The 57,671-nt window shown below is 32.8% G+C and carries 52 protein-coding genes and 1 tRNA gene (1 of these 53 running past the window's edge); 25 read left to right on the top strand and 28 right to left on the bottom strand.

The window, feature by feature from the left end:
- The 9 genes from RCH19_RS10395 to RCH19_RS10355 all read right to left on the bottom strand — a co-directional run.
- Positions 1-247, bottom strand: the beginning of a protein-coding gene (locus tag RCH19_RS10395) for a tetratricopeptide repeat protein (RefSeq protein ID WP_343023162.1). The gene continues 497 nt to the left of window position 1, outside the view; only the first 247 of its 744 coding nucleotides appear in the window; its start codon is at positions 245-247; the stop codon falls past the left edge of the window.
- A gap of 122 nt (positions 248-369) precedes the next feature.
- Positions 370-2,115 carry a BatD family protein gene (locus RCH19_RS10390; protein WP_343023161.1) on the bottom strand — a complete coding sequence of 582 codons (1,746 nt, stop codon included), beginning with the start codon at positions 2,113-2,115 and terminating at the stop codon, positions 370-372.
- 20 nt (positions 2,116-2,135) lie between these two features.
- Positions 2,136-2,870: a tetratricopeptide repeat protein gene (locus tag RCH19_RS10385; RefSeq protein ID WP_343023180.1), complete on the bottom strand. Its 735-nt coding sequence runs from the start codon at positions 2,868-2,870 to the stop codon at positions 2,136-2,138.
- Positions 2,871-2,942: 72 nt separating this feature from the next.
- Positions 2,943-3,977 carry a VWA domain-containing protein gene (locus tag RCH19_RS10380; protein ID WP_343023160.1) on the bottom strand — a complete coding sequence of 345 codons (1,035 nt, stop codon included), beginning with the start codon at positions 3,975-3,977 and terminating at the stop codon, positions 2,943-2,945.
- A gap of 161 nt (positions 3,978-4,138) precedes the next feature.
- Positions 4,139-5,140, bottom strand: coding sequence for a VWA domain-containing protein (locus RCH19_RS10375; RefSeq protein WP_343023159.1), 1,002 nt, complete (start codon positions 5,138-5,140; stop codon positions 4,139-4,141).
- Complete coding sequence (locus RCH19_RS10370; RefSeq protein ID WP_343023158.1) at positions 5,140-6,771, bottom strand: hypothetical protein; 1,632 nt, start codon at positions 6,769-6,771, stop codon at positions 5,140-5,142. The genes RCH19_RS10375 and RCH19_RS10370 overlap by 1 nt, the downstream gene beginning before the upstream one ends.
- A 91-nt stretch (positions 6,772-6,862) precedes the next feature.
- Positions 6,863-7,222 carry a four helix bundle protein gene (locus RCH19_RS10365; RefSeq protein WP_343023157.1) on the bottom strand — a complete coding sequence of 120 codons (360 nt, stop codon included), beginning with the start codon at positions 7,220-7,222 and terminating at the stop codon, positions 6,863-6,865.
- A gap of 113 nt (positions 7,223-7,335) precedes the next feature.
- Positions 7,336-8,199, bottom strand: a complete 864-nt coding sequence (locus RCH19_RS10360; RefSeq protein WP_343023156.1) for a DUF58 domain-containing protein — start codon at positions 8,197-8,199, stop codon at positions 7,336-7,338.
- A gap of 79 nt (positions 8,200-8,278) precedes the next feature.
- Entirely contained in the window at positions 8,279-9,283 is a 1,005-nt protein-coding gene (locus tag RCH19_RS10355; RefSeq protein WP_121924820.1) for a MoxR family ATPase, read from the bottom strand.
- A 211-nt stretch (positions 9,284-9,494) separates the two neighbouring features.
- Here RCH19_RS10355 and RCH19_RS10350 point away from each other — a divergent pair, with 211 nt between their 5' ends.
- Both RCH19_RS10350 and RCH19_RS10345 read left to right on the top strand, forming a co-directional pair.
- Entirely contained in the window at positions 9,495-10,367 is an 873-nt protein-coding gene (locus RCH19_RS10350; RefSeq protein ID WP_343023155.1) for an aldo/keto reductase, read from the top strand.
- Between the two features lie 216 nt (positions 10,368-10,583).
- Positions 10,584-11,336, top strand: a complete 753-nt coding sequence (locus RCH19_RS10345) for an SDR family NAD(P)-dependent oxidoreductase (protein WP_343023154.1) — start codon at positions 10,584-10,586, stop codon at positions 11,334-11,336.
- Between the two features lie 88 nt (positions 11,337-11,424).
- Here the strand turns inward: RCH19_RS10345 and RCH19_RS10340 are convergent, their stop codons facing one another.
- Entirely contained in the window at positions 11,425-12,234 is an 810-nt protein-coding gene (locus tag RCH19_RS10340; protein ID WP_343023153.1) for a DUF4382 domain-containing protein, read from the bottom strand.
- 92 nt (positions 12,235-12,326) lie between these two features.
- Between RCH19_RS10340 and RCH19_RS10335 the strand changes: the two genes are divergently transcribed.
- From RCH19_RS10335 to RCH19_RS10325, 3 genes are all read left to right on the top strand, one after another.
- The gene (locus RCH19_RS10335) at positions 12,327-13,466 is read left to right on the top strand and encodes an ATP-binding protein (protein WP_343023152.1); all 1,140 of its coding nucleotides are present in this window, start codon (positions 12,327-12,329) and stop codon (positions 13,464-13,466) included.
- Between the two features lie 348 nt (positions 13,467-13,814).
- Positions 13,815-14,540 (top strand): metallophosphoesterase family protein, encoded by a 726-nt coding sequence (locus tag RCH19_RS10330; protein WP_343023151.1) that lies wholly within the window; start codon positions 13,815-13,817, stop codon positions 14,538-14,540.
- A gap of 42 nt (positions 14,541-14,582) precedes the next feature.
- Positions 14,583-15,065, top strand: coding sequence for a DUF6646 family protein (locus RCH19_RS10325; protein ID WP_343023150.1), 483 nt, complete (start codon positions 14,583-14,585; stop codon positions 15,063-15,065).
- Positions 15,066-15,157: 92 nt separating this feature from the next.
- On the opposite strand, the gene RCH19_RS10320 is transcribed toward RCH19_RS10325, so the two are convergent.
- From RCH19_RS10320 to RCH19_RS10310, 3 genes are all read right to left on the bottom strand, one after another.
- Positions 15,158-16,705 carry an aldehyde dehydrogenase family protein gene (locus RCH19_RS10320; RefSeq protein WP_188049390.1) on the bottom strand — a complete coding sequence of 516 codons (1,548 nt, stop codon included), beginning with the start codon at positions 16,703-16,705 and terminating at the stop codon, positions 15,158-15,160.
- A 109-nt stretch (positions 16,706-16,814) separates the two neighbouring features.
- Positions 16,815-17,345 carry a 3-hydroxyanthranilate 3,4-dioxygenase gene (locus tag RCH19_RS10315; RefSeq protein ID WP_343023149.1) on the bottom strand — a complete coding sequence of 177 codons (531 nt, stop codon included), beginning with the start codon at positions 17,343-17,345 and terminating at the stop codon, positions 16,815-16,817.
- Positions 17,346-17,384: 39 nt separating this feature from the next.
- Entirely contained in the window at positions 17,385-18,497 is a 1,113-nt protein-coding gene (locus RCH19_RS10310; protein ID WP_343023148.1) for an endonuclease/exonuclease/phosphatase family protein, read from the bottom strand.
- Between the two features lie 269 nt (positions 18,498-18,766).
- On the opposite strand from RCH19_RS10310, the gene RCH19_RS10305 reads away from it, so the two are divergent.
- From RCH19_RS10305 to RCH19_RS10295, 3 genes are all read left to right on the top strand, one after another.
- Positions 18,767-19,663 carry an LD-carboxypeptidase gene (locus RCH19_RS10305; RefSeq protein ID WP_343023179.1) on the top strand — a complete coding sequence of 299 codons (897 nt, stop codon included), beginning with the start codon at positions 18,767-18,769 and terminating at the stop codon, positions 19,661-19,663.
- A 154-nt stretch (positions 19,664-19,817) separates the two neighbouring features.
- The gene (locus RCH19_RS10300) at positions 19,818-20,177 is read left to right on the top strand and encodes a YraN family protein (protein WP_343023147.1); all 360 of its coding nucleotides are present in this window, start codon (positions 19,818-19,820) and stop codon (positions 20,175-20,177) included.
- 101 nt (positions 20,178-20,278) lie between these two features.
- On the top strand, positions 20,279-20,935 hold the full coding sequence (locus tag RCH19_RS10295; protein ID WP_121924809.1) for an aspartate kinase: 657 nt from the start codon (positions 20,279-20,281) through the stop codon (positions 20,933-20,935).
- A 60-nt stretch (positions 20,936-20,995) separates the two neighbouring features.
- On the opposite strand, the gene mfd is transcribed toward RCH19_RS10295, so the two are convergent.
- A complete protein-coding gene (gene mfd, locus RCH19_RS10290; protein ID WP_343023146.1) occupies positions 20,996-24,364 on the bottom strand; it encodes a transcription-repair coupling factor in 3,369 nt (1,122 codons plus the stop codon).
- The gene (locus tag RCH19_RS10285; protein ID WP_343023145.1) at positions 24,357-24,959 is read right to left on the bottom strand and encodes a hypothetical protein; all 603 of its coding nucleotides are present in this window, start codon (positions 24,957-24,959) and stop codon (positions 24,357-24,359) included. The genes mfd and RCH19_RS10285 overlap by 8 nt, the downstream gene beginning before the upstream one ends.
- 222 nt (positions 24,960-25,181) lie before the next feature.
- On the opposite strand from RCH19_RS10285, the gene RCH19_RS10280 reads away from it, so the two are divergent.
- Complete coding sequence (locus RCH19_RS10280; protein WP_343023144.1) at positions 25,182-26,120, top strand: L-threonine 3-dehydrogenase; 939 nt, start codon at positions 25,182-25,184, stop codon at positions 26,118-26,120.
- A 372-nt stretch (positions 26,121-26,492) separates the two neighbouring features.
- Complete coding sequence (locus RCH19_RS10275; protein ID WP_343023143.1) at positions 26,493-26,870, top strand: hypothetical protein; 378 nt, start codon at positions 26,493-26,495, stop codon at positions 26,868-26,870.
- A 100-nt stretch (positions 26,871-26,970) separates the two neighbouring features.
- On the opposite strand, the gene RCH19_RS10270 is transcribed toward RCH19_RS10275, so the two are convergent.
- From RCH19_RS10270 to RCH19_RS10260, 3 genes are all read right to left on the bottom strand, one after another.
- Positions 26,971-28,845: a M1 family metallopeptidase gene (locus tag RCH19_RS10270; RefSeq protein ID WP_343023142.1), complete on the bottom strand. Its 1,875-nt coding sequence runs from the start codon at positions 28,843-28,845 to the stop codon at positions 26,971-26,973.
- Positions 28,846-28,910: 65 nt separating this feature from the next.
- The gene (locus RCH19_RS10265) at positions 28,911-30,533 is read right to left on the bottom strand and encodes a S8 family peptidase (RefSeq protein ID WP_343023141.1); all 1,623 of its coding nucleotides are present in this window, start codon (positions 30,531-30,533) and stop codon (positions 28,911-28,913) included.
- Positions 30,534-30,610: 77 nt separating this feature from the next.
- Complete coding sequence (locus RCH19_RS10260; RefSeq protein WP_343023140.1) at positions 30,611-31,471, bottom strand: MBL fold metallo-hydrolase; 861 nt, start codon at positions 31,469-31,471, stop codon at positions 30,611-30,613.
- A 251-nt stretch (positions 31,472-31,722) separates the two neighbouring features.
- Between RCH19_RS10260 and RCH19_RS10255 the strand changes: the two genes are divergently transcribed.
- The 6 genes from RCH19_RS10255 to sufD are packed head-to-tail and all read left to right on the top strand — an operon-like array spanning position 31,723 to position 36,101.
- On the top strand, positions 31,723-32,052 hold the full coding sequence (locus tag RCH19_RS10255) for an iron-sulfur cluster assembly accessory protein (protein ID WP_121924801.1): 330 nt from the start codon (positions 31,723-31,725) through the stop codon (positions 32,050-32,052).
- An 18-nt stretch (positions 32,053-32,070) separates the two neighbouring features.
- Positions 32,071-33,519 (top strand): Fe-S cluster assembly protein SufB, encoded by a 1,449-nt coding sequence (gene sufB, locus RCH19_RS10250; RefSeq protein WP_121924800.1) that lies wholly within the window; start codon positions 32,071-32,073, stop codon positions 33,517-33,519.
- Positions 33,520-33,544: 25 nt separating this feature from the next.
- Positions 33,545-33,751 (top strand): DUF2683 family protein, encoded by a 207-nt coding sequence (locus tag RCH19_RS10245; RefSeq protein ID WP_121924799.1) that lies wholly within the window; start codon positions 33,545-33,547, stop codon positions 33,749-33,751.
- Positions 33,742-34,014, top strand: coding sequence for a Txe/YoeB family addiction module toxin (locus RCH19_RS10240; protein WP_343023139.1), 273 nt, complete (start codon positions 33,742-33,744; stop codon positions 34,012-34,014). The genes RCH19_RS10245 and RCH19_RS10240 overlap by 10 nt, the downstream gene beginning before the upstream one ends.
- An 11-nt stretch (positions 34,015-34,025) precedes the next feature.
- Positions 34,026-34,778: a Fe-S cluster assembly ATPase SufC gene (gene sufC, locus RCH19_RS10235; protein WP_343023138.1), complete on the top strand. Its 753-nt coding sequence runs from the start codon at positions 34,026-34,028 to the stop codon at positions 34,776-34,778.
- 6 nt (positions 34,779-34,784) lie between these two features.
- Positions 34,785-36,101, top strand: a complete 1,317-nt coding sequence (sufD, locus tag RCH19_RS10230; RefSeq protein WP_343023137.1) for a Fe-S cluster assembly protein SufD — start codon at positions 34,785-34,787, stop codon at positions 36,099-36,101.
- Between the two features lie 75 nt (positions 36,102-36,176).
- Here the strand turns inward: sufD and RCH19_RS10225 are convergent, their stop codons facing one another.
- Entirely contained in the window at positions 36,177-37,541 is a 1,365-nt protein-coding gene (locus RCH19_RS10225) for a serine hydrolase (RefSeq protein ID WP_343023136.1), read from the bottom strand.
- A 164-nt stretch (positions 37,542-37,705) separates the two neighbouring features.
- On the opposite strand from RCH19_RS10225, the gene RCH19_RS10220 reads away from it, so the two are divergent.
- From RCH19_RS10220 to RCH19_RS10190, 7 genes are all read left to right on the top strand, one after another.
- Positions 37,706-38,920: a cysteine desulfurase gene (locus RCH19_RS10220; protein ID WP_343023135.1), complete on the top strand. Its 1,215-nt coding sequence runs from the start codon at positions 37,706-37,708 to the stop codon at positions 38,918-38,920.
- A gap of 12 nt (positions 38,921-38,932) precedes the next feature.
- Positions 38,933-39,367, top strand: coding sequence for a hypothetical protein (locus tag RCH19_RS10215; RefSeq protein WP_343023134.1), 435 nt, complete (start codon positions 38,933-38,935; stop codon positions 39,365-39,367).
- A 23-nt stretch (positions 39,368-39,390) separates the two neighbouring features.
- Positions 39,391-39,810, top strand: a complete 420-nt coding sequence (locus RCH19_RS10210) for a SufE family protein (RefSeq protein ID WP_343023133.1) — start codon at positions 39,391-39,393, stop codon at positions 39,808-39,810.
- 154 nt (positions 39,811-39,964) lie between these two features.
- Entirely contained in the window at positions 39,965-40,378 is a 414-nt protein-coding gene (locus tag RCH19_RS10205) for a GxxExxY protein (protein ID WP_343023132.1), read from the top strand.
- 176 nt (positions 40,379-40,554) lie between these two features.
- Positions 40,555-40,878, top strand: a complete 324-nt coding sequence (locus RCH19_RS10200; protein WP_121924790.1) for an SUF system Fe-S cluster assembly protein — start codon at positions 40,555-40,557, stop codon at positions 40,876-40,878.
- Positions 40,879-40,972: 94 nt separating this feature from the next.
- A complete protein-coding gene (locus tag RCH19_RS10195) occupies positions 40,973-41,485 on the top strand; it encodes a DUF2480 family protein (protein ID WP_343023131.1) in 513 nt (170 codons plus the stop codon).
- A gap of 88 nt (positions 41,486-41,573) precedes the next feature.
- On the top strand, positions 41,574-42,422 hold the full coding sequence (locus RCH19_RS10190; RefSeq protein WP_343023130.1) for a DUF3078 domain-containing protein: 849 nt from the start codon (positions 41,574-41,576) through the stop codon (positions 42,420-42,422).
- A 667-nt stretch (positions 42,423-43,089) separates the two neighbouring features.
- Here RCH19_RS10190 and RCH19_RS10185 read toward each other — a convergent pair.
- From RCH19_RS10185 to RCH19_RS10145, 9 genes are all read right to left on the bottom strand, one after another.
- Positions 43,090-44,394, bottom strand: a complete 1,305-nt coding sequence (locus RCH19_RS10185) for a DUF819 family protein (RefSeq protein WP_343023129.1) — start codon at positions 44,392-44,394, stop codon at positions 43,090-43,092.
- A gap of 151 nt (positions 44,395-44,545) precedes the next feature.
- Entirely contained in the window at positions 44,546-45,166 is a 621-nt protein-coding gene (locus tag RCH19_RS10180) for a hypothetical protein (protein ID WP_343023128.1), read from the bottom strand.
- Positions 45,167-45,411: 245 nt separating this feature from the next.
- A complete protein-coding gene (hflX, locus tag RCH19_RS10175; RefSeq protein WP_343023127.1) occupies positions 45,412-46,662 on the bottom strand; it encodes a GTPase HflX in 1,251 nt (416 codons plus the stop codon).
- 180 nt (positions 46,663-46,842) lie between these two features.
- On the bottom strand, positions 46,843-47,313 hold the full coding sequence (locus tag RCH19_RS10170) for an FKBP-type peptidyl-prolyl cis-trans isomerase (RefSeq protein WP_343023126.1): 471 nt from the start codon (positions 47,311-47,313) through the stop codon (positions 46,843-46,845).
- A 38-nt stretch (positions 47,314-47,351) separates the two neighbouring features.
- On the bottom strand, positions 47,352-48,707 hold the full coding sequence (locus tag RCH19_RS10165) for a DUF5689 domain-containing protein (RefSeq protein WP_343023125.1): 1,356 nt from the start codon (positions 48,705-48,707) through the stop codon (positions 47,352-47,354).
- Between the two features lie 10 nt (positions 48,708-48,717).
- Complete coding sequence (locus RCH19_RS10160; protein ID WP_343023124.1) at positions 48,718-51,555, bottom strand: carboxypeptidase-like regulatory domain-containing protein; 2,838 nt, start codon at positions 51,553-51,555, stop codon at positions 48,718-48,720.
- Between the two features lie 506 nt (positions 51,556-52,061).
- On the bottom strand, positions 52,062-53,273 hold the full coding sequence (locus RCH19_RS10155; protein WP_121924782.1) for an MFS transporter: 1,212 nt from the start codon (positions 53,271-53,273) through the stop codon (positions 52,062-52,064).
- Between the two features lie 271 nt (positions 53,274-53,544).
- The gene (locus tag RCH19_RS10150) at positions 53,545-54,585 is read right to left on the bottom strand and encodes a Gfo/Idh/MocA family oxidoreductase (protein ID WP_343023123.1); all 1,041 of its coding nucleotides are present in this window, start codon (positions 54,583-54,585) and stop codon (positions 53,545-53,547) included.
- 104 nt (positions 54,586-54,689) lie between these two features.
- Positions 54,690-55,757 (bottom strand): NADH:flavin oxidoreductase/NADH oxidase, encoded by a 1,068-nt coding sequence (locus RCH19_RS10145; protein WP_343023122.1) that lies wholly within the window; start codon positions 55,755-55,757, stop codon positions 54,690-54,692.
- Positions 55,758-55,944: 187 nt separating this feature from the next.
- Here RCH19_RS10145 and rseP point away from each other — a divergent pair, with 187 nt between their 5' ends.
- The gene (gene rseP / locus RCH19_RS10140; RefSeq protein ID WP_343023121.1) at positions 55,945-57,288 is read left to right on the top strand and encodes an RIP metalloprotease RseP; all 1,344 of its coding nucleotides are present in this window, start codon (positions 55,945-55,947) and stop codon (positions 57,286-57,288) included.
- 103 nt (positions 57,289-57,391) lie between these two features.
- Positions 57,392-57,465 (top strand) — tRNA-Asn (locus RCH19_RS10135).
- The last annotated feature ends 206 nt before the right edge of the window (positions 57,466-57,671 follow it).

The raw sequence follows: 57,671 nt of genomic DNA, 5'->3' as shown, positions 1-57,671 counted from the left end.
TAGGATTCAGCACTAAAGCCTTTTCATAATAGTAGATAGAAGGTGCTACTTTATTTAATTTGTAATATGTATTCGCCAAGTTAAAATAAAGTTCTGCCGAATGTTGATTACTATTCAATACGCTTTCATAAGCAACTGCAGCTTCAGAGTAATTTCCTTTTGCATAAAGCGTATTCCCTTTCTCAAAGCCACTTTGAGCAAAGAAAATTTGGGTTGAAAGCAAGAATAAATATAGTATATTTTTCATTTTATATTGTATTTGCCATTAAGGCACTAAATCTCAAAGTTTTTAATTATTCATCTAAAAACAAATTGCAAAAATTTGAGCTCTACGTCAAAAGCTTTACTTCAACTTTGTTTTAATTCTCTTTAAGAAATCTGTTTTTCTAATTCAGATATTATAAAAACCGCCTTATCAAAATCCTGTTGAATCGTTACACTCGAGGAAGGTGCATAGCGCGCTATTTCACAATTTTCGGTTAATGCAATGAATTCAATCACCGTTTCTTCGCTTGCATTGCGCGATAATAGCAGCTCTTGAATATTATTTTTACTCATTTCTGAAGTTTCAATATTCAACTTAGCTTTCAAGAAATTATGCATTGCTTTCTCCAAGGCGATATAAAACAGTTCTTTGTTTTTAATTTGTTTCTTAGCTTCTGACAAATATTTTTTAGCTAATCTATTATTCATTCGAATTCTATTTCCACTAATATCTCCCGCCAATGCTTCACGCTTATTTTTAAATAAGATAAGTAAAGGCAAAAGTAAAAACGGAATAAATAACAATACATAAAACAAGTTAGAACCTAAGAAATCTTTTTTGTTAATTTCGCTCAATTCTGTCTTCAGTTTTATAGGTCTGAAATGATCTACAATAGCATTTTTATTCTTATTCCCATCTGCTCTTGTAGTGTCTACAGGTGTTGGTCCCTCTAGAACATTAACCATAATTTCTGGAGAACTGATCGTTTTATAAGTTCTAGAATCCAAATCAAAATAAGAAAATTGCAATGGCTTGATAGGATAATTCCCTTTGTATTGCGGAATAATAGTATAACTATCTGAAGTTTTACCGTTCATCCCTGAAAGCGGTGTACTAATATCTTCACTATGCACCGGATCATACATTTCTAAGGCATTTGGTACCTCTGGCTTTGGTAAACTAAATAATTTTAAATTCCCTTTTCCAGTAACGCTTACAATTAAGTCTAGACTTTCACCATTTTTTAAATTATTCTTAGAAGGAGTTACCTTAAAATCAAATTTTCCAACTGCACCACTAAAATTATCTGGCTTACCAGTTTCAGGGAGTGGTTTTACGTTTATAGTTTTACTTCCTGCAGAAACGCGCTTACTTGTTTCAGTGAGTAACATTCGACCAAACATATCCCTACGATTAGAAGGCAATTGAACATCAATTTCTAGCGACAGTGGTTCGATTTTAAGCTTTCCAGATTTTTGTGGATATAAGACCACTTTCTTCAATACGATGTAGCGGTAATTTTGTCCCTTAAAAATTCCTTCTTCAGCAACAAGTTGTTTTATTTCAATATTTTGACTCCAGAAATCATTGTATTTTGGTTTATTTAATTCTCTAAAGTTTGAGATTCCAATATTTGCGAAATAAAGTTTGTATACGACTGTAGTTGGTTCGTTTACATATAAATTATCTTTAGAAACATCAGCTACAAGATATAAATTATCATCAGCTGCAATTTGAGAATCGTTTGGATCTCGTGGTTGTTCTTGAGCTGCAGTTACGTTTATTTTTATGGGAGCTGTTCTATAGATTTGCCCATTGTATTCAATAGCCGCTGATTTAATAACTAGAGTTCCTTTTTGATTTGGAAGTAAAAAATAGGAATATGCTTTCTCAAATGAACTTCTACCATTCACCCATGATTGACTAACTTGCTGACTAGGACCCGCAATGATTCTGAAGCCTTCAAAAGAAGGTTGCGCAAAATCATCACCATCAACATTCATCATAAAATCCACACGTAGTCTTTCATTCAACGCGAGCGTAGTTTTACTTACACGAGCTTCAAATTGCACTTGAGCGCTGATTAAACCGCACATTAAAAAGACAATCGCTACAAAATATTTCTTCATTTTTAAAGTATGAGATTGCATTACCAATCTTTTTCTGTTTTAACCGGTTTTCCTTGTACTTTTTGAGCGTTCACTTTATCTTGAACTTTCTTCTCCTCTTTATTTACTGCGTTCAGTAAATTCTCTAAACGCTCTTTTGAAATTCCACCAGGTTGTGGTTTTGGATCTCCTTTTTCATCTTGTTTTGGATCATTTTTCTGTTTATCCTGATCTCCTTTATCATCTTTTTTATCCTTGTCTTTATCTTTCTCTTTTTTATCTTTTTCTCCGTCCTTTTTGTCGTCCTTCTTATCTTTATCCTTTTTATCGTCTTTTTTCTTGTCATCCTTTGGAGGATTATCTTTCAACATTTTTTTGGCTAAAGCATAATTGTAACGGGACTCTTCATCAGTAGGATCATTTCTTAAAGCATTTTTATAGGCCTCCACTGCTTGTGTATAATCCTTCTCATTCATAAAAACATTTCCTAGATTATGAAAAACTCGATGTTTTTCAGCTCTTGTTTTTGAATTTTTTAGTGCTTTCACGTAAGCAAATTTTGCTTCTGATGATTGCTTTTGTTTATAAATTGTATTTCCAAGATTATAAGGCGCAGTTGCTTTATTAGGGAATTTAGAATCTGAAATTCTGTAATCCGCTTCTGCATCTGCAAATTTACTTTCCGCGTATTCTTTATTGGCTTTAGATAAAATTCTATCCTTCTTTTGTGCATACAATCCGGCAGTTGCTGTAAAAGCAAACATCAAAAAAGTCATTATTATACTATTTAATCTTTTCATTTATCGTTTATTTATGCCTAAAAGAGAATTAAAATCTTTTAGAAATAATTATTTATTCTCGTTAAATAAATCTAATTTTTTAACCCATTTTGTTTTTTTCTCCAATAGAAAAACATCAACAAATAGTAGCAAAAAAGCAAAACCTAAAAACCACTGAAACTGCGATTGAAAATCAGCCATTTCTGTAGATTCAAATTCGGTTTTTTGTATTTTATCTAAAGTAGCTTTGATGTATTCCAAAACTTCTTTAGTATTATTACCATTGATATAACCGCCTTTAGTCGCTTTTGCAATAGCTTCTAAACTTTCTCTATTCATTTTAGTAATCACCACTTCGTTGTTGTTGTCCTTCTGAAAACTTTCTACAACACCATTTCTTTTCAAAGGAATGGTAGCGCCTTTTTCTGTTCCAATACTTATTGTGATAATTTTTAATCCTGCTTTATTTGCTTCCTCTGCAGCAGCTTGTGCATCTTCAGAATGATCTTCACCATCTGAAATTAAAATTAATAATTTGCTGGTTTTACTTTTTTGGTCAAAATAGGTTATACCTAATCGAATTGCATCATCTAGAGATGTTCCTTGTGAAGAAACCATTTCAGTATTCATGCTTTGTAAAAACATCTTAGCAACACCGTAATCTGTAGTAATTGGTAAAAGTGGGAAAGCGCTACCTGCATACGCAACTATACCTATCCTGTCATTCCCTAACTGATTGATAATTTGTGAAACAATTTGTTTACTCTTATCTAATCTATTTGGCGCAACGTCTTCGGCAAGCATACTTTTGGAAACATCCATTGCAAAAACAATGTCAATTCCTTCACGCTTCACGGTTTCCATTTTAGTACCAATCTTTGGATTTACTAAGGCAATAATTAGCCCAAGAAAAGCAAGAAGCAACACCACTAATTTTAAAACAGGTTTAAAAACAGAGCTTTCAGGACTCAGTTTTTTCACCATTTCTAAATCTCCAAACTCACGCTGTTTTTTTCTCTTCCAATATAAATTTGCAAGAAATACTAACACTATAAGCGGAAGTATAATCAAGAGATATAAATATTTTTTTTCGTCTAATTCCATTTATAATTTTAGATTTTTGAATTAAGATTGTAGATAATATTCCAAATCTTTATTCTAAACTTATCATTTCAATTCTAACCTTGTGCTTGCAAAAACTCTCTACAAATTCTAATTCCTAGGTACTATCTCCCTTCCCTTCGGGGAGGGCCGGGGTGGGGATTTTATATAAAACTCCTGAAAACAGTTTTTCTCAATCCAATTTCCGCTAATAATAGAAAACCTGCTATCCATACAAAAGCTCTATACTTTTCATCGTAATCATAGAATTTTAGTTCTTCGATTTCAGTGGTTTCTAGTTTATTGATAGCGGCATAAATCTCAGCTAACTTGGTATTACTCGTTGCCCTAAAGTATTTACCATCAGTTTTAGCGGCAATATTTTTCATTAATTGCTCGTCAATTTCTACTTTCATATTCTGAAATAAAAATTGGCCGTTTGGAGCGATTGCGTACGGAGACATTGCCATTCCGTTTGTTCCAATACCAATTGTATATACTTTAATTCCGTATTGCTTAGCGATATCCGCAGCGGTTTCCGGCTCAATAAATCCGGCGTTATTAACTCCGTCTGTCAATAGAATAATGACTTTACTTTTTGCTTTACTATCTTTCAATCGATTTACAGCAGTAGCTAATCCCATTCCTATTCCAGTTCCGTCTTGCAGAACATTATCGTATTTAATAGTTTTTATAGCCTCTAGAACAATTGGCTTGTCACTTGTTACTGGCGTTTTAGTATATGCTTCAGAAGCATAAATAACTAAACCGATTCTATCATTAGGTCTTTCATCAACAAAATCAGCTGCAACCTTTTTAAGCGCTTCTAATCGGTTTGGCTTTAAATCTTTTGCTAACATACTTCCAGAAACGTCAATCGCCATAACAATATCGATACCTTTTGTAGTCTTGGTTCTATTGCTAACATCTACGGTTCTAGGTCGTGCCATTGCGATAATCAAACAACATAATGCTACGATGCGGAATACATTTAAAAGTGGTTTCAAATTTGTTAACGTAGATTCTGATCCTTTAAATCCCTGTAACGAACTCATTTTCAAAGTTGCTGATTGCTGATTTTTTTTCCAAAACAACCAAAAAACTGCAACTGGAATCAGAAGAAATAGCCAAAAAAATCCTGGGTTTAAAAAAGTTATTTTATCCATTATTTTGTTGCTTGTTTTAATTCAACAGAGTTCAAAACTCTTTCTGATATTTCGTCACCGTATTTATCTCCTTCTTCATGCAACAATAAAAGTTGTTGTAACCCGCCTTCTTGACTGAAGAGTAAAGCTTCATAATATATCTTTACACTTGATTTCGTCAAAGCATCCATTTGTGAAAAAGTACCGTACGCCTTTACTCCTTTTACCCCTTCTTTTGTTTCAAATTCTTCTTGCTTCACAATCATGTTTTGAGCACCTTGCGATTCAAGTGACTGCAAAACACCATCCATTGATTTAGTTAAATCGATTTCTGTTTCTTGTTTGAATTTTAAAGTTGAAACCATTAGATAAAACTGATCTACAACACTTCCATAAGCAAAAGATTGCATCTGTTTGATTAATGCCATACCATCTTTAGGCAAGGTTTTAGTCAAGTCAACCCTCTTTAACACCTTCGGAGTTTCTACTACTATTCCTGGATTTCCATATTCACTTTTGATCCATTCGCCTTCTAATAATTCTTTTGTTGGATGACCTAAAATATTATCTTTTACGTAATCAAAACCTTTAGTAATAATGAAAAATGTGGTCACAGCAAACAATATGAAAGCTACTGATGCTACAGCAGTTACAATTCGTTTTTTACGCTGCTTCTCTAGTTGAATTTGTATCTGTTTTTGTCTTTGTGCTTCGTTTAACAACATATCTTCATCAGCTTCCACTTCAACTGGAATCGAATTATCTAGTGTTAAAATCACCTTCTGAATTTTATTTCTATCCTCTGTAATTTCGAAATCCAATGGTTTTGATTTGGCAAACTTCACTAAATCTGCTTGTTTTAAAACGCGCTCTAGATTTTCTATAATTTCTTGTGAAAGCGTCATTTTCTTTTTGACAGACGCAGCTCTAAGACCATGAATCAATTCAGAAGTTGTACTTTCCATTGCTGGAATTTCTATTGCTTCTTCGATATAATTTCGCGCAATATCTGTCAATTCACTATAATAGGCTTTGACTTCTCCTTTTTGCCATAATTCTTTTTTCTCCAAAGTATCTAGCAATGTAGTTGCTTTCTCTATTGGTGTTTTTATAATCGCTGCTTGTAATTTTTTCTCTTGACGTTTTTTAAGAAACCAATAAATAAAAGCACCAATTCCAATTAGTAGCGCAATAACCAAAACATACTTCCACCAGTTGCCAATAGGATTTTCAGCAGGAGCAATGTCTTTTATGTCAAACATTTTCTGTTTTAAAGTATCGACTTTCACATTAGCCACTTCAACTAAAAGCGAATCCGTCATAAACGGCTTGCTATTAATAAAAATCTTAATACTTGGAACAACAAAACGACCCGAATCAAATTGAGTCAGTCCGTATTTTTTTATTAGTTCATACCTATTATCTACTTTAACGGTATCAATAGGATACGAACGAATCACCTCTAAAGCACCAACGTTTTTTAAATTTGGAAAAATAACTTTAGATGACGCATCAACAGTTGTTTTTATCGACAGTTTAAATTCGGCACCAATTTTATTTTTAAGCGTATCTATACTTGTAACCACTTGCTTTTGTTGTGCAAAAACAGCTGTGGAAAGCAGTAGAAGAAGTATGTGTAATTGTTTTTTCATTTTGTATTATTGCAAGCTTCTGATTTATGATTGAAGATTAACGATTTTTGATTTCAGATTTATTTCGAACCTACCAAAAAACATATTTGGTCTATTTCAAGTTTGCTTTAGCTGTTTTAATGCTCGAAACGAAAATAGAAATTAACTCATTAGCTTCTTCTTTAGCACTTAATAAACTCTTTAAATCTGAAACTAAATTTGCCTTTTCAATGATTTTCAAACAAACAAAAGTTTCTCTTAATTCTTTTAAACATATTCCCATTTTATGGATAAAATCTTTTGTACTCTCAGTGCTTTGAGCTTCTCCATAATTTAAAGCGGGAGAAGTTCCTGATCTTATAATTTGTCCTGCTAAATGATTCCCAGCATAATTCTTTTCAAATTTATTGGCAAGAATGATTATTGCTGCTGCAAAATCGATCAATCTATTTTCTAATTCTTGTTTGTTCATACATTGCTTTTTCCACGCTCTTCATTTTAAATCTGCAGTCAAAAATCTAAAATCAAATTATTTATTCCAACACCATCTGAAATCAAAAATCGTTGATCAAAAATCTAAAATTCTTACCTCGATTTAAAATAACTTAATAATTTCGTCACGTAGCTTTCGTCAACTCTTGTGTTTACAACTCCTGACCCTGATTTGCTAAATGTTTCCTTGAAATAGTTTAGTTTTTCATGATACAATTTTTCGTAATTCATTCGCACGCTTTTCGAACCTGTATTAACTAATTGAATTTCTCCAGTTTCAGCGTCAAGCATGGAGACCATTCCTAAATCTGGCATTTTTTCTTCCCGAATGTCATACACCCGAATTCCAGTTATATCATGTTTCTTAGCCGCAATTTTTAATGTGTGTTCATAATCTTCAGACATGAAATCTGAGATCATAAATACAATTGCTTTCTTTTTCTGAGTTCCCGATAAAAATTTTAAAGCTTGTGCGATATCCGTTTTATGGCTTTTAGGCTTAAATTCGATTAGCTCCCTGATAATTCTCAAAACATGTGACCTTCCTTTTTTTGGTGGAATATACAATTCGATAAGATCTGAAAATAAAATCAAACCTATTTTATCGTTGTTTTGAGTTGCTGAAAAAGCCATCGTTGCAGCAATTTCAGTAACGATATCTTTTTTGAATTGGTTTTTAGAACCAAAACTTTCAGAACCTGAAATATCAACCATCAACATCATGGTTAATTCACGCTCTTCTTCAAAAACTTTTACATGGGCTTCATTATAACGCGCGGTAACATTCCAGTCAATCGCACGAATATCATCTCCGTATTGATATTGACGCACTTCACTGAAGGTCATTCCGCGCCCTTTAAAAGAAGTATGGTATTCCCCAGAAAAGATGTGATCGCTCAATCTTCGGGTTTTAATTTCTATTTTTCGTACTTTTTTTAAAAGCTCTTTTGTATCCATTTTATTAGTAATTAGTAAGTAGTGAATAGTGAATAGTAACCAACCGAGGCTAATTACTAATCACTCATTACTAGTGACTTTATGGTACTTCTACTTCGTTTACGATTTTGTTGATAATATCTACTGAGGTTATGTTTTCAGCTTCAGCTTCATAAGTGATTCCAATTCTGTGACGCAATACATCATGAACAACAGCACGAACATCCTCAGGAATTACATAACCACGACGTTTTATAAATGCATAACATTTTGCAGCTGTAGCCAAGTTAATACTTCCACGTGGTGAAGCTCCAAAACTGATTAATGGTTTTAATTCAGCTAATTTATATTGCTCTGGATAACGAGTTGCAAAAACAATATCCAGAATATATTTTTCTATTTTTTCATCCATATATACTTCACGAACTGCTTCTTGCGCTCGTAAAATTTGCTCTACTGAGACAACTGGATTTACCTTTTCATAACTTCCTTTTAAATTTTGACGAATTACTAGACGCTCGTCTTCCATTTTTGGATAGTCAATAACTGTTTTCAACATGAAACGATCGACTTGCGCTTCTGGCAATTGATACGTTCCTTCTTGCTCCACTGGATTTTGAGTAGCAAGAACAAGAAATGGTCGATCTAACTTAAAAGTAGTATCGCCAATAGTTACTTGTTTTTCCTGCATCGCCTCTAGTAATGCCGATTGTACCTTAGCAGGCGCACGGTTAATCTCATCGGCAAGAACGAAATTTGCGAAAATTGGTCCTTTTTTAATCGAAAATTCGTTTGACTTAATGTTATAGATCATTGTTCCCACAACATCCGCCGGGAGTAAATCTGGAGTAAACTGGATTCTACTGAATGAACCTTGAATCGCTTGCGAAAGTGTATTAATTGCTAATGTTTTTGCTAAACCAGGAACTCCCTCTAATAAAATATGTCCTTGGCCTAAAAGTCCGATCAATAAACGCTCCACCATGTGCTTTTGGCCCACAATGACTTTGTTCATTTCCATTGTGAGAAGGTCTATAAAAGCACTTTCTCTTTCAATTTTTTCATTGATTGCTCTAATGTCTAAAGTAGCCGTATTTTGTTCCATTTTATTATTTTTAAAACCTTGAATTTAATGCCTGTATTTTGAAGGTGCAAATTGAATTTTTTTTTAGAGGTAAGATGTTAACAAATGGTTAAAACTTCAATAAATACCTTAATTTTAAGGATGAATTATGATACAATTTTTATATTTTTAAGAACTTTGAAAAATAAACTTTGAATTAGAGAATTTACGTATTCATCAAAAAATAAAGACAATGAGTAAAACAAATTTATCACCTGTAATAGCTGGTGTCATGAATTGGGGAATTTGGGATAAAAAACTCAATACCAAAGAAATGGAGAACATGATTCATGTGTGCTTAGAAAACAAAATAACCACATTTGATCATGCTGACACTTATGGTGACTACACCACAGAATCAGATTTTGGAAAAGCACTTGCTTCAAGTAAAATTGCGAGAGAAAAAATGCAGCTTATTTCTAAATGTGGAGTTCAATTAGTTACTGAAAGTCGTCAAAATACAATTAGACATTATGATTTCTCAAAAGAGTATATTATTTCATCCGCTGAAAATTCTTTAAAAAATTTACAGACTGATTATTTAGATGTTCTTTTATTGCACCGACCAAGTCCTTTGATGGAAGCAGATGAAATTGCTGAAGCAGTTTTAAAATTAAAATCTGATGGAAAGATTATCGATTTTGGTCTTGCAAGTTTTACTTCCTCTCAAACAGAATTAATTCGCCAAAAAACGGAAGTAAGTTACAATCAAGTGCAATTTTCAGCAACAAATTACAAGCCTATGGTCGATGGTAGTTTTGATTATATGCAAATGAATAATATTCGTCCGCTTTCAGGAAACCCATTAGGTTCTGTATTTAGAGAAGATAACTCACAGACAAGAAGATTGAAAAAATTACTGGTTTCATTAATGGAGAAATACCATTTAGGTTCCGATTCTATTTTGATTGCTTGGATTTTACAACATCCTGCTAAAATCATTCCTATTGCTGGAACAGTAAATGTGGCTCGCATTCAATCATTGAAAAAAGCAGTGGAATTAAAATTAGATAAAGAAGATTGGTTTGCTATCTGGACCGCAAGTATGGGCGAAGATGTAGCTTAGATTTTTTCTATGAAAAACTTACGTTTTATTATTCCCGTTTGCGTGAGGGATTGCAGTGGAGCTCTTTTATGATTTGTTCTCGTTTTTGAACGAGAGCAAATTATAAAAAGCTGGAATGGAAAGCCCGACCCGAAGTTGCGAGGAGGAACAACGAAGTAATCTCAAGGGTCACGCCCAAATAATCATCATGAAAAATTGCACTAAAAAAATAAATAAATGAGCAAAATAGTATTAGTTACTGGAGCCACCAGCGGAATTGGAAAAGCAACAGCACAAATATTAGCCAAAAACAATTACAAAATTATTCTTTGTGGTCGTAGAGAAGATCGCTTACTGGATTTGAAAAATGAACTTTCAGCTTTTACAGATGTTTATACATTGTCCTTTGATGTAAGAGATAAAAAAGCTGTTTTTGAGAGCATTAATTCTTTACCAGAAGAATTTTCTAAAATTGATGTTTTGATTAACAATGCTGGAAACGCACATGGTTTAGATTCGATTCAAAATGGAGATTTAGACGATTGGGATGCAATGATTGACATTAACGTAAAAGGACTTCTATATGTTTCGAAAGCTATAATTCCGAAAATGATTGAACAAAAATCGGGTCACATTATCAATATTGGATCTATAGCTGGGAAAGAAGTTTATCCAAATGGAAACGTTTATTGTGCCAGTAAACATGCTGTCGATGCATTAAACCAAGCCATGAGAATTGACTTAAATCCTTTCGGTATTCGTGTTGGAGGAATTCATCCAGGAGCTGTTGAAACGGAGTTTAGCGAAGTGCGTTTTAAAGGAGATTCAGAACGAGCAGCTAATGTTTATAAAGGTTTTGAGCCGTTACGTGCGGAAGATATTGCCGACATTATTCATTTTGTAATCTCCAGACCTTATCACGTAAATATTGCTGATTTATTAGTTCTCCCATCTGCGCAAGCATCGTCTACTATATTAAAAAGGGATTAATTCAATTTCTAATAATAAAAAGAGAGGATTAAATTCAACTGCAGTTGAATTTAATCCTCTCTTTTTTCCAATATCTAAAGACCTATTTTTATAAAGAAATAGCTCCCATGTTAGTCATTGCTCCATTAACAACTACTACTCCTGGAACCGTTTTAATAACTTTACCGGAGGCTATTTCTGGAGTTAAAGTAACAGTGTAAGTTCCTGCAGGAATACCATTAAGCTGAAATACTCCCAACTCATTGGCAAAAGCCGTAACCTCAACATCTCCCACTTTAACAGAGGCCATGACTTGAAAGCCCGTCAAAACAGGATTAATACTTCCCTTGATGACTCCTGAAGTTGCAGCAGTAGAAACTCTGATAACTGGATGCAAATTATATTTACCTGAACTCCCTGCTTGCACAACAACTGAATGTTCGACATCAAAATCCAACAAAAAATCATAAGTTGCGCCACCTACTAATTCTTGGTTGATTTTTAATTTTAGTCCGGATTGTTGCGCACTTGGCGTATTCAAAGGATAGCTAACACCATCTTTGACAACAGTGTTTTTCTCGCCTAAAAGCAATCGAACTTGCCCTAAAAAACCAGAAGGCACCAGATTATCAGCTAACAAGACATTTACTCCTCCAGTTAGGTCTAATAAATTATAGACTTTAGGAGTAACATTTCCTATACTGACCCAGCCTTTACTATCATCATTATCAGTAGCTGATTTTATCAGGACATCTTGCACATCAACGTTTACGGCATCATAGTCACCCGGAGCATCTGTCATTCGAACTGAAACTCTCGATGTTTGTGTTGAATCATCATTTGAGTTACATCCAATAATTGATAATAACATAAATGTTATTACACTAAAACTTAACAAGTAAAATTTAATCTTTTTCATATCTTTCCATTATTTAAATTTGGTTACTTTTAATAACGCTTAAATTTACTACGTCGTATTACTTTTAACACTTTTATACATAAAATTAACAAATGATCAACAAACGCATTCTTATTAAAAACCTTCTCGCGCATAATGACGAGAGCAGTTTTTTTGATAAAAAGCGTCAATTAAATTTACATTCACAAGAAGGAAAAGCTAAGTTTTTGAAACATATTTGCGCCTTATCCAACTCCAATCCTACTAACAATTCCTATATAATTGTTGGTGTCGAGGATCAAGATAATACGATTGTAGGTGATGATTTTTTTGATGATAGTCGGATTCAAAATTTAGTGAATGCTTATTTAGAAAATCCTCCAAAAATCCAATATGAGAATATCCCTTTTCCTAATTTACCAAAGGATAAAGTGATTGGATTAGTAACTGTAAAACCTAAGAGCAATCCTTCACATTTTAAAAAGGGAATTTATACCATTCCAATCAATAGCACCTACATTCGACAAGGCAGTAATACCATGCCTTATGCTGGTGCAATTGAAAAAAATTATCTAAATAAAGAAACGGTACTTGGTATTGAAAATAATTCTAGAAATTCGATTGAATATACGCTTGACGGCGTAATTGATTTTTTAAACTTTCGACATAAGGACATGTCGCCAAAATATAAAGTATTTAAAGAGTTATTTGTAATTTGCTGGGCAGGAATCCCGAAGAAATCACGTGAAAAAACGTATTTGTCTCGTGTAGATATCGAATTAATAAATGAGCAAATTAAGTTATTTTACTCTGATCAAGATGTTGTTGAAATAACTTATGATGAGGATAGTTTTACCATTGTCGAATATGTTTCTCTTGGATTAAATGACAAAACAAGTTATTATCCTTTAGAAAAACAGACGATTTGCTTTCAAGATAATGGATATTATAAAATTGATAGAAAAATGCTTTTTGAACCACCTAAGTTTAATAGAAGGATGTTATTCCATATCTATAATTCGAATATCGCTTTGCTAAATAAATTAGAAAAAGGTCATTCGTTAACTAATAGAGAACAGAAAGATTTAGAAAACTTACCTTCTACATTTATGATTTGCTATCTGAATGGTTTTGAAGATGCTAAACAAAAACTCATTGATGCAAAAGCTTTACTAAAACCTTTTGTTTCCGTTTATCTATCGTTTAAAGACTCTTTACGGATTTTGAGAAAAATGAAGTATGATGTACAATAAGCACTAAGATAAAATTATTCTTGGTATTAATTTAAAATCTTAAAATAAGCTTACTACTTCTTTAAAAACTTGGCAAACAATTTTAGCTAGGAATAATGATAACGACAAAAGTGTATTCATTTTGATGACTGTTTAATTATTTATTGTAAAAATAAACTTAAATTTTCACAAAACCAATCCCTAAATTTAATGATATTTTTGATTTTATTTAAAATCAAGATTTGTTATAGCTAAATCTAAAAAACAAATCAAAAAGGCTCTGTTTCACCACTCTTTTACTTATTTTTATAAATTAAAAAATAACGAACTCTTATCTCGCTATTTTACAATACTAAGAAAACAATTTACATGAGAACACTTGTTATAGGCGATATTCATGGTGGTTTGCGAGCGCTACACCAAATTATGGAGAGAGCCAAAGTTACTACTAAAGACACCCTAATTTTTTTAGGAGATTATGTTGATGGGTGGAGCCAATCTCCTCAAGTCATCGATTATCTTATAGATTTACAAGAAAAGCAGAATTGTATATGCATCCGGGGAAATCACGACGATTTATTATTAGAATGGCTTGACGAAAACAAAGATAATTTACTCTGGTATAAACATGGTGGAGAAGCAACTGTAACCGCATATGAATCTGTCAGTTTAGAAACTAAGAAAAAACATATCGAGTTCCTAAAAGCACTTCAGAATTATCATTTAGATGATAAACATCGTTTATATGTACACGCAGGATTCACTAACGTAAATGGAGTCCATTATGAATATTTTCCAGGTCAGTTTTACTGGGATAGAACATTGTGGGAAACCGCTCTATCATTTGACACAAGAATGCAACGTGATGATCTTTTTTATCCAAAACGTTTTACTTTATACCACGAAGTTTTTATTGGACATACTCCGGTTACTAGAATTGGAGAAACAACTCCAGTACAAAAAGCAAATATTTGGAACGTAGACACAGGTGCTGCGTTTAAAGGCGCCCTGACAATTATGGATGTTGATACAAAGGAATTTTGGCAAAGTGAACCTTTGAATCAATTATATTTTGACGAGAAAGGAAGAAATTAGATTTATTGAACTAATTTTACTGCAAATTAAAAAACAAAGAGAATGAAAAAGATTATTACATTAGCATTATTATTCACTATTGGATTAACTAATGCTCAAGCTTTTAAAGGAGCTGGAGATACGAAACTGAACATTGGAATGACAGTTCAAAATGGTGGTACTGGAATTTTAGTTTCTAGTGACTACGGACTGGGAGAAAATTTCTCGATTGGTGCTCTTGCCTCGTACTTACTTTCAGGAAGTGGTATTTCAGCAGTTTCTAGTGACTATCGTTTTGATGTGAAAGCTAGATTTAATGCTAATTTAGGAAATGTATTAAATGTTTCTCCAAAATTTGATGTGTATCCTGGTTTAAATTTAGGTTTAAAAAACTTTGGTGGTCATGTAGGTGCAAAATATTTCTTTTCAGAAGGATTTGGTGTTTTTACTGAATTTTCAACACCTTTTGCAAAATATGATAAAGATGCAATATCAAAATACAATAATGGATCATCATTCAATATTGGCGCTTCATTTAATTTGTAGTTTTTTTTACTTATAAATTTTACAAAGTTCTAAACATAAAAAAAGGCAATTTGAAATATTCAAATTGCCTTTTTTGGTACTTTTATTTTTGATTACAAATCAAATTTGATTCCTTGTGCTAATGGCAATTGAGTTCCATAATTGATTGTATTCGTTTGTCTTCTCATGTAGGCTTTCCAAGCATCTGATCCTGACTCACGGCCACCACCAGTTTCCTTTTCTCCTCCAAAAGCACCACCAATTTCTGCTCCTGAAGTTCCAATATTTACATTTGCAATTCCGCAATCAGATCCTGATTGAGAAAGGAACAATTCCATTTCTCTCATACTGTTTGTAAAAATAGAAGAAGAAAGTCCTTGTGGAACTCCATTTTGCATTGCAATAGCTTCTTCAATCGTGCTGTATTTCATTACATATAAGATTGGTGCAAAAGTTTCTGTTTGAACAATATCAAAATGATTTGCAGCTTCAATAATACACGGTCTTACATAACAACCACTTTCATATCCTTCACCTTCTACTAATCCACCTTCAACAATAATTTTTCCACCTTCTTTTTTGGCAGCTTCGATAGCTTCTAAATAATCTTTCACAGCTCCTTTGTCAATAAGTGGACCTACGTGATTATTCTCGTCTAGTGGATTTCCTATTTGCAATTGACCATAAGCATTTTTCAAAACACTAATCGTTTTGTCATACACACTTTCGTGAATAATTAAACGTCTAGTTGATGTGCAACGTTGTCCCGCAGTTCCTACCGCTCCAAAAACAGCTCCAACTAATACCATACTAATATCAGCATGTTCTGAAACTATAATTGCATTATTTCCTCCTAGTTCTAGAATAGTATTCCCAAAACGTTCCGCAACTGTTTTTGAAACGTGACGACCAATTCTAGTTGATCCTGTAAATGAAACTAAAGAAATTCTTTTGTCATTATTGATTAAATCTCCTGACTCATTTCCAGTTACTAAACAACTAACTCCTTCTGGTACGTTATTTCTTTTGAGAACTGTTTTGATTATATTCTGGCAAGCAATACCACATAAGGGCACTTTCGAGCTTGGTTTCCAAATAGCAACATCACCACAAACCCATGCAATCATTGCGTTCCAACTCCATACTGCAACTGGAAAGTTAAATGCGGATATAATCCCAACTGTTCCTATTGGGTGGTATTGCTCATACATTCTGTGTAAAGGTCTTTCAGAGTGCATTGTTAATCCGTAAAGTTGACGTGATAATCCAACTGCAAAATCACAGATATCAATCATTTCTTGAACTTCACCATATCCTTCTTGAAGACTTTTTCCCATCTCATAAGAAACAAGTTTTCCAAGAGGTTCTTTAAATTTTCTTAATTCATCACCCATCTGACGAACGATATCACCTCTTTTAGGAGCTGGAATCATACGCCATTCAAGAAAAGCTTCTGATGCTTTTTGCATTGCTTTTTCATAATCTTCTTTTGAAGAAGTTTTCACTTTTCCAATTAAAGCGCCATCTGCTGGCGAATAACTTTCGATGATTTTTCCGTTGGCAAAATTAGATTCACCTGTAGATGTTCCTTCATTTATGGCTTCAATCCCTAATTGCTTAAGGGCTTCTTTGATTCCGAATTGATCTGCTATTGTTATCATTGTAACTTTTTTATTAAAAATTGTTATATTTCTATACAAACATACCGATTATACATCAAATAATAACACATATTGTCTTTATTTTGCTCATAAATCTCTAAAAATGTAGTTATATAAATTTTGGATCAACGTCCATGACTGTTCCACATTTAGCACAAGTTCTCAAGTCCTCAGAGCCGTAAAAATGTTTGAAATGTGGCAGGAAATCTTTTTCAATATCGTGTAATTCAAAATAAACTTCGTGCAATTTATGATTACAGTTATCGCAAAACCAAAGAAGTCCATCTGTATAGCCAAGACCTGCTCTTTTCCTTTCTATTACGAGTCCGATTGAACCCTTAGATCGCACTGGCGAATGTGGTGTTTTAGCAGGGTGCAAATACATGTCACCTGCATGGAGTTCCATTTCCCTTCTTTCACCATTATCCTGAACTATCACTTTTATCGAGCCTTCAAGCTGATAAAAAAGCTCTTCGGTTTCATTGTAATGATAGTCTTTCCTTGCGTTAGGACCTGCAACTACCATTATAATATAATCTCCAGATTCTGTGTATAAATTTTTATTACCAACAGGTGGTTTAAGTAAATCACGATTTTCCTCTATCCATTTATTAAGATTGAAAGGTTTTGCTATTGCCATTTTTTTTGTTTTAAACGTAAAGTTATGAAATATTAAATATTACTTTTTCTCTTTAATTAAATAAATATAAACTGGAAAGTGGTCACTATAACCAATTTCGGTAGTGGAATGTCGCAAAGGATATCCCTTATACTGTCCACTATTTTGAATCAAAAAAGACTTGTTATAAATTCCTGCTTTCCAATATTGAAATGTGGAATAATCTGTTTTTATTAAAGATTCTGATACTATGATTTGGTCAAAAACATCCCATGCATCGCGATATGCGATAGTTCCCATACCACTTTTAGCCATTTCCTCAAAGGGATTGAAAACTCCAAATTCCTTCACTTCAGATTTTTTTGCTTTGGCGCCAAGCGCAATTTTAACACTTTTGTTGTACGGACCATCATTCATATCGCCCATCGTAATCACTTTTGCATTAGGATTTATTCTTTGTAGTGAATCGATAATTCTCCTATTTAATGCTCCTGCTGCTTCTCTAAAAGGGCTTGATTTTTTTTCACCGCCAGATCTCGATGGCCAGTGATTTACAATAATATTTATTTCTTCACCATCTAGAAACCCAGTAACTAATAATTGATCACGAGTATAAACTCGATAATTCTTAGTACTTACTTGCATTTCATCATCAGAACCTTCATCACTTATAAGTTTAGAATTTTCCGTACTGGAATTTCCTTTCTTATAAATATACAGTGGAATATTACTGAAACTTGTAGGCTGAAATTTATTTTTTTGATACAACAATGCTACATCAATTCCTCTTTTGTCTGGCGAATCAAAGTGAATTATACCGTAATCTTTCTCGATTAATTTGGGTTGCTTTATTAGATCTTCGAGAACTTCTCTATTTTCTATTTCGCATCCACCAATAAATGTTGGTGAATCTGTATTTTCTCCAGATCCTATCTCCGCTAAAACTCTTGCAAGATTGCTCAATTTTTTTTGATACTTATTAACCGTCCACCGCTGCAAGCCATTTGGCGTCCATTCTTCATCAAAAGTATCTGGATCATCTACTGTATCAAATAGATTTTCGAAATTATAAAAAGCAACAGTATGGATAATATATTTTTTAGGTTGTCCAAAGCTATTTGGAACCATAAAAAACAAAAGAATAACTATAGCAATACCGTGCGTAATTTTCATAAGCAATTTTTATTTCAGCTCCGTAAATTCATTGAATCTTGGAAGTGTACTTGTAAAAATAGTCATTTCGATTTGTAACTTAAAATTATTCTGTAATTCGCTATCTTTGTTTTTGATGTCCCTTAAAACACAATGTCTCAATTTATAATTATAAGCAATTCTATATGCTAAGAAATAAAAGTCAGTTACAAAGCCATTTTACCATTTTACACTTAATACTCTTCATCACGTTAACATTACAATCTTTCAACATACAAGCTCAAAAACATATGATTACACCAGCACATTTAAAAAAAGGAGATACCGTAGCAATTTTGGCAACAGCCAGAAAAAATCTTGATGACAATTTAAAACCTGCAATTGATTTATTAAAAAGCTGGGGACTTAATGTAGTTATCGGCAGTACAATAGGTTTAGATAACAATCAATTAGCGGGAACAGATGAGCAGCGTGCAGCGGATTTTCAACAGCAAATGGACGATCCAAAGATCAAAATGATCTGGTGTGTAAAAGGAGGTTATGGTACTGTTCGAATAATTGATCTATTAGATTTCACAAAGTTCAAGCAAAATCCAAAATGGTTAGTTGGGTTCAGTGATGTTACTGCATTACACAATCATTTAAATACTATGGGTTTTAAATCAATTCATGGAATAATGCCAGTAACAGTGGCCAGAGCGACACCGCAAGCTGTTGAAACATTACGAATTGCACTGTTTGGCGGAAAATTAAAGTACGAAGTAGAGCCTTTTAAAATGAATCGAATAGGTAAAGCTAAAGGGGAATTAGTAGGTGGTAATCTATCTATTTTATATAGCCTTTTTGGTTCGCCGTCAGCGATCGATTGTTCAGATAAAATCTTGTTTATTGAAGATTTAGATGAGTACTTGTATCATATCGACCGAATGATGATGAATTTAAGACGCAACGGTTGTCTTGAAAGCATAAAAGGAATTCTTGTGGGCTCGATGACAAAGATGAAGGACAACGATATTCCTTGGGGGAAAAATGCCATTGAAATTATTGATGATGTCACTAAAAAATATAATATTCCCGTGATGTATAATTTTCCAGCAGGTCATATTCAAGATAACAGAGCTTTAATTTTAGGAAATAGAGTTAGTATCGATGTTAATGATACGATGAGCACTGTGGTATTTGAGTAAGAGTCCTCCCCCAACCCCCTCCAAAGGAAGGGGAGAATAAATTGCATTCTTTTATAAATAAACATTTTAATAGGAATAATTTAATTCACAATCTGAGAAAGGAATTTAAAGTCGAAGATTGATAATAAAAACTGAAAATTTCAAACTGAAATAAATGGCTGAACATAACGAACTTGGTAAATTAGGGGAAGAAATGGCAGTGGATTTTCTTAGGAAAGAAGGTTATACTATTTTGGAAACTAACTGGACTTTTCAAAAAGCAGAAATTGATATAATTGCTCGTAAAGAAGATACGCTTGCTATTATTGAGGTGAAAACTCGTTCCTCATTAGAGTTTGGATTACCACAAGATTTCGTAAACCCAAAAAAAATACAGCTATTAGTAAAAGCCGTTGACGCATTTGTCAATGAAAGAAGTATCGATCAAAACGTGCGTTTTGACATCATCGCTATACATAAGGAAGGCAAGTCTTTTGTGATTGAGCATCTTATCGACGCATTTTACCATTTTTGATAGTGTTATATTTGTAACAAATTGTTTTTTTATTTACATTTGCATCTTGCTTCGATTCGAATCACAATTATTCTTGTATTAAATTTAAAAATCAGTTCCTTATGAAAACGGTATCTTCAATTGTAGAAAATTACATTAAAACAAAGCCATTTTTATTGAATGCTTTATCTCTAGGCATAATCAACTTGACTTCATTGTCAAGAAATATAATGACTGAACTAGAGAGTGATTTTGGAAAAGAAGTAAAACAAGGCGCAGTAGTAATGGCTTTAAAGCGACTTACTGAAGAACTTGACTTTAGATTAAATCATAAGATTAACAAAGTCATAAAGAACATTGGTGAAATTACAGTGCGATCTTCTTTAACAGATTATACTTTTGCTGCTTCAGATACTGTTCTAAATAAACAAGCGGATTTAATCACAGACATTAACGCACTTCCTGATATTTTCTACACTTCGTCAAGAGGTGTAAATGAGACAAACATTGTAGTAAGTAATAGCATTAATCACTTAGTTGACAAGCATTTTGCCAACGAAAAGTTGATTCAAAAATTAGACAATCTAGCTTCAATAACCGTTAAATTACCGAAAGAAAATATTGTTGTACCTGGAATCTATTATTTTATTTTCCAACGTTTAGCTTGGGAAGGAATTATAATCAATGAAGTTATTTCAACTTCGAATGAATTTACAATTCTAGTAAGTGAGGAACAAGTAGATGTTGCCTTTAAGGTAATTAAGGATTTGAAGAATTAATACTATTTAATATTTAAGACTTCCAGCCAATAAAAGTCTGGAAGCTTTAAATATTCTAAATTATTTTCCTCCCAACATTTCCATATATTCTAACGCAGTTCTTGTATTCTTGACATTTTCAAAAGTTAGTAATAGCTTTAAACCAGTTGGCGTTTCCTTTTCCTTTATTTTGCAAATGTTACTATTCTTTGTAACGAATTGTATCATATTAGTAAATCGTTTGGATTGATAGTAATCAGATTGCTGATCTGACACAAAATAGCCAATCATTTTTCCTTTTTTCATTACTAATTTTTCAATCCCTAAACGGGTTGCAATCCATTTAATTCGAATACTATTCATTAAAGCCTTTGCACGTGGAGGCATTGGTCCAAAACGGTCAATCAATTTGTTTTGGAAAATGATTAATTCCTCTTCGTTTTTAACAGCTCCTAATTCATTATATAAACTCAAACGTTCTGAGACATTATTAATATATTCATCAGAGAAAAGCAATTCAAAATCGGTATCGATTTGCAAATCTTTTACATATTCTTTTGTTTCGATATCATTTTCTTCAGGATATAAATCCTTAAATTCATTTTCTTTTAATTCATCGATGGCTTCGTTTAAAATTTTCTGATACGTATCAAAACCTATTTCGTTGATAAAACCACTTTGTTCACCACCTAATAAATCTCCCGCACCACGAATCTCAAGATCCTTCATCGCAATATTAAAGCCACTTCCTAATTCGCTGAATTGTTCTAAAGCTTGAATTCTTTTTCTAGCATCATCCGTCATCGCAGAATAAGGAGGACAAATAAAATAACAAAACGCTTTCTTGTTACTACGACCTACTCGACCACGCATTTGATGTAAATCAGATAGTCCAAAATTATTAGCATTATTGATAAAAATCGTATTTGCATTCGGAACATCTAATCCACTTTCAATTATTGTGGTTGCTACCAAAACATCAAATTCTCCATTCATAAAGGCCAACATCAACTCTTCTAGCTTTTTTCCTTCCATTTGTCCGTGGCCAATTCCCACACGAGCATTTGGCACTAAACGCTGAATCATTCCTGCTACTTCTTTGATGTTTTCGATTCTGTTATTAATGAAGAAAACTTGTCCGTTGCGCTGAATTTCATACGAAATAGCATCCCGAATCAACTCTTCACTAAAACCAACTACATTGGTTTCTATCGGATATCGATTGGGTGGTGGCGTTGTAATTACTGATAAATCTCGCGCTGCCATTAGTGAAAACTGTAAAGTCCTAGGTATTGGTGTAGCCGTTAATGTCAATGTATCAACATTAGCAGCAATCGTTTTTAATTTGTCTTTTACGTTGACACCAAATTTTTGTTCCTCATCAACAATCAATAATCCTAAATCTTTAAAAACTACATTTTTATTTACTAATTGGTGTGTTCCTATAACAATATCAAGTTTTCCGTCGGCTAAATCTTTTAAAGTTTCAGCTTTTTGTTTTGCAGTTCTAAAACGATTTAAGTAACCTATTGTAACTGGCATATCTTTCAACCGTTCTGTAAAAGTTCTGTAGTGCTGGTATGCTAAAATAGTTGTTGGTACAAGAATCGCCACTTGCTTACTATTATCAACTGCTTTAAAAGCGGCGCGAATTGCAACTTCGGTTTTTCCAAAACCTACGTCACCACAAACCAAACGATCCATTGGACGATCACTTTCCATATCAGCTTTTACTTCTGCTGTAGATTTTGTTTGATCTGGCGTATCTTCATATATAAACGAACTTTCTAATTCATTTTGTAAATAACTGTCAGGAGCAAACTGAAATCCTTTATCTAATCGTCTTTTAGCATACAATTGAATCAAATTGAATGCAACGTGCTTGACTCTAGCCTTGGTTTTTTGTTTTAAAATCTTCCATGCATTCGAACCTAATTTGTAAATCTTAGGCGGTGCTCCATCTTTTCCGTTATATTTTGAAATTTTGTGAAGTGAATGAATACTCACGTACACAATATCATTGTCAGCGTAAACCAATTTGATGGCTTCTTGCGTTTTACCTTCAACTTGTATTTTCTGTAAACCACCAAAACGTCCTATTCCGTGATCGATATGCGTTACATAATCACCAACCGAAAGTGTTGTCAGTTCTTTTAAAGTGATATTTTGCTTTTTAGAATAGCCGCTTTTAATATTAAATTTATGGTACCGCTCAAAAATTTGGTGATCAGTATAACACGTAATTTGATTTTCATCATCGATAAATCCTTGAAACAAAGGCAAAACTACGGTGTGATATTGCTTACGAATGTTCTCAGAATTAGCTTCGTCTAACGTTTCGAAAATATCATGAAACCGCTTTGCTTGATTTTCATTCGAACAAAACAAATAATTCTTATAGCCGTTAAAGTGATTTTCACTTAAATTATTCAGCAATAAATCAAATTGTTTATTAAAAGATGGTTGTGGCTGAATGTGATATTCAAATTTCTTAGTACTTCTAAAAATAGGTTTTGAACTTAGCTCAACGATTGAAAAATCTAACGCTCTCTTAATAAAAGAAGCTTGATTTAAAAATAACTGCTCCGGTGTAGAGCGTTTTATTTCTTGAGATAATTTGGCAAAAGCCTCTTCAGCTTTTTCAAACTGTTTATCTAACTGCGAAAAAAAATCTTCGGTGTTTTGGATGAAAATTACTGTTTTCTCAGAAATGTAATCTAAGAAACTCTCTCTGTTTTCCTGAAAGACTTTATTTTCAACATTTGGAATTATGGTAATCTTTTTTTGCGTTTCAATAGACAACTGCGTGGCAACATCAAAACTACGAATGCTTTCTACCTCATCACCAAAAAACTCTAATCTGTACGGATTATCATTAGAAAATGAAAAGACATCGACAATTCCTCCACGTACAGAGAACTCGCCTGGTTCTGTAATAAAATCTACTCTTTTAAATTCGTATTCAAATAAAACTTCATTAATAAAATCGATTGAGATTTTATCACCAACTGCTACTTTCAAAGTGTTTTTATCCAACTCTCTTCGGGTTACTACTTTCTCAAATAGCGCTTCAGGATAAGTGACGATAATAGCAGGTTTTTTGCGGGAATTGATTCGGTTTAAAACTTCAGCACGTAATAAAACATTAGCATTATCAGTTTCTTCGATTTGATATGGTCTTCGAAAGGAGCCAGGATAAAACAATACGTCCTGATCACCAATCATTTGTTCTAAATCATTTAAATAATAGGCAGCCTCTTCTTTATTATTTAAAACAATTAAAAAAGGTAGTTCTGATTTTTTAAAAATAGAATGTATTACAAATGAAAGTGCTGATCCCAGTAATCCTGACAAATGCATTTTAACTTGATTGTTTTCTTGTAAACGAGCAACAATTTGCTGTGTTTTGGGAGAATTATCGTAGGTGTTATATAATATTTTTTTACTCAACTCTAGGTATATTTTCGTCAATAATCACATTAGGTATCGCTCTGGAAGCGTCTCTCATTTTTATCAAATCAGACTCTCCTACTTCGACTGGAATCTTACTTTTATCAACCGTTTTTTCCATTTGCCTTTGTAAGGAAACTAATTCTAAATTAATCTCTGCGATTAATTTCACCACTTTTTTGTCTGGAATATTATCAAGATTGATATATAAATCTAGCATCTGCGTCTTAGCAACTACAGTAGAAATTCTGCTTTTTATAGCAGGTATGCTATAAGCGCCAGGAATATTATCGTTTAAAGCCATTGCTTTTTTAGTAATTGCTTTAGACTTTTGCTGAAAAGAACCAATTGTCTTTTTAGGTTTTTGTGCTAATTCAACAAAAAAGACTCTCCATTCATTCCAGTTAGCCAAACTATTTTCGGCGGCTTCTGTAACAGGAGTGTCATAAAATACCCAGCCTTTCTCTATGTTTTTAAGTATAACTTCTCTTTTTTGTATTTCTTTCTTATTTTCTGCGATACGCTTTTGATCGTCATTTTGACAGGAGAACAAAATAAAAACCAAAGATAATAAGACTACTATTTTGTTTGTCATTTGGATTTGGATTAAAATACAAAGTTACAAAGTAAATTTACAATTACGAATACGGAAATTGGAATAACAATCCAATAACTTAAACTATTTTAATGTGCTTAAAAAAGAAATAATTAAGAAATTTGACTGCTAATTCTATATTCTTTTTACAAATTAAACTGTATTATTATCATATTTATAATATTCACAAAAATGTTATATTTGTAGCTCAAAATAGACAAAATGAGTACTAAAATATTGATTATCGGTGCTTGCGGACAAATTGGGACTGAGCTTACCCATAAACTACGTGAGATTTACGGAACCGAAAACGTAATTGCTTCTGACATTAGAAAACTAAATAACGATGTCGTCAATTCAGGACCTTTTGAAGTAGTAAATGCATTAGATTTTAACCAAATCGAGCATCTTGTAGAGGTTCATAAAATAGATGAAATTTATTTAATGGCTGCACTGCTATCTGCAACTGCCGAGAAGAATCCAGCGTTTGCTTGGGACCTGAATATGAACTCTTTGTTTCACGTTTTGAATTTGGCGAAAGCCAAGAAAATAAAAAAAATATTCTGGCCTTCTAGTATCGCTGTTTTTGGACCTACGACTCCTAAAGAGAATACGCCACAATATACCGTTATGGAACCTTCAACCGTTTATGGAATCAGTAAGCAAGCAGGCGAGAGATGGTGTGAATATTACTACAATATTTTTGGGGTTGATGTTCGAAGTATACGCTATCCTGGTTTAATAAGCTGGTCATCTCCTCCTGGTGGTGGAACTACTGATTATGCAGTTGATATTTTTCACAAAGCACTTTCAGATAAAAATTATGAGTGTTTCTTATCCTCTGAAACTAAAATGCCCATGATGTATATGGATGATGCAATTGCTGCAACTATACAGATCATGCAAGCACCAGTAGAACAAATAAAAATTCGTTCTTCGTATAATTTAGCAGCAATGAGCTTTACGCCAACGGAGATTGCTGCTGAAATCAAAAAACATATTCCTGAATTTACAGTAACTTATGAGCCTGACTTCCGTCAAAAAATTGCGGATAGTTGGCCAGCAAGTATTGATGATGCAGAAGCTAGAAAAGATTGGAACTGGAAGCACAAATTTGATTTGGAAACCATGACCGTCGATATGTTAGAGCATCTAAAGTAACATAAAACGCAAACAGTCTAGCTTTAAAAACTAGACTGTTTTTTTTTGCAGTATAAAGATTCCAGCTAGGTTTATCACTAAATCATTAAGTTCTCACTAATGCACAGTAGCCATACATAGCCCAGAATCTCCAGTATTATAAGTTACACATCCATCCCAAGGGATTTTTAATTTATAAACAGATAGAAATTCTTAAATGATAAGTTTAACAAACTATATTAGTGATAAAGCTTTTGATTCATTGAATCAAGTAACCTATAAATTAGAATCTTGGCCTATAAAGATAAATGTCTAAAAGTGAGATATTTATTATTTTATCGCTATATTTATAGTACTAATAATTAGTTTAAATTTTTAATCATATTAAATATCATGTCAGAAATAAACAAAAAACAATTTGGGGTATGGATGGATTCTACTCACGCAACTATTATTGGAAGAGAGAATGTTGACGAGGGAGATTTTATAGTTCTAGGACATGTTAATGCTGAAGAAGCAGGGCGTAATTCAAATGAAAATACGGCTAATAATCATGAAATAGGTATTACTCAAAAATTCTTTAAAGAGATAGCCGCTAAAATGCCTAATGTTGACCAGATTCATTTAACCGGAACAGGACAAATCCAAGAACAGTTTATGAAGTATCTTGATGATTCCGCTCAATATAAAAATGCTGTTAAAACGGAGAGCACTTCTAACAAAATGAGCGACGAAAATGTAATTGAATTTATCAATAAATATTTCGAATAAGTCTTATCCGATTCAAAAACACAAAACCCCTTTAGAATTTAATTCTGAAGGGGTTTTGTCATTAATAATAAAAATGAAATAATTTTAGTTTAATGGAAAATTATTTAAGCTCGTACGTGTTGTTTTCTTTTTTAATATCAGCCATTAAACCACTTGGATCAATAGTAATTTTCTTAATTGCACTTTTAGGCTTTGCAATCATAAATTCCATCGTTGGAAATGCCCAAGCCCAATCTCCTAAAACTGTTCTTTTTATTGCTGGATTAGGATTCTCCTTTTCAAAATTCATCATTCTCAAAGGAATATAAAAACTCTCCATAGTTCCATCAGTGTATTCTACTAATAGGTCAATTGGCATAGCCATTCTACCATTCCTTTCTAAAGTTACAATCGTTCTTTTACCAATATCTCTTGGCTCTCTAATCCCGTAATCAATAGTGTTGGTTGTTTTTGTCCAGTCTGTCAAATACCAATCTAAATTTGCTCCAGAAACCCTTTCAGCTGATCTTTTTATGTCATTAGGCGTAGGGTGCTTAAATTTAAAATCACTATAATATTTCTTTAGAGTCTTCATTAAATTCTCCTTACCTATCAAATATATTAATTGTGCTAAAAACACCTCGCCTTTACTGTACGATGTAATGCTATAAACTCGATTCTCATCAAAACGATCTGCATGTGTGGTTTGAGGCAATTCTTTACCAGAATTCACCATTGAAAAATAATTTTTATAAGCTCCTTCAAATGGATTTTCTACTTTTTTATCACTCATTTGATTTAATGCGTAATCTTCAATAAAAGATGTAAAGCCTTCATCCATCCAGCCGTGTTTTAACTCATTTGAAGCTAATACATGTTGGAACCAAGAATGCGCCATTTCATGAGCAGTAACTCCTAGCAACCCTTCAAATGTACCTTGACCTAAAATTAAAGTACACATTGCATATTCCATACCTCCATCGCCACCTTGTATTACTGAATATTGCTTGTATGGATAATCGCCAACAGTTTTATTGTAAATTTCCATTAACTCAACTGTTTTAGGCTGTAGATTTTTCCAGTTTTGAATGTACTTTGGATTATTCTTATAAAGGAAATGTAGATCTACGTTATTAGGACCTTTTACAATATCATGAATATACTCTTTATCTGCAGCCCAAGTGAAATCATGAACCATTGGTGCATTAAAATGCCACGTTAATGTTTTAGTTTTCTTAGGTACCGTTACCACAACTCCTGCGTCTTGATAACCATGACCAATTTCATTTTTGTTTTGTAAGTATCCAGTACCACCTAAAACATATTCTTTATCAATTGTAATTTTTACGTCAAAATTTCCCCAAACACCATGAAACTCTCTTGCGATGTATGGATCTGCATGCCAACCCTCAAAATCGAATTCGGCCATTTTTGGATACCACTGTGACATTGAAAACTCTACTCCTTCGGCATTATTTCTTCCTGAACGACGAATTTGAACTGGAACTTGACCGTCAAAATTTAACGTCAAAGTAGTTTTTGAATTAGGAACTATTGGTTTAACCAAAGTAACTTCAAGAATTGTTCCTGCTGCTTTTACAGATGCCACGACACCATCTTGCTTAAAATTTGTAATGTTTAAATATCCCGTTTCATTAGGTTGTAAAGTTTTAATTCGGCTTTCCTTAATCTCATTAGAACCTACCTTTACTTTGTTTACCATTCTGCCGTCTGGATCCTTAATGCTTGAAACTCTAGCATCCATTTCGCTTCCCGGTTGAAAAGCATTATTATATAAATGATAGTATACTTTTTTAAGTGTATCAGATGAATTATTAGTATAAACTAATTCCTGAGTACCTTTATATTTGTATTCTTTCACGTCCATGGTGACGTCCATTTTATAATCAGCGTGTTGTTGCCAATACGCATTGTTTTGAGCGATCAGACTTCCAAAGCCTAGAGTCACAAAAGAAAGTAAAAGTAATTTTTTCATATATACATTAAAATATAAATGGAAGGACGAATCGCCCTTCCATTATGTGAATTTTTAAACTATTATTATTTTGACATTTTTTCTGCCATTATTAAAGCATTGTAAGCGTTCACTATTTTTCCTGATTTAGATAAGGTAGTAAAAGAACGTTTATCACTTGCTTTTCCACCCACGATAACTTCAGTAGTTATTGCTACTCCTGAATCCATTAAAATATGCTTCACTTGCTTAGCAGATAATTTTGGATAATAAGAACGTATTAATGCAGCAACTCCTGCAGCATTTGGCGCAGCCATTGATGTTCCTTGTAAATATTGGTAAGAGTTATTTGGAGTTGTAGCATAGATTTGGACACCTGGAGCAAAAACATCTACATTAACTTTTCCAATATTAGAAAAACGAGCCACAACTTTATCTCCGTATTCATAATTTAATGCACCAATTGTTAGCACATTATCAGCATACTCTGTCTTTTTATCATCTGCATCAGTTGGAAAATTATCCGCAAAGTCAATATCCTTAGCATCGTTTCCTGCAGCATGAACAAATAAAACATCTTTAGATTCAGCATATTTTATTGCATCATAAACCCATTGCTTGTGAGGAGAGAACGCTTTACCAAAACTTCCATTGATTACTTTAGCTCCGTTATCAACAGCATAGCGAATTCCTAAAGCAATGTCTTTATCATACTCATCTCCATCTGGTACTGCACGCACCGTAAGTATTTGTACATTATTTGCAACACCATCTCCACCTAAATTATTGTTTCTAGTTTGAGCAACAATACCTGCAACGTGTGTTCCATGAAGAATTTCCTTCTTGTCTGGTCCCATTACATTGTTATCTCCGTATTTAGTGTCCGTGATATCATTTGGATTATCACCTACAACTTTACGGTAATCTACCTTAAGATTTTCTCCACTAATTAAAGCTTTAAAATCATTAAGATCTTTTTCAATCGCTTCCTTTAATCCAGCAATAGGCATTCCGTATGAAAGCATTTGTTGCATGGTAGTTTTGCTTTTAAGCAATGTAGCATCTTTAGTAACGATAGCTTTCACTTCATCAGCGGTGTAAACTGGTTTACCAAAATGTTTTACTAATACAGCATCACCATCTTTAATTGCAACTAGCATTTCCTGTAAACGACCTTGTCCTACACTAGCTTCAGCAACTTTTTTATCATTAACACTTTTAGCTGCTTGATACGTTACATCATCAGCGATAGTTTTATCCTTAATAATTCTTTCGTATTCTAAATTCTCTTTAGTAATATCACCTAGAAAATTCCAACCATGAATATCATCAATATATCCATTATTATCATCATCTATTCCGTTTCCAGGAATCTCTTTTTTATTTGTCCACAAAACTGATTTTAAATCTTCGTGTTCAATATCTACTCCAGAATCTACAATACCTACAATTACAGGAATACCTATTTTATCTTTCAACAATTCAGCATAAGCTCTGTCCACGCTCATACCAGGGATAGTATCTTTTACGATATCTAAATGGCTCCAACGTTTCAATTCATTTTCAGTTAGCGCCGCTTTCTTTTTAACATTTAAAGGAGTAGTTATAGCACTTAAATTAGTAGTATTAATAACTTGCTTTGAAGTACCACATCCAGCCAAAACGAGCAATGCAAAGGCAGATATGTAAATAGGTTTAATAGGATTCATTATTAATGTTTTTTTTAGGTTTTTAAAATATTTGTCTAAAATAAATTTTTTTGTTACAAATCTAAGTATTCTTAACACTATGTTAAGATTTCCTCGCAGCTATGAACTTGCTTTAATCGCACTCCTTTCTCAGTGTGTTGAACAGTGATAATTTCATTATGAGCATCATGTTCTAAGAATAAGTAATAATTATTATCAGCAGCCGCATTTAAGAATTTTTCCTTTTCCGGCATTGTTAATAAAGGCCTAGTGTCATATCCCATTACATAAGGAACGGGAAGATGTCCGGCTGTGGCCAATAAATCAGCGCAAAAAACTATTGTTTTATCTTGATACTGAATGTGAGGTAGCATTTGCTTTTCAGTGTGTCCATCTGCAAAGAAGATGCCAAAACCCAGCTCTGATTGCGATAAGTAATCGCCTTCAGGTCTTTTTACAAAATTTAATTGGCCGCTTTCTTGCATTGGCAAAATATTTTCAGATAGGAAAGATGCTTTCTCGCGTACATTAGGTTTTGTTGCCCATTCCCAATGATTTTCGTTACTCCAAAATTTAGCATTTTTAAAAGCAGGTTCGTAACCTGTTTTACTATCATTCCAATTTACGCTACCGCCACAGTGGTCAAAATGCAAGTGAGTCATAAAAACATCAGTCACATCATCACGATGAAAACCGTATTTAGCTAAAGATTTATCCATGGAATGTGTTCCCCAAAGCGAATAATATCCAAAAAATTTCTCGGATTGTTTATTGCCCATTCCGGTGTCAATCAAAATCAATTTATTACCATCTTCAATTAACAAACAACGCGCTGCAATGTCAATCAAATTGTTTTCATCTGCGGGATTAGTTCTATTCCAAATTGTCTTTGGCACCACGCCAAACATAGCGCCACCATCCAATTTAAAGTTTCCAGTTTCTATAGGATATAATTTCATAAACTTTTATAAATTTTGATAGAAACCAAAGTTAAGGAATTCAAATTCGATTCGCCCTTACAAATAACTTTTTTCTATTTTATCATTAGTTATAAAAATGTTATCAATTATGGAAAAAGCTTTTTATATAGTATCTTTGTCCTTAATTTAGACAAAATCAATATAAGGTCTAATTCGAGTTTCTAAAAATTACTTTTAAAACAGAATTTATTGCTCAATTAATAACTTGTAAAACAAATAAAAACGAACTTATGATTAAAGTTTCTGACACTGCAAGAAAAAAAATTATTGATCTTATGAAAGACGATGGTTTTGATGCTGCAACAGACTATGTGAGAGTTGGTGTAAAAAGCGGCGGATGTTCTGGATTGTCTTATGATTTAAAATTTGATAAAACTAAAAATGAAGAAGATAAAATTTTCATTGACAACGACATAACGATAGCTGTAGAAAAAAAATCATTTCTATACTTAGCCGGAACAATATTAGAATTTTCAGGAGGAATAAACGGAAAAGGATTTGTTTTCAATAATCCAAATGCCAACAGAACTTGTGGATGCGGAGAGAGTTTCTCTTTGTAAAACATTAAACTAAAAAATATGTCAAAATATACCGAAGACGATTTAAAAATCGAACTCGAAACTAAAGAATATGAGTACGGATTTTACACAGACTTAGAATCTGATACGTTTCCCATAGGTTTAAACGAAGATATTGTACGTGCAATTTCTCTTCGCAAAGAAGAACCACAATGGATGACGGATTGGCGTCTTGAAGCTTTTCGTGCTTGGCAATTAATGATTGAGCCTGAATGGGCAAATGTGCATTATAAAAAACCTGACTTTCAAGCTATTTCTTATTATTCAGCTCCAAAAACAATTGATCCTAATAAAACATTAGATGATGTTGATCCGGAACTTTTAGAAATGTATAAAAAGCTAGGAATCTCGGTTGATGAGCAAAAAATGATGAATAATGTAGCAATGGATATTGTTGTTGACTCGGTTTCGGTAGCAACTACATTCAAGAAAACATTAGGTGAAAAAGGAATTATCTTTATGAGTATTTCTGAAGCTATCAAGGAACATCCAGAATTAGTTCGCAAGCACTTAGGAACTGTTGTCCCTCAAAAAGACAATTTCTACGCGGCGCTGAATTCAGCTGTTTTCTCTGATGGATCTTTCTGTTATATTCCAAAAGGCGTTCGATGTCCAATGGAACTTTCGACTTATTTTAGAATTAATCAAGCAGGAACAGGACAATTCGAAAGAACATTATTAATCGCTGACGAAGGAAGTTACGTAAGTTACCTTGAAGGTTGTACTGCTCCAAGTCGTGATGAAAATCAATTACACGCCGCTGTTGTCGAATTGATCGCAATGGAAGGCGCAGAAATAAAATATTCTACCGTTCAAAACTGGTTCCCTGGAAACAAAGAAGGTGTAGGTGGTGTTTTCAACTTTGTTACTAAAAGAGGAATTTGTGAGAAAAACGCAAAAATTTCTTGGACACAAGTTGAAACGGGTTCTGCAGTAACTTGGAAATACCCGTCAGTAATTTTAAAAGGAGATAATTCAGTAGGAGAATTTTATTCAATTGCGGTTACTAATAATTATCAACAAGCTGATACTGGAACAAAAATGATCCATTTAGGTAAAAATACTAAATCGACTATTATTTCTAAAGGTATTTCTGCTGGAAAATCACAAAATAGTTATCGTGGTTTAGTGAAAATTGGACCAAATGCGGATAACGCTAGAAACTTTTCACAATGTGACTCGTTACTTATGGGTAACAATTGTGGTGCGCATACTTTCCCTTACATCGAAACAAAAAATCCAAGTGCTAAAATTGAGCATGAGGCTACAACTTCAAAAATTGGTGAAGACCAAGTTTTTTATTGTAACCAACGTGGAATTCCAACGGAGAAAGCAATTGCTTTAATCGTAAATGGTTTTAGTAAAGATGTTTTGAACAAGCTGCCAATGGAATTTGCTGTAGAAGCTCAAAAATTACTTGAGATTAGTCTAGAAGGTTCAGTAGGTTAAAAAATTTATTTAAATTTATATAGCTATGGATATTGTTTTAAAAAATGTGAAGAAGAAAGATTTTCCAGTGTTAAAATCATTGGCAAAATCACTTGGATTTGAAATTATTGAAAAAATTGACAAGCCATACAATCCTGAGTTTGTAAAAGAAATTTTAGAAGCTAGAGAAGAATTAAAGCAAGGAAAAGGAATAAAAATGTCATTGGAAGAAATAGACAAACTATGGAAATAGTTTTTTTTAAAAAAGCGCAAAATGACATATTACTTTGGAATAAATCTGGGAAGAAGAAAATTCTAAAGAAAATATCTGAATTACTACGAGACATTCAAAGAAGCCCTTATGAAGGCATTGGAAAACCAGAACAGTTGAAACATAATTTATCTGGAGTATGGTCTCGAAGAATTGATAAAGAACATAGATTAGTTTATGAGATTATAGACGAAAACACAATAGAAATATTAAATATCCTTTCAGTAAAAGGTCATTACCAATAAATAAAGACAACATGTTATCAATAAAAAATTTACATGCCACAATTGGCGATAAAGAAATATTAAAAGGGATTAATCTTGAAGTAAAGGCAGGAGAGGTTCATGCAATAATGGGACCAAATGGTGCTGGTAAAAGTACATTGGCTTCAATAGTTGCAGGAAACGAAAACTACGAAGTAACGAGTGGAGAAATTTCATTAGATGGAGAAGATCTAGCTGATTTAGCACCGGAAGAAAGAGCACATAAAGGTGTTTTTCTTTCGTTCCAATATCCTGTAGAAATTCCAGGAGTTTCTGTTACAAACTTTATCAGAACAGCTATTAACGAAACTCGTAAAGCACAAGGTCTGGAAGAAATGCCGGCTAATCAAATGCTAAAAGTGATTCGTGAAAAATCAGAGTTATTAGAAATAGACAGAAAGTTTTTATCTCGCTCTCTTAACGAAGGTTTCTCTGGTGGAGAGAAAAAACGTAACGAAATTTTCCAGATGGCAATGTTAGAACCAAAATTGGCTATTCTTGATGAAACTGATTCAGGACTTGACATTGACGCTTTACGTATTGTTGCAAATGGTGTAAATAAATTGAAAAGCGATAAAAACGCAGTAGTTGTGATTACGCACTACCAGCGCTTATTAGATTATATCGTTCCTGATTTTGTTCACGTTCTTATGGACGGAAAAATTGTAAAATCTGGTGATGCTAGTTTAGCGCTAGAATTAGAAGAAAAAGGATACGATTGGATCAAACAAGAACAAGAAGCATAATAAAAAATGGAATTAAAAGAAAAATTACTATCGTCTTTTATGGCTTTTGAAGAGCGTGTGGATGTTCACTCTGAACTTCATGATGTGCGAACTGCTGCCATAAAAAACTTTGAAAATAAAGGATTCCCATCCAAAAAAGAAGAATCTTGGAAATACACTTCACTAAATGCCATCTTAAAAAATGACTTTACAGTTTTTCCAAAGCATGAAAACTCAATTGAATTCAGCCAAGTTAGTAAGTACTTTTTAAATGAAGTAGATACGTATAAAGTGGTTTTTGTTGATGGTGTTTTCAGCTCTCATTTATCTTCAACAACTCATGAAGGAATTGATGTTTGTTTGATGGCTTCGGCATTAAACAAGCCAAAATACAAAATGGTTATTGATAAATATTTTAACCAAATCGCAAATAAAGATGATAGTTTAACTTCTTTAAATACGGCTTTCGCCAATGAAGGAGCTTACATCAATATTCCGAAAGGTAAAGTGGCACCAAAACCGATTGAAATCATGTATTTCTCTACAGGAAATGAAGCTGCACTTTTGGTTCAACCAAGGAATTTAGTAATCGTTGGCGAAAACTCACATGTTCAGATTATTGAACGTCACCAAAGTTTGAATGAAAATCCAGTACTAACAAATTCTGTTACTGAAATTTTTGCTGAAAAACGTGCCATCGTCGATTATTATAAAATTCAGAATGATACGCTTGAAGCGAATCTAATTGACAATACTTTCGTTTCTCAACAACAAGAAAGTCATGTATATGTACATACTTTCTCTTTTGGAGGGAACCTAACGCGTAATAATTTAAATTTTTATCACTTTGGTGAAAGATTGACAAGTACGTTGAATGGAATTACAATTATTGGTGGAAAGCAACACGTTGACCATTATACTTTAGTAAACCATGCAACTCCCAATTGTGAAAGTTTCCAAGATTATAAAGGTATTTATTCAGACCGTTCAACAGGAGTTTTCAACGGAAAAGTGTTTGTTGAAAAAGAAGCTCAAAAAACAAATGCTTTCCAGAAAAGTAACAATATATTGTTGAGCGATAAAGCAACTATAAATGCAAAACCACAATTAGAGATTTTTGCAGATGATGTGAAATGTTCTCACGGTTGTACAGTAGGACAATTAGATGAAACTGCATTGTTTTACATGCAGCAACGTGGAATTCCTCAAAAAGAAGCTAAAGCATTATTAATGTACGCGTTCTCAAATGTAGTTATCGAAAACATCAAAATACCCGAATTAAAACAAAGAATTACCAAAATTATTGCTACCAAATTAGGCGTTAAAATGGGATTTGATTTGTAGTTTTAATTAGAAAGTTCACTATGATTACAATAAGGTTACAAAGTTTATAATTGAACTTTGTAACCTTATTTTTTTTTACTTTTTGCTATTTGTGTTTAGATTCAAACTCCCTATTATTCCTTTCAACATTCCGTTTACATCAAACTTAGCATCTTCAGTTAAACCCATTCTGACGATTACTAAATCGAGCGACGGAATAATAAATACTTTTTGTCCTTGAAAACCGTTGCAAGAATACAAATCTCTTGGTGCATCAGGATATCTTCCACCAGCATTGAGCCAAAAGTGACCTCCATAATCTCCTTTTGATCCATTAGTTGGAGTAGCAACATATTTTGCCCAACTCTCATCAAATATTTGATCGCCATTCCAGTTTCCTTTGTGCAAGTACAACAAGCCAAACTTCGCCCAATCTCTTGTTGTGGCCCAACCGTAAGACGAACCCACGAAATTCCCTTTCATATCCGTTTCAATAACCATCGAGTTCATCCCAATTCTATCAATTAAGTCTGTATACCAAAAATCAAGATATTCTTGTTGCGTTCTGAATTGGCTTCTCAAAATTCCAGATAATAAATTCGTAGTTCCTGATGAGTAATTCCAATTTGTGTTTGGTTTGAAAGCAGCAGGTTTTACTAATTGCGATCGTGACATGTCCTTCTCTTGAAATAGCATATTGGTAGCGTCACAAATAGTGCTATAATTTTCCTCCCATTCTAATCCGGAATTCATGTGTAATAAATCATTAGTTGTAATTGTTTTACGTTCATCATTCTGCCATTCAGTTATAGGAGCTGATTTATAAATATCATATTTTCCTTGTTTTTGAAGAATTCCAAACATCGTAGCCGTAATACTTTTTGTCATGGACCAACCCAAAATTTTGCTTTCTTTATTAAAACCTGTATCGTATCTCTCCGCAATTACTTTGTCTTTATAGATTACTAAAACAGATCGCGATCTTTTATTGATTTCGCCCTTTTTATCAAAAGAATTGGCAACAGCCGCATTCAACTTAGTGTAATCCACATTACTGAAAAGAGTGTCTTTGGGTTCTAAATTCCCATAAGGAAATGGTAAATTGTTATTTAATTTAGTTCTTTTTGGAACTTCATAAGGCTTATTAACGTCAAAATCTTCTGTTATTAAAGTAGCTCCTAAACCTTCACGATAAATTGCCTTTCGTTCCTTTAATCCGTAAACGGAAGCTATTGCAAATTTTCCAGCATCGTCAATTGTGTTAGTAGCTAAATCAATTAGTTTAATATCATTATCGCCTTTCTCAATCATTTCCTGTGATCTATCATCTATAAAATGTCCCGAGGCAATACTTTTGGCTGAAAAGCCAGAAATTAAATCTAGTTTAGGATAAGTAGTAAATCCTACATAGAAAAGTGCAATAATTAAGGCAAGACCAACAAACTTAAAGAATTTTTTCATTTTGCTAAAGAATTAATTTATTGCAATTTAATAAAATAATAGTTCTTAGATTCAATAAGAAATTTCTATGAATGCATAACAAAGAATCATAAAAATTACGCAATTCATACCCAATACAATTTCGTTTTTCATTACTTTTGTATTTAGAACTTTTCTAAATAATTATGCTAGATATAAATAAAATTAGAGCAGATTTTCCAATTCTTTCTCAGAAAGTAAACGGAAAACCATTGGTTTATTTCGATAACGGAGCGACATCACAAAAGCCACAAGTTGTTATAGATGCCATATCAAAGTACTATCAGGAGATTAACGCAAATATTCATCGTGGCGTTCATACTTTGAGTCAATTAGCCACAGATGCCTATGAGATTTCACGCGGCAAGATTCAAAATCACATCAATGCTAAATTTTCTCATGAAGTACTTTTTACTTCGGGGACCACTCACGGTATTAATTTAGTTACTAATGGATTTGCTTCATTATTAAAAGCGGGTGATGAAATTTTAGTTTCGGCATTAGAACACCATAGTAATATTGTGCCTTGGCAAATGCTATGTGAAAAAACAGGAGCTATCCTGCGTGTAATTCCTATGAATGAAAATGGGGAATTGATCATGGCGGAGTACGATAAATTACTTTCGGACAAAACCAAAATTGTTACTGTCAACCATATTTCGAATGCTTTAGGAACTGTCAATCCTATAAAATATATGATTGACGAAGCGCATAAATTTGGCGCAGCTGTTTTAATTGATGGAGCGCAGGCAGTTCCGCATTTAAAACCAGATGTTCAAGAATTAGATTGCGATTTCTATGTTTTTTCGGGACATAAAATTTGTGGACCAACAGGTACTGGAATTTTGTATGGTAAAGAAGACTGGTTGAATAAATTACCTCCTTATCAAGGTGGTGGAGAAATGATCAAAGATGTAAGTTTCGAGAAAACAACTTACGCCGAATTACCTCATAAATTTGAAGCGGGAACTCCTAATATCGCTGGAGGAATTGTTCTAGGAACGGCTATTGATTATATGAATGAAGTTGGTTTTGAAAACATTCAACAGCAAGAATTAGAATTACTAGAATACGGAACAAAACGCTTGCTAGAAATTGAAGGTTTAAAAATTTATGGCACCGCTAAAGAAAAAACTTCTGTAATTTCATTCAATATTGAAGGAATTCATCCTTACGACATTGGTACGATAATTGACAAATTAGGTATTGCAGTACGCACCGGACATCATTGTGCGCAACCTATTATGAATTTCTTTAATATTCCCGGTACCATTAGAGCCTCATTTGCTTTCTATAATACTAAAGAAGAAATTGATGCCATGGTTGATGCTGTAAAAAGGGCAAAAATGATGCTGTCTTAAAAAAATAAAATTATGAAAATCCTAACTTTATTATTTCTTACTCTTTTTATGGGTAAAAGTTGTGATAGTGCAAAAGCCCAAGATATGGAAGCTGTAGTTATTGAATACACTGCAAATACAAGAGGATTTTATCAGAAATTAACTGTCAAAAATCAGATACTTACTGTTTCTAAAGACAGAAATTCTGAAGATAACGCGGTTGTTACCAAAATTGATGAAGCTAATTGGAATGAATTGGTTACTTACTTTAAAAAGATAAAATTAGAAACTCTAAAAGATTTAAAAGCTCCAACCGAAAAAAGATTTTATGACGGTGCGGCTATTGCCAATTTAAAAATTAGACATAAAGATAAAGATTACGAATCAAATAGTTTTGATCATGGTTTTCCACCAAAAGAAATAAAAAAGCTAGTCGATAAAATAAACTCATTTGTTAAAAAAGAATAAAACTGAAACAAATTCAGCTTACTATGAAAATAAAAGAAATACAAGAAGAGATCGTTGATGAATTTTCGATGTTTGACGATTGGATGGAGCGTTATGAATATATCATTGAACTTGGTAAAAAACTTCCTTTAATTAAGGAAGATTACAAAACAGAAAATAACCTAATTAAAGGATGTCAATCGAAAGTCTGGTTACAAGGTGAGCAGACTAACGACATGATTGTTTTCACCGCAGATAGTGATGCCATTTTAACTAAGGGAATTATAGCGATATTAATTCGTACGTTCTCTAATCAAAGTGCAAAAGATATTCTTGAAGCTGATATGGATTTTATCGATGAAATCGGTTTAAAAGAACACTTGTCACCAACTCGTGCCAACGGATTAGTTTCAATGATAAAGAACATTAAAATGTATGCTTTAGCGTTTAATGCTCAAAATTAAAATAGCTATAAAGATTTTTTTTAACCATATACGATATTAAAGATTATTTAAGAAAATCCAACTTATTTGTTTAAAATTGAGAGTAATTGAGATCGATGTGATACTTTGTTAATAGTTTAAAAATTATAATTTGGTATTATAAATATTTCTCCTTATGACTACAAAGAAAGAAGTAAAAGACTTAATTTATAAGGTAATTGGCGCAGCAATAGAAGTTCATAAACAAATGGGACCTAGTTTACTGGAAAGTATTTATCACAAATGTTTGATACACGAATTGACATTAAGAGGTCTGAATTTTAAATCAGAATTAGTTATTCCAATAGAATACAAAGGAATATCTTTAGAATCCGATTTAAGATGTGATTTATTCATTGAAGACATTTTAGTAGTGGAATTAAAAGCCGCAGATAAAGTGATACCTATTCATGTCGCTAAATTAATGTCGTATATGAATCTTTTAGAATCTCCAATCGGTTTAATGATTAATTTTAACGTTACTAATATTTATGAACATGGTCAAAAAACTTATGTAAATTATAGATATAATGTTCTAGATGACGATTAAAAAAAACTCATACAATGACTCAAATACATAAAAGAAAATTAACTATCTGATTTAAAATATTAAACTTATATGTTCTTACATCTCTTACATGGTTTAAATAATAGTTAATAAAAAACGTAGTCTAAAAATGAGGCTATATTTTTAAAGGTTTTCAAAATAATAAAATAAAAACAATAATGGAGCAAGAAATAGACACAACTGAATTAGGCGAATCAATCGTAAAAATGTTAAAAACAATTTACGATCCTGAGATTCCTGTAGATATTTATGAACTGGGATTGATCTATGACGTAATGGTAAATACGGATTATGAAGTGAAAATTCTAATGACTCTTACTTCTCCAAACTGTCCAGTAGCAGAAAGTCTACCTAGAGAAGTGGAAGAAAAAGTAAGATCAATCGAAAATGTAAAAGACGCTGAAGTAGAAATTACATTTGATCCACCTTGGAGTAAAGATTTAATGAGCGAAGAAGCTAAGTTAGAATTAGGTATGCTATAATTAGTCATAAAGTCAAAAGTCATAAAGTCTATATAGAGCTACTTTATGACTTTTGACCTTCGACTTTAAGACTTTAAGACTTTAAGACTTTAATATGGACGAAATAATAAATAAGGTAGCTAATAGTGTTTTGGAAGTTTTCGATCTAGAGGATTATTATCCGAAAGGAATTCGTGCGCAAATCGATATTTCCCAATGGCTCATAGAAGGATTTTTATTGAAGGAAAAAGATTTTAGAGAGCAACTTAAAAATCATGATTGGTCACAATATCAAGATCAATTTGTTGCTATAAATTGCAGTACAGATGCAATTGTTCCTGCTTGGGCATCCATTTTAGTTGCTATTCAATTAGCACCATTTGCGAAAAAAATTATTGATGGAACAATTGAAGATTTAGAAGCTTCAATATATGAAGAGTTACTTGCTAAAATTGATTACTCAGTATATTCAAACAAGCCAATGATTATAAAAGGTTGCTCAAGAAAACCTGTGCCAATGCGCGCCTACGTTTTAGCTGCGCATTACTTACAGCCTTTTGCGAGAAGTATTATGTACGGAGAGGCATGTTCAGCAGTTCCGTTATTTAAAGCAAGTTCAAAAGGGTAATGTACATTCTATTTTTCAATCATTTATTTATAAAATTAAAATTTAGCAAAAATTATTTATTTTTGGCAAAACTTTTAAATAGCATTTTATGAAAAATATAGCAATCACTTTAGTTTTTCTTATGAGCATTTTTGCTGCTAATGCACAAGAGACTGCAATAGACACGACGAAACTTTGGACTAAAAAAGGAAATTTTTCTTTGCTTTTTAACCAATCTTCTTATAACAAGCAATGGTTAGGCGGCGGAACTTCTAATATTGCTGGTAATCTTGGAATCAATTATGACTTCAATTATAAAAATGGCGATGTGGTTTGGGACAACAAATTTATCCTCGCTTACGGTTTGAGTAAAATAAAAGGCGATGCTAAAACTGCCAAAACTGATGATCGTCTAGAACTAAATTCTCTTTGGGGTAAAAAATTAAATGGGCAATGGTACTATTCTATGTACTTTAATTTTAAAACTCAAATGGATACTGGTTTAGACAAGAATTCTGTTAAAATTTCACATTTCTTTTCTCCTGCTTATTTTCAACTTGGACCTGGATTTTTATGGAAAAAAAATGATAATTTAAGTGTTAATTTTTCTCCTGCCGCTGCAAAATTAATTGTTGTTCATCCGCACTTTACTCAATTAGGATCTTCTTTTGGTGTACTACAAGGTGATTCCTCTCGATTTGAATTTGGTGCAAGCATTTCTGGATATTACAAACTTAATCTCATGACCAACGTATCCATTGAAAACAGATTGAATTTGTATTCTGATTATTTAGACAATCCTCAAAATGTTGATATTGATTACCAAATGAATGTAATTATGAAAATAAACAAATACCTATCTGCAAATTTAGCGTTACAAACTATTTATGACGATAACTCTATTAAAGCATTTCAAACAAGAGAAGTTTTTGGCTTAGGAGTTAATTACGGTTTCTAGATTAAAATGAATAGAAGGTATAATACCAATTGTGTTTTAAATTTACTGTTGTGTTTCTTGTCAAATCGAGCGTATTGGAGATTATATATGACTTGTAAGAAAGGTTTCGACGGTGCTCAACCGGACAAAAAATCAATAACCTTTTACAGTATATTCAAAGATGAAGTGGTATAATAATACATGGATATCAATAATGTTGTCATACCTAAAGGAATTAAGATTGACAATACAACATTTGATTTTTTATAAAGTTTAAAACTGAGCTTCAGAGAACCCAATAATAACAAAGGATAGCTTAGAATAAGAAAAAACATTCCTAAAGCTTCTATAATTTTGGGATTATCAAAAAGAAAAATTGAAAATAAAAAAACAATCGGCCATGCTAATATGGGAAGTAAATTTACTCCATTTAGTAGCTTTAACCATAACGGTATGTTTTCCGTATCGACATCAACTGTGTGACCAAAAAATTTAAACTTCATTTATTAATATTACTAAGTGAAAGTAAAACTGAACTAACTAAAAAATTGGCATACTAGATTAAATTAGTCTTTTTTTTGATACTATTTAAGTTATCAATTTAAGGACTTTTTAAAATAAAAACAAGGCAAAAAATATATTTGGAGCCATTTATTCTCAAAACTATTCTTTTTTAATGATTTAAAAACTATTTCGGAGCTGCGATTTCCATCAAAAATGCAGCTAGCAACGCACCATACGTTCCGATTACATATCCAAAAACTGCCAGAAGAACTCCTACACTTGCTAACGACGGATGAAAAGCAGAAGCCACAATTGGCGCAGAAGCTGCTCCACCTATATTGGCTTTACTTCCAACAGCGAGAAAGAAAAATGGAGCTTTAATTATCTTTGCAACGATAACGAGAAGCAAAACGTGTATTGACATCCAAATTAATCCTACAATTAATAATCCTGGATTGCTCATCACAGATCCTAAATCCATTTTCATTCCAATGGAAGCGACTAAAATATAAATAAATACACTTCCTAATTTACTCGCTCCAGCGCCTTCATACTCTTTTAGTTTTGTGAAAGAGAATAGAATTCCTAACACGGTTGCTATTGTAACCATCCAAAAGAATCGATCTCCAAAAGTAGATGCAAAACTCGTTGGGTCATTTACAATTTCAAAACTTGCCTTTAGAAAGTCGGAAATCGAGTTACTCCCCCAATGTGAAAGTCCAACTGCTGTAAAAGCAATACCTAAAATAATCATTAAGTCCGTCAAGCTCGGATTTCTAGTTACGTTGTTAGCATAAGCAGTAACTTTTTCTTTCAGCTCGTCAATAGAACTATTATCCGCTTTTAGCCACTTGTCTATTTTTTCTTTTTTGCCAATACCAAATAGTAGAAAAGCCATCCAAATATTAGCCACCACAATATCGACTAAGACCATGGCACCGTATTTTTCCTGATTGAATTTGAATACTTCCAGCATAGCAGCTTGATTTGCTCCACCACCAATCCAACTTCCAGCAATGGTCGAAAGACCACGCCAAACTGCATCAAAACCGGCACCACCAACTGTTTCTGGAGAGAAAATAGACATGATTAAAACAGCTATTGGAGCTCCAATAATTACACCTACGGTTCCTGTAAAGAACATAATCAATGCTTTTGGCCCTAATTTAAACATCGCTTTCAAATCAATGCTCAATGTCATTAAAACTAAAGCGGCTGGAAGTAAATACCGACTAGCAATAAAATATATCGAAGACTTTTTTGCAATTAATTCACCGCTTTCACCCACTTCATTCCATTCTGGTGCAATGATATTTAACGAGCTGAATATCGAAGGAAGTAAATAACACATCAACAAAGAAGGAAAAACCACGTAGAATTTTTTCCAAAATCCAAATTTTATTGCAGAAGTGTAAAACACAAATGCTAAAAGAAGCATTAATAATCCAAAAACGACTGTGTCGTCTGTAATAAAAGGTGGGTTTTTCATGTTTTTAATTTGGCTGCAAAATAGGATAAATTTAAAATTTTAGGCACTTTTTAAAGATATTTTCTACAAAAAGATCTAAAATATTTTCCGTTATATATCCTATGAATCCATTGGTAGAAATATTTGTGAGTTAAAATCGGGAAACATTTTTCTATTCCAAAAATAACTCTTTTTCTATTTTTAGTAATAAATCTATTTCTTGTATTGAATTAAGGGTGTATTTTACGTTATTTCCGCTTATATTATTTCCTTTTGCACTTATTACCTTCAAGTTTGATGGCGATCTAATTTGCAATAAATGAAAAGGTTCCATCGCTGTTAGGCCAAAAACTGGAAATAAATTTACGCTACTTTCTTCGACTGCTAAGGTATATCTCGCAATTCTTTTATTTTTATTAAACAGCATTAGCAGAATCTCATTTTTATTTTTAGAATTCTTGTTTTCAGAAAACTTAAAAGAATAATTTTCAACTGGCTTTTCATAATTATATGTGTTTATATAGTAAAACTTTGTGGAGTCAGATTGCTTTACAAAAAAATAATGAATTTTATTGGTTCTAATATCCCATATTCTAGATTTCAGAGAATCTTTTTCCGAATACATCTGCATAAAATAAGAATAATCATTAGAATTAAAAAGATTAGCTTCTTCACTATTATTAGCGTAAGCGTAATCAGTACCGAACTTGCTTTTAACTATTTTATTAAACTTGTACTCTTGTCCAAAAATAATTGTTGAGAAGAACAAAAATATAATGATTTGTTTTTTCATAAGAATAGAAAACGATTTAAAGAATTAATGAAACCAAATGGTAATGTAATCTGTTTTATAATACATTAAAATGCTCGACACTTTCTATATTAAATTAATATTATTTCTAAACAGTACCGAAATTTTTTATAGCTAAAATAAAGCAATTTTATTAAATTACTAACTTAGTTTACGATTAGAACAATATAAAAAAATCCCTTTGAAAAATCAAAAGGGATTAAGTATTTTATTAAACAGAGATATAACTATTCGTCGTCACTTTCCTCTCTATCTTCTTTTTCAACAGCATCCTTATAATCTGGATAAAGAAACTTATTGTATGGAAAACGAGTAATGTGAATCTGTCTCACAGCTTCGTAAACACGTTCTCTGAATTCTTCAAAATTTTCTTTTTGAGTAGCTGAAATAAATAAAGCATTTTGCTCTCCTACTCTACTCATCCAAGTTGATTTCCAATCTTCAAGTGTAAAATGTTTATTCGTTTTCTCTGTCATCAAATCATCCTCGTCAATAGTCAAATGTTTGTATGCATCAATTTTATTGAAAACCATAATAACAGGCTTATCATTAGCTTTGATATCTAATAAAGTCTGATTTACCGATGCAATATGATCTTCAAATTCAGGGTGAGAAATATCAACTACGTGTAATAAAAGATCAGCTTCACGAACCTCATCTAATGTGCTTTTAAAAGAATCTACCAATTGTGTTGGCAATTTTCGAATAAAACCAACAGTATCAGAAAGTAAAAAAGGTAGGTTTTTAATAACTACTTTACGAACAGTAGTATCTAAAGTTGCAAAAAGTTTGTTCTCCACAAAAACATCACTTTTACCTACTGCGTTCATCAACGTTGATTTCCCAACATTAGTATAACCCACTAATGCTACTCTAACCATTGCACCACGATTTCCGCGTTGCACGCCTTGTTGCTTATCAATAGTTTTTATTTTTTCTTTCAATAATGCGATACGGTCGCGTACAATACGTCTGTCAGTTTCAATCTCCGTTTCACCAGGTCCACGCATTCCAATTCCTCCTTTTTGGCGCTCAAGGTGCGTCCACATTCCGGAAAGTCTTGGTAGTAAATATTGACATTGCGCTAATTCTACTTGCGTTCTTGCGTATGAAGTCTCAGCACGTTGTGCAAAAATATCAAGAATAAGGTGCGTTCGATCAAGGATTTTACATTCCTCAATTATTTTAGATATATTTTTTTGCTGTGAAGGAGACAATTCATCATCAAATACTAATGTTGAAATATCATTTTCTCTAACAAATTGATGAATCTCTTCAATTTTTCCTGTTCCAACAAAAGTCTTTGGATTAGGACGTTCCATTTTTTGCGAAAAGCGTTTTACTACTTGGCCTCCAGCAGTAAAGGTCAAAAACTCTAATTCATCAAGATACTCGTTAAGTTTCTCTTCACTTTGATTTTGCGTTACAATACCAACTATAGCCGTTTTTTCGAAATTTATTACTTCTTTTTCTAACATGTCTTTGAATAAGCTACAAATTTAATGATTTGTAAGGAACTTATGTTGTAATGAGTTTATAAAAAAATCACAAGCTTTTAATAATATTATTATTTTAAAAACAGCTTTTTAAGTATAAAAAAAAGAGACTGCCCTATTGGACAATCTCTTTAGATTTCTTTAATCAATCAATGTTATAATTTATTTTACAGTAATTAATTTAATATCAAAAATAAGTACAGCGCCTCCAGGTATTCCTGGTCGACCTCCGTTACCGTAACCTAAACTAGAAGGTACTAATAGTACACCGCTTCCGCCTTCTTTGAAATATTGAATTCCTTCTGTCCATCCTTTTATTACTTGTTGTAGATTAAAAGTAATTCCTGCTGCTTCACTTTTATCAAAACTTTTACCATTAGTAAAATATCCTTTATAAGCAACTTTTACATCTGAATTTGAATTAGGCTGTTTCCCAGTTCCTTCTTCATTAATTATGTAATATAAACCAGTTTCGCTTTTTTGGGCAATCAAATTATTTTTAGCAATATAATCAGTGATTTCTTTTTCATTTTGGATTGTGTAATCAACTGGTTGCGTTTCTACATCAGATTTCAAATCTGGAAAGCAAGAAACAAATAGAAAAGATACAAGTACTATTAAAGTGTATTTCATGGTATTTATTATTTTATTTTGCCGCAAAGATAGTGAAATTAATTATCGCCAAAAATCTGCACATCATCTACTAGGAAAGCACCATCCAAGGCTAGATTCTTACCAGATCCAATATACTTGAAAGCTATATTAATTTTCCCTTTGTACGAAGATAAATCTACTGCGCCACTTCCTATAAATTGACGCCATGGTGTGGTTTGATTTGGTAAATTTGCTTTCAGCGGAATCCAATTCGCTTTGGTTACGTTCAATCCATCAAAATTAGTTGAAACTAAAACTTCAAGCGCGTTAAGCGGTGAATCAATATCTAAATGATGTTGAGCAGCTCTAAAACTAAGGACTTCGTTCTTATAGATGTCCATATCTATTTTTGGTGAAATTAACCAAGCAACATTTGTAACTACTTTAGTACCTGAAATACTAAACTCGGCATAACCATTACCTGCCGAAACCCCTCCTTTCCATAAGAGCGATCCATTTTGTGCAATGTTTGTCCAACCAGCAAGAATCAAATTTGATTTATCAACTGCAGTTTCAAAATCTTGAATAAAGAATGGAGTTGCTCTCACCCCTTCCATAACGACATCTTTTTCGGACCTTGCGAGCAATTGATAATCAGTTCCATATTTTGTAAGCACACCTCTTACTTTACCGCTACCAGTAGGAACTAAACTAGTAGAAAATTTAGCAAAACTACTAGTTCTAAAATAGATTTGGTTTCCAAGCTTATCCATTAGTGCCCAATTAGTCGCGCCACCTACATTATTTGTTTCTTCAAAATAATGGCGGCCCTTTGCGGCGATTGAAAATTGAACATCTGAAAGCTCTACTAAAGTGTTTAAGTATGAATCATTGAGCAGCTCAGTCATTGTAACGGCTTTTACAAGCTCATCCTCATTAACGTTTTTGCATGAGGCGTTAAGAACTGCTTTGTAATCATTTTGAGAAAGTCTTCCCACTCCACCATCATTATAGCCATTAACAAAAATGCTTCCAATACGCATTCCTCCAAATGAAACATCTGTAAATTGGTTTTTCAACTTTAGATATACTTTGTTGCCAACTCTATAATCTATATATAAATTAGTAGCGTCAACTGGAACGCTAAAACCTACTGCTGGAGTTGCGGCTGTAGCTAAGGTTTGAAAAGATATAGTTTTAAAAAAATTTCCGGCTTCATCACTTGATATAACATAAGCTTCAATGACGTCATCGTATTTATATTGAGCCACGATAGCGTTTGCGTTTGCACGAACTTCACTCACTTTGATATTAGGAATCAAATCCGTTTGCGTGCAAACTAATTGTGGTGCAGATAAATTATCGCTCGTGCAAGCGCTTAATAGTAGCAATGATAAAAAAAAGAAATAAGAATTATAAGTAGATTTTTTCATGTTCTAGAGACTATAAATTAATATATAAATTCACAAAATAGGTTCTTCCGTATCCGTAGAAATATTTATTACCGAAGGATGGCGTGCCACTAGAAACGTCTTGGTTCATTTCTCTAAAATTAGCATTTCGAGCCTGTTCATAACCACCAGTTTTATAAGTAACATCGAGTACATTATTGACACTTGCGAAAATGCCAAAATTCGTTCCATGTATTCGCCAAGATTTTCCACCTACAAGATTTAAAAGCATTAACGGATCAAATTTTTCTTGCTTTAGCAACTCTGCAGCTCGTTCCTCTGTTGCCTCGGGAAAGTTAAAACCGGAAGCTGGATTTTTATAAAATATTTTAGTTCTAGAAATTGCTGAGATGTCGATGTAGCTATTTGTGAGATAATTGACATTAGTACTAATCCACCAGTATTTTGGATCTCTATATTCTAAACCAAAAGAGTACGCTCGCTGTGGCATTCCTGCTTGCTTATAATTTTTAAGAGCAGCTGTTCCAAAATCAAAAACTGGATTTGTATTTTCTATGGAAGCTTTGGCGTCATTTACTAATGTAACTTGTGGATTACTTGCAAATGTATATTCTCCTAGGGCTGCGGCCAAAGTAGTTTTTACTGTCGAAGTCAATTGATATTCCAGACTTAACTCAGCACCAATATTCTTTTTATTTAGTTTGCTTAATGTTTGACTTACAAAAGCATCCGTATTCAAATATCCTGCTCCGTCATCAAAAATCCCTTCAGCGTAGAAAAATGAAATCTGAGTTATGTTTTTTATAAGTGAATAATATGTTGTCAATCTGCCTTTTAGTTTTGGCGAACGATAAATATAACTAACGTCGACACTATTAATATTTTCACTTTCAAGATCATTTACTATTGAATTATTTAGTCTAGAATTGGGAAAAGTATTGCGTAAAGAAGGTGCTTTGGTCAAATGTGCTGCATTAAAAGTAACCAATTTTTTTCCGGAAATTTTGAAATTAAATTCAGCTTTGAATCCGAAGTTTTCAAATGTTACTTTTTCACTTTTTCCAAAAGATGTGTTTTCGTAAATACCATTTTTATATAAACCTTCTCTTTGATAGGTTCTATTCGAAAACTGCTGCGCCAAGTAAAAATCAATTTTGTTATAAGTGAATTTAAACTGAGTAAAAGCCTCTAAAACAGCAGCAAAATAATTGTAATTATATCCATATGTTTCGCCTACTATAACTTGGCGATTTGCATTATTAAGATCAGATTGAGATTGTGAGCCTTTATAGAAGGTATCAATATCTTCAAAATATAGTCCCCCGAGTAAATCTAGAAGATGCTGAGAATAATTAGATTTTATTTTTTTAAATGATGCTCCAGCGTTTAAAAATATGTTTTCTGAAAGTTGAGTAGTTAAATTAGTATTGATTGCAGCAGTTTGGTCTTCGACTCGATCCTCATATAGAACGTATTTACTTTTTGCAGGTTCATATCCTGAAATAATGCCATTGGAATCAAGAAAAGGAGTTTGATTTGCTTTATAAATAGCAGTCCAATCGATTTGAGGATTAGCTAGGAATGAATTTTTGCTTTTCTCTGCATTTTCATAATCTGGCGTAAATGCTCCTGAAAATTCTCCGCTATCTTTTGCATATAACGAACTATAAAAACTAGGTATTTTTCTATAATAGGATGGATCAGGGCTGATAGTATTTTGATAATCAATATTGCTATTAGCTACTTTACCAAATTGATACGTTACACTAGAATTTAGGTTGGTTTTATCATTAATTTTAAAATAATGATTGAGCATAATAGTAGGCATTTCAATAGATTTTATCCTCGAATTCCGCTTTTTGCCATCTTGAAAACCCCAATAAGAATTGTATTTGATAGTCGTTAAATCGGTGACTTCAGATGTATTTGGAGAATTTTTAGCTCTGTAATTTGGAGTATACATTGCTGTTAGATTTAATGAATGTTTTTCGCTCCATTTTTTTTCAAGACTTAGAAAAAAAGAATTTGCATCATAGCTCGTTCCTTCAAAATAGCCCTCTTGTGCCCAGCGTTTTCCCGCAGAAACCACATAAGCCCAACCAGAAGGATTCATACCGCTCGCATAAGTAGCCATAGTTCGCCAACTATAGTTAGTATTTGTACATGAAAAAGTAATACGAGAACCCGGTCTATAAATCGAAGCGCGAGTATTGATTTGTTGCGTTCCTAAAATTCCACCGAAATTATAATCTGAAGCTGTAGTTCCCAGCGTAAATTCTTGATTGCGCAATGCATCATTCAATCCTCCCCATTCTCCCCATTGTGGTCTGCCATCATATATTTTATTCATGACAACACCATTAATCATCATCGTCGAATATTCGCTGTCTAATCCTCGAACCCTAAACCGAGCTTGTCCCCAGTTGAAGGCTGCTGATTGTAGAAAAACATCTCTTGAGGATTGTAAAAGTCCCGAAGTACTTTCTGAACTACTATTTTCATCACTAAAATCGCTTTCTACAAGTGTAATTATACTGCTTTGTTGTTCTAATGTTTGGTCTTCTTCTAAGCTGATTGTACCTAGATCAAGCATTTGGTCTGAAACAATTTCTAGCGGAAGGAGTACATCTTTGAATCCTTGGCTATGGATGAGTAGCAATACAGTACCTGGAGGCACAGAATCAAAAATAAATTGCCCATCAGTTTCAGTAATTTGCATTAATGAAGTATTTTGAACACTGACTACAACAAAACCCAATGGATTTTGAGATTTAGTTTCAATAATTCTTCCGAAAAAACCACTTTTATTTTGCGCAATTGCTCCCGATACATAAATAATAAAGAAAATTGTGAAGTAAAATTTATTCATACACTCAAATGCTATTAACGTTTATCAACAGAAAAATCCAAATTATAGAACATTTTATTTTAAATAGGGACTGCCAAAAGTTCAACTTATAAAACTCTCATAAGTTGAACTAAAAGCGTACATAATGCTATCCGAGATGGAGAACATTAATAATTGGACTAAAATTAAAGTTGGAAATTGATAAAAGCATCATATATAATCCTACTGAAAAAGTGGTATTTGAAATTCAGCAAGAAAAAGTGAGTTACAGAATTATAATGTTAAAAGTAATAATTAAATTCTAATCTATTGATTTTCAATGTATTTATTTTTACTGAAAAAGTTAGAATTGTTATTCCACCTCATTTTCGAAAATAAAAAAGAGTCTAAAGCCACGATGTTAATGGCATCTTAGCTGATTTAGCAGGTCAATAAGCAATGAAATAATCAAGAATATCATGTTCTAAAGTATTGAGAGTAAAACAAAATATTTTTGAAAAAGTGATTTACGGTTCCCAAATAAAACGTTATTCTACAGCTTCGATTTTAGAAACCATAAATGCGATTAGAACACCAAAAATGCCAATGAAACCGAACGAAAATCGGAGGCTTGAAACCTCAGCAATGTATCCTATTATTGGTGGTCCCATTAAAAAACCTAGGAAACTAACACTAGAAACAGTTGTTAGAGCAATACTTGGAGAGACATTTGGATTTTTACCGGCAAGGCTATAAACGGTAGGTACGATTGTAGAAACTCCAAGTCCTACTAACATAAATGCGAGTGTAGAGGGAACGATATACGGAAAGAAAACTGCTGTAAAAAGTCCAGTAGAAATCATAATTCCACTAATTTGTAAAACGTTTTTTCTACCAAATTTTCTAATTAAACCATCACCTAAAAATCTTCCTCCAGCCATCATAATCATAAACGAAGTATATCCTAAAATCACTAAAGGTCCAGGAGCTTTGATGACATCTTTAAAATAAACACCACTCCAGTCAAACATTACACCTTCACTTGCCATGCTACAGAACCCAATAATTCCCAACCAAATTAAACCGCTATCTGGTTTTGAGAACATTTTTTTCTTTTTGATCTTTATGGTTTCTTTCGCTTTTACTAGAAACTGAAAGTTGAAAGCCATCAATAAAAATACTATTACTCCAACGATCAGAAAATGAATATAAGGTGTCAAATCAAATGCTAGCATTGCTAACCCTACTAAAGCACCCATAAATCCTGCAAAACTCCACATGCCATGAAATGACGACATTATTGTTTTTTTGAAAAGCACTTCAGTGTAAACTCCTTGCGTATTTACTGCAATATTTGATAAATTCCCAAATATCCCAAAAACAAATAATCCCGCCGATAATTGCCAAGCGTTATTAGCCAATCCTAAATTTGTTAAGCTAAAAACATAAAAAAGCAAAGAAAATACTAACATTCGATGGCTTCCAAAACGGCTTACTAATTTTCCAGAAAATGGCATAATCACTAACTGTCCTAATGGCAACGCAAATAAAATTGATCCTAAATCTCCTTCACTAAGTTGCAAAGTGGTTTTGATATCTGGAATTCTACTAGCCCAAGTTGCAAAGCACAGTCCCATCCCAAAATAAAACATAGAAACCGCCCACCGAATTCTATTTAAATAAGAAATCTTTATGTCTTTGTACTGCTTCTTGAACTTTGCTTTTGTTTTTGATCTTCCTAAGAAGTTTATATTTATCAAACCGATTTATTTTAAATTTTAAAGTGCAAAATTACAACAAGCAATTGGCAATTGAATCAAAACCATTGGACCTAAAAAAACAATAACGTTATTGTTTATAAAAAGTCAATACTGAAAATATTATTACATTTTTTATATGAGGATAATGTCTCACAAATTATAAAGAATAACTTTCTTCAGATACATCATTATTGATTAACTAATATAATTTTAATCGCTTTTGAAAAACTTTGATTTACTGTAGGTACAGTAATAATCTTGCGATTAAATTTTATAAATCAATTAATTTTCGCTGCACGCTACTTTGAATTGCGGCTTCAATAATTTGCATCACAGCAACGCCATCCTTTGCAGTAACTGGTTCTGTACTGTCATTTACTATAGAATCATAGACACCTTCAAAAAAGTCGTAGTAATTTCCTTGTAGAGTTGGAATCATTTCATTAATTATTTTACCATCAATTTCTGTATGTAACAAGCCTCTTTTTTCAATTGACTCGGTTCCCCAAGTTGTTAAATTCGGTTTTTTACCTAATTTTAATTGGTCTTCCTGAACATCGCCTCTAGGTTTTAAGAAAGAACCTTTTTTACCATGAATTACATAAGCTGGATTTGCCTCTCGCACAAAAAATCCCGCTTTTAAACGCACACGAAAATTAGGATAATAGAGTACGATATCAATGTAATCATCAACTAATGAGTTTTTCCGTGTAATACGAATATCTGCAAAAACGGATCGTGGTAAACCAAATAAACATAATGCCTGATCAATAATATGTGGACCTAAATCCTTCAAGATTCCAGATCCAGAATTGATAGTTTCCTTGTGTTCTTTTGGACTCAATAATGGATTATATCTATCAAAATGAAATTCAACTTCTACGATTTCGCCAAAGAGTTCATCAAAAATTATTTTTTGAACTGTTTTAAAATCACTATCCCATCTTCTGTTTTGGAACACAGCCAGTTTTAATCGTTTTTCTTTGGCTAAAGCTAATAATTCCTGCGCTTCGGCAACAGTTGTCGTAAATGCTTTTTCGACAATTGCATGTTTTCCTGCTTGTAATACTTTTTTAGTATATTCATAATGCGTTGCCACAGGAGTATTTATAACGACTAAGTCTACATTATCATCTAACAATTCCTCTATTGACTCATAACTTTTAACCTCTGGAAAATCAAGATGAATCACTTTTTTACTTCTTTCCCAAGAACCAGTGAGTTCAAATCCGGGATGGAAAGTTAGAAAGGGAGCATGAAATACTTTTCCTGACATTCCGTAAGAAAGAAGAGCGGTTTTAATTTTTTGCATAATGTAATAATCAAATAGTGAATTGTAAAAGCCAAAAATGAATCTCACAAATTTAAACGTACTAAGTAGTGTAAAACTATGAAATTCATTTTCTATCTATTACTTTAGATTTTTGCTCTTTCGTATTGTTTTGGCCATTGAATTTCAGCTTCTAAATCATGTGCAAATGACAATCCTAAGTTTGGATTTCTTAATGATTCTCTAGCAAACAAAACCAAATCTGCTTTTCCTGACGAGATAATTTCTTCTGCTTGTTTGGCATCAGTGATTAAACCAACGGCCGCAGTCAAAATTCCTGTTTCTTTTTTTATACTTTCTGCAAAAGGAACTTGGTAATTAGGTCCTAACGGAATTTGTTGATGTGAAACTGCTCCTCCGGAAGAAACGTCAATTAAATCCACCCCTCTTTCTTTTAATATTTTCGAAAGCTGGATTGACTCTTCGATATTCCATCCTCCATCTGCCCAATCTGTTGCTGATATTCTAACAAATAAAGGTAAGTTTTCTAGCCATTCTGATTGAACTGCGGCTACTACTTCTAACGTTAATCGGATTCGATTTTCAAAACTTCCTCCGTATTCATCTGTTCGAAGATTAGACAAAGACGACATAAACTGATGTAATAAATATCCGTGAGCGCCATGAATTTCGACAACTTGGTAGCCCGCTTCAACAGCTCTTTTAGTCGCTGATTTAAAATCTGCAATGGCTTTTTGTATTCCACTTTTATCTAATGCTATTGGTGCTGTTTCATTTTCATGATACGCCAAAGCACTTGGTGCAACAGTGTTCCAGCCTCCATTTTCAATTGCTATCTTTCGACCACCGTTCCATGGTGACGCTGCACTCGCTTTCCTGCCAGCATGCGCTAATTGTATTCCGGGAATTGAATTTTGACTTACTATAAATTGATTAATTTGTTTCAATTTTTCAATTTGCTCGTCTTTCCAAAGTCCTAAATCTTGAGGTGAAATTCTTCCTTCGGGCGAAACAGAAGTCGCTTCTTGAATGATTAATCCAGCACCTCCACTAGCGCGACTTCCTAAATGAACAAGATGCCAGTCATTAGCAAAACCATCTGTTGCCGAATATTGGCACATTGGCGAAACAGCAATTCTATTTTTAAATTGGATACTTTTTATCGAAAGAGGCGAAAATAATTTTGATATCATAATGTAAGCTTTAAGTAGAAATAACTAAAAAATAAGTTGTAAAAAGTAAAGTTAAGCGACTGCAATTAAAGGAAAGATTGAATTTAAATTAATTAACAAAGTTTTAAAACCCTATGGAACAATATTTGTAAATTAAACAAATAGAAAACCTTACTTTTGTGAGTTGTAAAAGAACTAAAATTAAACAATGGACATATTTATAAAGCTTTCTCAATTTTTATTGAGTTTATCATTACTTATTATACTTCACGAATTAGGACATTTCATTCCTGCAAAATTATTCAAAACAAGAGTCGAAAAATTTTACTTATTTTTTGACGTTAAATATTCCCTTCTAAAAAAGAAAATTGGAGATACTGAATACGGTATTGGTTGGTTACCGCTAGGTGGATATGTAAAAATTTCTGGAATGATCGACGAAAGTATGGACAAGGAGCAAATGGCTTTGCCGCCACAACCTTGGGAATTTCGTTCTAAACCTGCTTATCAACGTTTAATTATTATGTTAGGTGGAGTTACGGTAAACTTTATTTTAGCATTTATCATCTATATAGGTATGGCATTTGCTTATGGCGAAACTTATATCGCAAACGATGATTTGAAAGACGGATTATTGATTGAAAACAAAGCAATGATTAATGTTGGTTTCAAAACAGGTGATAAAATACTTGCTGCTGACGGTTTAAAAATAGCAAAATTTGATAATGACATCACTATGAAAGTCATTATGGCAAAAGAGGTTTTGATCGAAAGAAATGGCATGCAACAAACTATTAAGATGCCAAATGATTTTGTAGATCAACTATCAAAGCACGAAAAGGGAGGCTTAATGAGCATCAGAATGCCATTTGTTGTGGGAGCAATCTCTGAAGATTCTAAAAATACCGCGTTACAGCCAAAAGATGTTGTGTTGAAATTAAACGGTCAGCCTGCTAAATATTTTGATCAAGCTAAAGCCATTTTAGAGAACAATAAGAATAAAATAATTCCTGCTACTATTTTAAGAGATTTAAAAGAGATTGAAGTTCCTGTTGTTGTAACTAGCGATGGAAAATTAGGAATTGGCGTTGGTGGATTAAGTTTGAGTAATCTTGAGAAATTAGGATACTATAAAATCAGCAAGCAAGAATTTGGTTTTCTGGAGGCAATTCCTGTTGGAATTACAAAAGGTAAAGATCAATTAATAGGATACGGGAAACAATTGAAAATGATTTTCAGTCCAAGTACTGGTGCTTACAAACAAGTAGGTGGATTTAAAGCAATATTTGATATTTTCCCAAACACGTGGAGTTGGGAAACGTTCTGGAATATTACTGCATTATTATCAATCATGCTTGGTGTAATGAACTTATTACCTATTCCAGCACTTGATGGTGGTCATGTTATGTTTTTATTATACGAAATTATTAGTGGTAAAAAACCTAGTGATAAATTCCTAGAGAATGCGCAATTAGTTGGTTTTGTTTTACTTATAACACTATTACTATTTGCTAATGGAAATGATATTTACAAAGCAATTGTAGGGAGATAAAAATAATTAAAAAAAGTTCGATTTTTATTTGCACAAACCAAATGATAGCCTATCTTTGCACCGCTTTAGAGATGTAACGCAAGTTACTTTTTACTGCTCAGTTTCCTTCTTAGCTCAGTTGGTTAGAGCATCTGACTGTTAATCAGAGGGTCCTTGGTTCGAGCCCAAGAGAGGGAGCTTTTATAAAAAGACTATCAGAAATGATAGTCTTTTTTTTTTGCACTAAAGTGAAGCGGAATAGTGCTTCACAGCGTAAAATTGAAAATAGTGGATTTTTGTCATTTGTAAGGGATCATAACGAAAACCTGTGGAGTAGCAAAAATTAGGCATATATGTTCGTTAGTCTAAACAGGAAAAATTCTATGTTTCTCACTCCTCTAAAT

Origin of the sequence: Flavobacterium sp. PL12, assembly GCF_039123485.1 — a bacterium.
Lineage (GTDB): Bacteria > Bacteroidota > Bacteroidia > Flavobacteriales > Flavobacteriaceae > Flavobacterium > Flavobacterium weaverense.
The sequence above is the reverse complement of the archived record's forward strand: the minus strand, read 5'-3'. Positions and strand labels throughout refer to the sequence as shown.

Excerpts from the sequence above, each read along its gene's own strand:
- RCH19_RS10390 (WP_343023161.1), bottom strand. The coding sequence starts at position 2,115 with ATGAAGAAATATTTTGTAGCGATTGTCTTTTTAATGTGCGGTTTAATC.
- RCH19_RS10385 (WP_343023180.1), bottom strand. The coding sequence starts at position 2,870 with ATGACTTTTTTGATGTTTGCTTTTACAGCAACTGCCGGATTGTATGCA.
- RCH19_RS10380 (WP_343023160.1), bottom strand. The coding sequence starts at position 3,977 with ATGGAATTAGACGAAAAAAAATATTTATATCTCTTGATTATACTTCCG.
- RCH19_RS10375 (WP_343023159.1), bottom strand. The coding sequence starts at position 5,140 with ATGGATAAAATAACTTTTTTAAACCCAGGATTTTTTTGGCTATTTCTT.
- RCH19_RS10370 (WP_343023158.1), bottom strand. The coding sequence starts at position 6,771 with ATGAAAAAACAATTACACATACTTCTTCTACTGCTTTCCACAGCTGTT.
- RCH19_RS10365 (WP_343023157.1), bottom strand. The coding sequence starts at position 7,222 with ATGAACAAACAAGAATTAGAAAATAGATTGATCGATTTTGCAGCAGCA.
- RCH19_RS10360 (WP_343023156.1), bottom strand. The coding sequence starts at position 8,199 with ATGGATACAAAAGAGCTTTTAAAAAAAGTACGAAAAATAGAAATTAAA.
- RCH19_RS10355 (WP_121924820.1), bottom strand. The coding sequence starts at position 9,283 with ATGGAACAAAATACGGCTACTTTAGACATTAGAGCAATCAATGAAAAA.
- RCH19_RS10350 (WP_343023155.1), top strand. The coding sequence starts at position 9,495 with ATGAGTAAAACAAATTTATCACCTGTAATAGCTGGTGTCATGAATTGG.
- RCH19_RS10345 (WP_343023154.1), top strand. The coding sequence starts at position 10,584 with ATGAGCAAAATAGTATTAGTTACTGGAGCCACCAGCGGAATTGGAAAA.
- RCH19_RS10340 (WP_343023153.1), bottom strand. The coding sequence starts at position 12,234 with ATGAAAAAGATTAAATTTTACTTGTTAAGTTTTAGTGTAATAACATTT.
- RCH19_RS10335 (WP_343023152.1), top strand. The coding sequence starts at position 12,327 with ATGATCAACAAACGCATTCTTATTAAAAACCTTCTCGCGCATAATGAC.
- RCH19_RS10330 (WP_343023151.1), top strand. The coding sequence starts at position 13,815 with ATGAGAACACTTGTTATAGGCGATATTCATGGTGGTTTGCGAGCGCTA.
- RCH19_RS10325 (WP_343023150.1), top strand. The coding sequence starts at position 14,583 with ATGAAAAAGATTATTACATTAGCATTATTATTCACTATTGGATTAACT.
- RCH19_RS10320 (WP_188049390.1), bottom strand. The coding sequence starts at position 16,705 with ATGATAACAATAGCAGATCAATTCGGAATCAAAGAAGCCCTTAAGCAA.
- RCH19_RS10315 (WP_343023149.1), bottom strand. The coding sequence starts at position 17,345 with ATGGCAATAGCAAAACCTTTCAATCTTAATAAATGGATAGAGGAAAAT.
- RCH19_RS10310 (WP_343023148.1), bottom strand. The coding sequence starts at position 18,497 with ATGAAAATTACGCACGGTATTGCTATAGTTATTCTTTTGTTTTTTATG.
- RCH19_RS10305 (WP_343023179.1), top strand. The coding sequence starts at position 18,767 with ATGATTACACCAGCACATTTAAAAAAAGGAGATACCGTAGCAATTTTG.
- RCH19_RS10300 (WP_343023147.1), top strand. The coding sequence starts at position 19,818 with ATGGCTGAACATAACGAACTTGGTAAATTAGGGGAAGAAATGGCAGTG.
- RCH19_RS10295 (WP_121924809.1), top strand. The coding sequence starts at position 20,279 with ATGAAAACGGTATCTTCAATTGTAGAAAATTACATTAAAACAAAGCCA.
- RCH19_RS10285 (WP_343023145.1), bottom strand. The coding sequence starts at position 24,959 with ATGACAAACAAAATAGTAGTCTTATTATCTTTGGTTTTTATTTTGTTC.
- RCH19_RS10280 (WP_343023144.1), top strand. The coding sequence starts at position 25,182 with ATGAGTACTAAAATATTGATTATCGGTGCTTGCGGACAAATTGGGACT.
- RCH19_RS10275 (WP_343023143.1), top strand. The coding sequence starts at position 26,493 with ATGTCAGAAATAAACAAAAAACAATTTGGGGTATGGATGGATTCTACT.
- RCH19_RS10270 (WP_343023142.1), bottom strand. The coding sequence starts at position 28,845 with ATGAAAAAATTACTTTTACTTTCTTTTGTGACTCTAGGCTTTGGAAGT.
- RCH19_RS10265 (WP_343023141.1), bottom strand. The coding sequence starts at position 30,533 with ATGAATCCTATTAAACCTATTTACATATCTGCCTTTGCATTGCTCGTT.
- RCH19_RS10260 (WP_343023140.1), bottom strand. The coding sequence starts at position 31,471 with ATGAAATTATATCCTATAGAAACTGGAAACTTTAAATTGGATGGTGGC.
- RCH19_RS10255 (WP_121924801.1), top strand. The coding sequence starts at position 31,723 with ATGATTAAAGTTTCTGACACTGCAAGAAAAAAAATTATTGATCTTATG.
- sufB (WP_121924800.1), top strand. The coding sequence starts at position 32,071 with ATGTCAAAATATACCGAAGACGATTTAAAAATCGAACTCGAAACTAAA.
- RCH19_RS10245 (WP_121924799.1), top strand. The coding sequence starts at position 33,545 with ATGGATATTGTTTTAAAAAATGTGAAGAAGAAAGATTTTCCAGTGTTA.
- RCH19_RS10240 (WP_343023139.1), top strand. The coding sequence starts at position 33,742 with ATGGAAATAGTTTTTTTTAAAAAAGCGCAAAATGACATATTACTTTGG.
- sufC (WP_343023138.1), top strand. The coding sequence starts at position 34,026 with ATGTTATCAATAAAAAATTTACATGCCACAATTGGCGATAAAGAAATA.
- sufD (WP_343023137.1), top strand. The coding sequence starts at position 34,785 with ATGGAATTAAAAGAAAAATTACTATCGTCTTTTATGGCTTTTGAAGAG.
- RCH19_RS10225 (WP_343023136.1), bottom strand. The coding sequence starts at position 37,541 with ATGAAAAAATTCTTTAAGTTTGTTGGTCTTGCCTTAATTATTGCACTT.
- RCH19_RS10220 (WP_343023135.1), top strand. The coding sequence starts at position 37,706 with ATGCTAGATATAAATAAAATTAGAGCAGATTTTCCAATTCTTTCTCAG.
- RCH19_RS10215 (WP_343023134.1), top strand. The coding sequence starts at position 38,933 with ATGAAAATCCTAACTTTATTATTTCTTACTCTTTTTATGGGTAAAAGT.
- RCH19_RS10210 (WP_343023133.1), top strand. The coding sequence starts at position 39,391 with ATGAAAATAAAAGAAATACAAGAAGAGATCGTTGATGAATTTTCGATG.
- RCH19_RS10205 (WP_343023132.1), top strand. The coding sequence starts at position 39,965 with ATGACTACAAAGAAAGAAGTAAAAGACTTAATTTATAAGGTAATTGGC.
- RCH19_RS10200 (WP_121924790.1), top strand. The coding sequence starts at position 40,555 with ATGGAGCAAGAAATAGACACAACTGAATTAGGCGAATCAATCGTAAAA.
- RCH19_RS10195 (WP_343023131.1), top strand. The coding sequence starts at position 40,973 with ATGGACGAAATAATAAATAAGGTAGCTAATAGTGTTTTGGAAGTTTTC.
- RCH19_RS10190 (WP_343023130.1), top strand. The coding sequence starts at position 41,574 with ATGAAAAATATAGCAATCACTTTAGTTTTTCTTATGAGCATTTTTGCT.
- RCH19_RS10185 (WP_343023129.1), bottom strand. The coding sequence starts at position 44,394 with ATGAAAAACCCACCTTTTATTACAGACGACACAGTCGTTTTTGGATTA.
- RCH19_RS10180 (WP_343023128.1), bottom strand. The coding sequence starts at position 45,166 with ATGAAAAAACAAATCATTATATTTTTGTTCTTCTCAACAATTATTTTT.
- hflX (WP_343023127.1), bottom strand. The coding sequence starts at position 46,662 with ATGTTAGAAAAAGAAGTAATAAATTTCGAAAAAACGGCTATAGTTGGT.
- RCH19_RS10170 (WP_343023126.1), bottom strand. The coding sequence starts at position 47,313 with ATGAAATACACTTTAATAGTACTTGTATCTTTTCTATTTGTTTCTTGC.
- RCH19_RS10165 (WP_343023125.1), bottom strand. The coding sequence starts at position 48,707 with ATGAAAAAATCTACTTATAATTCTTATTTCTTTTTTTTATCATTGCTA.
- RCH19_RS10160 (WP_343023124.1), bottom strand. The coding sequence starts at position 51,555 with ATGAATAAATTTTACTTCACAATTTTCTTTATTATTTATGTATCGGGA.
- RCH19_RS10150 (WP_343023123.1), bottom strand. The coding sequence starts at position 54,585 with ATGCAAAAAATTAAAACCGCTCTTCTTTCTTACGGAATGTCAGGAAAA.
- RCH19_RS10145 (WP_343023122.1), bottom strand. The coding sequence starts at position 55,757 with ATGATATCAAAATTATTTTCGCCTCTTTCGATAAAAAGTATCCAATTT.
- rseP (WP_343023121.1), top strand. The coding sequence starts at position 55,945 with ATGGACATATTTATAAAGCTTTCTCAATTTTTATTGAGTTTATCATTA.